This is a genomic window from Methanobrevibacter sp. UBA412, from assembly GCA_002495685.1.
In the GTDB taxonomy this organism is placed as follows: domain Archaea; phylum Methanobacteriota; class Methanobacteria; order Methanobacteriales; family Methanobacteriaceae; genus Methanobrevibacter_A; species Methanobrevibacter_A acididurans.
Genome location: DAGJ01000007.1, coordinates 27,013 through 84,683 on the forward strand (window position 1 = coordinate 27,013; position 57,671 = coordinate 84,683).

Annotated in this window: 60 protein-coding genes (1 of these 60 running past the window's edge); 41 read left to right on the forward strand and 19 right to left on the reverse strand. The window is 27.0% G+C overall.

Going from position 1 to position 57,671, the window contains the following annotated elements; all coding sequences use genetic code 11:
- On the reverse strand, positions 1-618 hold a 618-nt coding region (locus BP997_RS01710; protein WP_413825816.1), incomplete at its 3' end, for a hypothetical protein.
- A 226-nt stretch (positions 619-844) separates the two neighbouring features.
- On the opposite strand from BP997_RS01710, the gene BP997_RS01715 reads away from it, so the two are divergent.
- The 12 genes from BP997_RS01715 to BP997_RS01770 all read left to right on the forward strand — a co-directional run bounded on the left by BP997_RS01715 (position 845) and on the right by BP997_RS01770 (position 11,863).
- Positions 845-2,080 (forward strand): LL-diaminopimelate aminotransferase, encoded by a 1,236-nt coding sequence (locus BP997_RS01715; RefSeq protein WP_409198781.1) that lies wholly within the window; start codon positions 845-847, stop codon positions 2,078-2,080.
- A gap of 28 nt (positions 2,081-2,108) precedes the next feature.
- Positions 2,109-2,789, forward strand: coding sequence for a DUF6882 domain-containing protein (locus tag BP997_RS01720; RefSeq protein ID WP_409198782.1), 681 nt, complete (start codon positions 2,109-2,111; stop codon positions 2,787-2,789).
- Between the two features lie 37 nt (positions 2,790-2,826).
- A complete protein-coding gene (locus tag BP997_RS01725; protein WP_413825814.1) occupies positions 2,827-3,456 on the forward strand; it encodes a DUF6891 domain-containing protein in 630 nt (209 codons plus the stop codon).
- Between the two features lie 4 nt (positions 3,457-3,460).
- On the forward strand, positions 3,461-4,117 hold the full coding sequence (locus tag BP997_RS01730) for a hypothetical protein (RefSeq protein ID WP_409198784.1): 657 nt from the start codon (positions 3,461-3,463) through the stop codon (positions 4,115-4,117).
- A 23-nt stretch (positions 4,118-4,140) separates the two neighbouring features.
- On the forward strand, positions 4,141-4,683 hold the full coding sequence (locus BP997_RS01735; protein ID WP_409198785.1) for a hypothetical protein: 543 nt from the start codon (positions 4,141-4,143) through the stop codon (positions 4,681-4,683).
- 163 nt (positions 4,684-4,846) lie between these two features.
- Entirely contained in the window at positions 4,847-5,869 is a 1,023-nt protein-coding gene (locus BP997_RS01740; RefSeq protein ID WP_409198786.1) for an adenylosuccinate synthetase, read from the forward strand.
- A gap of 121 nt (positions 5,870-5,990) precedes the next feature.
- Positions 5,991-6,404, forward strand: a complete 414-nt coding sequence (locus BP997_RS01745; RefSeq protein ID WP_413825809.1) for a transposase — start codon at positions 5,991-5,993, stop codon at positions 6,402-6,404.
- Positions 6,405-6,799: 395 nt separating this feature from the next.
- Complete coding sequence (locus BP997_RS01750; RefSeq protein ID WP_409198788.1) at positions 6,800-7,765, forward strand: ABC transporter substrate-binding protein; 966 nt, start codon at positions 6,800-6,802, stop codon at positions 7,763-7,765.
- Between the two features lie 255 nt (positions 7,766-8,020).
- Positions 8,021-8,764 carry an ABC transporter permease gene (locus BP997_RS01755; protein WP_409198789.1) on the forward strand — a complete coding sequence of 248 codons (744 nt, stop codon included), beginning with the start codon at positions 8,021-8,023 and terminating at the stop codon, positions 8,762-8,764.
- Between the two features lie 46 nt (positions 8,765-8,810).
- Positions 8,811-9,569 carry an ABC transporter ATP-binding protein gene (locus BP997_RS01760; protein WP_409198790.1) on the forward strand — a complete coding sequence of 253 codons (759 nt, stop codon included), beginning with the start codon at positions 8,811-8,813 and terminating at the stop codon, positions 9,567-9,569.
- A gap of 169 nt (positions 9,570-9,738) precedes the next feature.
- Entirely contained in the window at positions 9,739-10,503 is a 765-nt protein-coding gene (cobM, locus tag BP997_RS01765; protein ID WP_409198791.1) for a precorrin-4 C(11)-methyltransferase, read from the forward strand.
- A 25-nt stretch (positions 10,504-10,528) separates the two neighbouring features.
- Positions 10,529-11,863, forward strand: coding sequence for a DNA primase (locus BP997_RS01770; RefSeq protein WP_409198792.1), 1,335 nt, complete (start codon positions 10,529-10,531; stop codon positions 11,861-11,863).
- Positions 11,864-11,883: 20 nt separating this feature from the next.
- Here the strand turns inward: BP997_RS01770 and BP997_RS01775 are convergent, their stop codons facing one another.
- Positions 11,884-12,345 (reverse strand): hypothetical protein, encoded by a 462-nt coding sequence (locus BP997_RS01775; RefSeq protein ID WP_409198793.1) that lies wholly within the window; start codon positions 12,343-12,345, stop codon positions 11,884-11,886.
- A 210-nt stretch (positions 12,346-12,555) separates the two neighbouring features.
- Between BP997_RS01775 and priS the strand changes: the two genes are divergently transcribed.
- Positions 12,556-13,533, forward strand: a complete 978-nt coding sequence (gene priS / locus BP997_RS01780; protein WP_409198794.1) for a DNA primase catalytic subunit PriS — start codon at positions 12,556-12,558, stop codon at positions 13,531-13,533.
- Positions 13,534-14,210: 677 nt separating this feature from the next.
- Positions 14,211-14,762: a hypothetical protein gene (locus tag BP997_RS01785; protein WP_413825806.1), complete on the forward strand. Its 552-nt coding sequence runs from the start codon at positions 14,211-14,213 to the stop codon at positions 14,760-14,762.
- A gap of 160 nt (positions 14,763-14,922) precedes the next feature.
- Here BP997_RS01785 and cca read toward each other — a convergent pair whose 3' ends face one another.
- Entirely contained in the window at positions 14,923-16,329 is a 1,407-nt protein-coding gene (gene cca, locus BP997_RS01790; RefSeq protein ID WP_409198796.1) for a CCA tRNA nucleotidyltransferase, read from the reverse strand.
- A 159-nt stretch (positions 16,330-16,488) separates the two neighbouring features.
- Here cca and BP997_RS01795 point away from each other — a divergent pair, with 159 nt between their 5' ends.
- The 4 genes from BP997_RS01795 to thpR all read left to right on the forward strand — a co-directional run bounded on the left by BP997_RS01795 (position 16,489) and on the right by thpR (position 19,505).
- Positions 16,489-16,785 (forward strand): putative quinol monooxygenase, encoded by a 297-nt coding sequence (locus BP997_RS01795; RefSeq protein WP_409198797.1) that lies wholly within the window; start codon positions 16,489-16,491, stop codon positions 16,783-16,785.
- A gap of 160 nt (positions 16,786-16,945) precedes the next feature.
- Complete coding sequence (locus BP997_RS01800) at positions 16,946-17,740, forward strand: 2-amino-3,7-dideoxy-D-threo-hept-6-ulosonate synthase (protein ID WP_409199074.1); 795 nt, start codon at positions 16,946-16,948, stop codon at positions 17,738-17,740.
- A gap of 23 nt (positions 17,741-17,763) precedes the next feature.
- Complete coding sequence (locus BP997_RS01805; RefSeq protein ID WP_413825804.1) at positions 17,764-18,894, forward strand: 3-dehydroquinate synthase II; 1,131 nt, start codon at positions 17,764-17,766, stop codon at positions 18,892-18,894.
- 47 nt (positions 18,895-18,941) lie between these two features.
- Positions 18,942-19,505 (forward strand): RNA 2',3'-cyclic phosphodiesterase, encoded by a 564-nt coding sequence (thpR, locus tag BP997_RS01810; RefSeq protein WP_413825801.1) that lies wholly within the window; start codon positions 18,942-18,944, stop codon positions 19,503-19,505.
- Positions 19,506-19,516: 11 nt separating this feature from the next.
- Here thpR and BP997_RS01815 read toward each other — a convergent pair whose 3' ends face one another.
- Positions 19,517-20,044 carry an SAM-dependent methyltransferase gene (locus BP997_RS01815; protein WP_409199075.1) on the reverse strand — a complete coding sequence of 176 codons (528 nt, stop codon included), beginning with the start codon at positions 20,042-20,044 and terminating at the stop codon, positions 19,517-19,519.
- Complete coding sequence (locus tag BP997_RS01820; RefSeq protein ID WP_409198800.1) at positions 20,025-20,933, reverse strand: pantoate kinase; 909 nt, start codon at positions 20,931-20,933, stop codon at positions 20,025-20,027. The genes BP997_RS01815 and BP997_RS01820 overlap by 20 nt, the downstream gene beginning before the upstream one ends.
- A gap of 116 nt (positions 20,934-21,049) precedes the next feature.
- On the opposite strand from BP997_RS01820, the gene BP997_RS01825 reads away from it, so the two are divergent.
- The 7 genes from BP997_RS01825 (at position 21,050) to comA (ending at position 28,829) form a co-directional block, all read left to right on the forward strand.
- Positions 21,050-21,712, forward strand: coding sequence for a histidinol phosphate phosphatase domain-containing protein (locus BP997_RS01825; RefSeq protein ID WP_409198801.1), 663 nt, complete (start codon positions 21,050-21,052; stop codon positions 21,710-21,712).
- 21 nt (positions 21,713-21,733) lie between these two features.
- Complete coding sequence (locus BP997_RS01830) at positions 21,734-22,474, forward strand: UPF0280 family protein (RefSeq protein WP_409198802.1); 741 nt, start codon at positions 21,734-21,736, stop codon at positions 22,472-22,474.
- Between the two features lie 409 nt (positions 22,475-22,883).
- Entirely contained in the window at positions 22,884-23,474 is a 591-nt protein-coding gene (gene hdrC / locus BP997_RS01835) for a ferredoxin:CoB-CoM heterodisulfide reductase subunit HdrC (RefSeq protein WP_409198803.1), read from the forward strand.
- Entirely contained in the window at positions 23,475-24,425 is a 951-nt protein-coding gene (gene hdrB, locus BP997_RS01840; RefSeq protein WP_409198804.1) for a ferredoxin:CoB-CoM heterodisulfide reductase subunit HdrB, read from the forward strand. It abuts the gene before it with no gap.
- The gene (hdrA, locus tag BP997_RS01845; protein WP_409198805.1) at positions 24,425-26,752 is read left to right on the forward strand and encodes a ferredoxin:CoB-CoM heterodisulfide reductase subunit HdrA; all 2,328 of its coding nucleotides are present in this window, start codon (positions 24,425-24,427) and stop codon (positions 26,750-26,752) included. The genes hdrB and hdrA overlap by 1 nt, the downstream gene beginning before the upstream one ends.
- A gap of 27 nt (positions 26,753-26,779) precedes the next feature.
- Complete coding sequence (locus BP997_RS01850; RefSeq protein ID WP_409198806.1) at positions 26,780-28,036, forward strand: methanogenesis marker 16 metalloprotein; 1,257 nt, start codon at positions 26,780-26,782, stop codon at positions 28,034-28,036.
- Between the two features lie 22 nt (positions 28,037-28,058).
- Positions 28,059-28,829 carry a phosphosulfolactate synthase gene (gene comA / locus BP997_RS01855; protein WP_413825798.1) on the forward strand — a complete coding sequence of 257 codons (771 nt, stop codon included), beginning with the start codon at positions 28,059-28,061 and terminating at the stop codon, positions 28,827-28,829.
- Here comA and comE read toward each other — a convergent pair whose 3' ends face one another.
- Both comE and comD read right to left on the reverse strand, forming a co-directional pair.
- Entirely contained in the window at positions 28,830-29,372 is a 543-nt protein-coding gene (gene comE / locus BP997_RS01860; RefSeq protein ID WP_413825795.1) for a sulfopyruvate decarboxylase subunit beta, read from the reverse strand. It abuts the gene before it with no gap.
- A 2-nt stretch (positions 29,373-29,374) separates the two neighbouring features.
- Positions 29,375-29,878, reverse strand: coding sequence for a sulfopyruvate decarboxylase subunit alpha (comD, locus tag BP997_RS01865; protein WP_413825792.1), 504 nt, complete (start codon positions 29,876-29,878; stop codon positions 29,375-29,377).
- A 180-nt stretch (positions 29,879-30,058) separates the two neighbouring features.
- On the opposite strand from comD, the gene BP997_RS01870 reads away from it, so the two are divergent.
- The 3 genes from BP997_RS01870 (at position 30,059) to feoB (ending at position 33,308) form a co-directional block, all read left to right on the forward strand.
- Entirely contained in the window at positions 30,059-30,607 is a 549-nt protein-coding gene (locus BP997_RS01870) for a DUF2115 family protein (protein WP_413825790.1), read from the forward strand.
- 163 nt (positions 30,608-30,770) lie between these two features.
- A complete protein-coding gene (locus BP997_RS01875) occupies positions 30,771-31,136 on the forward strand; it encodes a FeoA family protein (RefSeq protein WP_413825788.1) in 366 nt (121 codons plus the stop codon).
- Between the two features lie 147 nt (positions 31,137-31,283).
- Entirely contained in the window at positions 31,284-33,308 is a 2,025-nt protein-coding gene (gene feoB, locus BP997_RS01880) for a ferrous iron transport protein B (RefSeq protein WP_413825786.1), read from the forward strand.
- Between the two features lie 78 nt (positions 33,309-33,386).
- Here the strand turns inward: feoB and BP997_RS01885 are convergent, their stop codons facing one another.
- Positions 33,387-33,782, reverse strand: coding sequence for a carboxymuconolactone decarboxylase family protein (locus tag BP997_RS01885; protein WP_409198813.1), 396 nt, complete (start codon positions 33,780-33,782; stop codon positions 33,387-33,389).
- Positions 33,783-33,951: 169 nt separating this feature from the next.
- On the opposite strand from BP997_RS01885, the gene BP997_RS01890 reads away from it, so the two are divergent.
- On the forward strand, positions 33,952-34,614 hold the full coding sequence (locus BP997_RS01890; RefSeq protein WP_409198814.1) for a 2,5-diamino-6-(ribosylamino)-4(3H)-pyrimidinone 5'-phosphate reductase: 663 nt from the start codon (positions 33,952-33,954) through the stop codon (positions 34,612-34,614).
- A gap of 2 nt (positions 34,615-34,616) precedes the next feature.
- Here BP997_RS01890 and BP997_RS01895 read toward each other — a convergent pair whose 3' ends face one another.
- From BP997_RS01895 to mtxX, 3 genes are all read right to left on the reverse strand, one after another.
- Positions 34,617-35,381 carry a TatD family hydrolase gene (locus BP997_RS01895; RefSeq protein WP_409198815.1) on the reverse strand — a complete coding sequence of 255 codons (765 nt, stop codon included), beginning with the start codon at positions 35,379-35,381 and terminating at the stop codon, positions 34,617-34,619.
- A 6-nt stretch (positions 35,382-35,387) separates the two neighbouring features.
- Positions 35,388-36,152, reverse strand: coding sequence for a polyprenyl diphosphate synthase (gene uppS / locus BP997_RS01900; protein ID WP_409198816.1), 765 nt, complete (start codon positions 36,150-36,152; stop codon positions 35,388-35,390).
- A gap of 67 nt (positions 36,153-36,219) precedes the next feature.
- The gene (gene mtxX, locus BP997_RS01905; RefSeq protein WP_409198817.1) at positions 36,220-36,957 is read right to left on the reverse strand and encodes a methanogenesis marker protein Mmp4/MtxX; all 738 of its coding nucleotides are present in this window, start codon (positions 36,955-36,957) and stop codon (positions 36,220-36,222) included.
- 192 nt (positions 36,958-37,149) lie between these two features.
- Between mtxX and BP997_RS01910 the strand changes: the two genes are divergently transcribed.
- The 6 genes from BP997_RS01910 to ppk1 all read left to right on the forward strand — a co-directional run bounded on the left by BP997_RS01910 (position 37,150) and on the right by ppk1 (position 44,013).
- Positions 37,150-37,788: a DUF4012 domain-containing protein gene (locus BP997_RS01910; protein ID WP_409198818.1), complete on the forward strand. Its 639-nt coding sequence runs from the start codon at positions 37,150-37,152 to the stop codon at positions 37,786-37,788.
- A gap of 137 nt (positions 37,789-37,925) precedes the next feature.
- Positions 37,926-38,657, forward strand: a complete 732-nt coding sequence (locus tag BP997_RS01915) for a DUF4012 domain-containing protein (RefSeq protein ID WP_409198819.1) — start codon at positions 37,926-37,928, stop codon at positions 38,655-38,657.
- A 180-nt stretch (positions 38,658-38,837) separates the two neighbouring features.
- Positions 38,838-40,010 carry an aldo/keto reductase gene (locus tag BP997_RS01920; protein ID WP_413826792.1) on the forward strand — a complete coding sequence of 391 codons (1,173 nt, stop codon included), beginning with the start codon at positions 38,838-38,840 and terminating at the stop codon, positions 40,008-40,010.
- A 147-nt stretch (positions 40,011-40,157) separates the two neighbouring features.
- Entirely contained in the window at positions 40,158-40,847 is a 690-nt protein-coding gene (locus BP997_RS01925; RefSeq protein WP_409198821.1) for a TMEM175 family protein, read from the forward strand.
- 89 nt (positions 40,848-40,936) lie between these two features.
- Positions 40,937-41,839 (forward strand): phosphatase, encoded by a 903-nt coding sequence (locus BP997_RS01930; protein ID WP_409198822.1) that lies wholly within the window; start codon positions 40,937-40,939, stop codon positions 41,837-41,839.
- Positions 41,840-41,844: 5 nt separating this feature from the next.
- Positions 41,845-44,013 carry a polyphosphate kinase 1 gene (gene ppk1 / locus BP997_RS01935; protein WP_409198823.1) on the forward strand — a complete coding sequence of 723 codons (2,169 nt, stop codon included), beginning with the start codon at positions 41,845-41,847 and terminating at the stop codon, positions 44,011-44,013.
- 42 nt (positions 44,014-44,055) lie between these two features.
- Here the strand turns inward: ppk1 and hemL are convergent, their stop codons facing one another.
- The 4 genes from hemL to BP997_RS01955 all read right to left on the reverse strand — a co-directional run bounded on the left by hemL (position 44,056) and on the right by BP997_RS01955 (position 47,563).
- On the reverse strand, positions 44,056-45,321 hold the full coding sequence (hemL, locus tag BP997_RS01940) for a glutamate-1-semialdehyde 2,1-aminomutase (protein WP_409198824.1): 1,266 nt from the start codon (positions 45,319-45,321) through the stop codon (positions 44,056-44,058).
- A 28-nt stretch (positions 45,322-45,349) separates the two neighbouring features.
- Positions 45,350-45,985, reverse strand: a complete 636-nt coding sequence (locus tag BP997_RS01945) for a cobalt-precorrin-8 methylmutase (protein WP_413825780.1) — start codon at positions 45,983-45,985, stop codon at positions 45,350-45,352.
- Positions 45,986-46,075: 90 nt separating this feature from the next.
- Positions 46,076-46,222 carry a hypothetical protein gene (locus tag BP997_RS01950; protein WP_409198826.1) on the reverse strand — a complete coding sequence of 49 codons (147 nt, stop codon included), beginning with the start codon at positions 46,220-46,222 and terminating at the stop codon, positions 46,076-46,078.
- A 72-nt stretch (positions 46,223-46,294) separates the two neighbouring features.
- Positions 46,295-47,563, reverse strand: a complete 1,269-nt coding sequence (locus BP997_RS01955) for an NAD(P)/FAD-dependent oxidoreductase (protein WP_409198827.1) — start codon at positions 47,561-47,563, stop codon at positions 46,295-46,297.
- 141 nt (positions 47,564-47,704) lie between these two features.
- On the opposite strand from BP997_RS01955, the gene BP997_RS01960 reads away from it, so the two are divergent.
- The gene (locus tag BP997_RS01960) at positions 47,705-48,085 is read left to right on the forward strand and encodes a hypothetical protein (RefSeq protein WP_409198828.1); all 381 of its coding nucleotides are present in this window, start codon (positions 47,705-47,707) and stop codon (positions 48,083-48,085) included.
- A gap of 271 nt (positions 48,086-48,356) precedes the next feature.
- On the opposite strand, the gene aspS is transcribed toward BP997_RS01960, so the two are convergent.
- Both aspS and hisD read right to left on the reverse strand, forming a co-directional pair.
- Positions 48,357-49,676, reverse strand: a complete 1,320-nt coding sequence (gene aspS / locus BP997_RS01965) for an aspartate--tRNA(Asn) ligase (RefSeq protein ID WP_409198829.1) — start codon at positions 49,674-49,676, stop codon at positions 48,357-48,359.
- Between the two features lie 240 nt (positions 49,677-49,916).
- Positions 49,917-51,194: a histidinol dehydrogenase gene (gene hisD / locus BP997_RS01970; RefSeq protein ID WP_413825778.1), complete on the reverse strand. Its 1,278-nt coding sequence runs from the start codon at positions 51,192-51,194 to the stop codon at positions 49,917-49,919.
- 392 nt (positions 51,195-51,586) lie between these two features.
- On the opposite strand from hisD, the gene BP997_RS01975 reads away from it, so the two are divergent.
- The 5 genes from BP997_RS01975 (at position 51,587) to BP997_RS01995 (ending at position 56,578) form a co-directional block, all read left to right on the forward strand.
- Positions 51,587-51,886: a UPF0058 family protein gene (locus BP997_RS01975; protein WP_409198831.1), complete on the forward strand. Its 300-nt coding sequence runs from the start codon at positions 51,587-51,589 to the stop codon at positions 51,884-51,886.
- Positions 51,887-52,090: 204 nt separating this feature from the next.
- A complete protein-coding gene (locus BP997_RS01980; protein WP_409198832.1) occupies positions 52,091-53,467 on the forward strand; it encodes a 2,3-diphosphoglycerate synthetase in 1,377 nt (458 codons plus the stop codon).
- Between the two features lie 27 nt (positions 53,468-53,494).
- On the forward strand, positions 53,495-54,616 hold the full coding sequence (locus BP997_RS01985) for a sensor histidine kinase (protein ID WP_409198833.1): 1,122 nt from the start codon (positions 53,495-53,497) through the stop codon (positions 54,614-54,616).
- A 52-nt stretch (positions 54,617-54,668) separates the two neighbouring features.
- Positions 54,669-55,256 (forward strand): TetR/AcrR family transcriptional regulator, encoded by a 588-nt coding sequence (locus tag BP997_RS01990; protein WP_409198834.1) that lies wholly within the window; start codon positions 54,669-54,671, stop codon positions 55,254-55,256.
- 59 nt (positions 55,257-55,315) lie between these two features.
- On the forward strand, positions 55,316-56,578 hold the full coding sequence (locus BP997_RS01995; protein ID WP_409198835.1) for a YhgE/Pip domain-containing protein: 1,263 nt from the start codon (positions 55,316-55,318) through the stop codon (positions 56,576-56,578).
- A 29-nt stretch (positions 56,579-56,607) separates the two neighbouring features.
- Here BP997_RS01995 and BP997_RS02000 read toward each other — a convergent pair whose 3' ends face one another.
- Both BP997_RS02000 and BP997_RS02005 read right to left on the reverse strand, forming a co-directional pair.
- Entirely contained in the window at positions 56,608-57,045 is a 438-nt protein-coding gene (locus BP997_RS02000; protein WP_409198836.1) for a molybdenum cofactor biosynthesis protein MoaE, read from the reverse strand.
- A 123-nt stretch (positions 57,046-57,168) separates the two neighbouring features.
- On the reverse strand, positions 57,169-57,671 hold the 3' portion of the coding sequence (locus tag BP997_RS02005) for a nicotinamide-nucleotide adenylyltransferase (protein WP_409199076.1). The gene runs 43 nt beyond the window's last position; only the last 503 of its 546 coding nucleotides appear in the window; its start codon lies off the right edge, out of view — the gene reads right to left on this strand; the stop codon is at positions 57,169-57,171.

Consider the following 57,671-nt stretch of genomic DNA (forward strand, 5'->3'; position numbering starts at 1 on the left):
TTCTAGTTTTGGTTTTGTTTCTTTTTCGGGTTGTGTGAGAGTATTTTGATTGTCATCATTATTTATTTTTAAACTAGTTTTAACAATAGGATCTTCGATTTTGAATTTTTCCTTTTCTTCCTCTTTTAAAGGGGTTATTGTTTCAACTTCATTATATGTAGATTTTGATCCTTTTTTAAGAGAAGCAGGTTTGTCATTTGAGTTTTTAATTAAATTGTCATTGAATTCACTAATTTTGTTTTTAAAATCTGTTGTTGGTTCACCAATAGTATCTTTAACTAAGTCTTTTGCAGAATATTCTTTTTTATTATTATTATTTTCCCCGGTAAACATATTTTTAAATGAATCTGTTAAAGAATCATCATTTTCAATATTTTGTGTTTGTTGATATGAATCAATTTTTTCTTCTTTTTTATTAAAATTAAACATTGAACTTATATCTTCAGTTTCAGGAAGTTTATTTTTTTGATTTTTAAGTTTATTTATATATTTAGTTGTATTGAGTCCGTTTGTTGGCATTTCAGTTTCTATTTCTTTGTAATACTTTTTTACCCAAACAATAGAGCCAATACCGATTATTGCTATTATTAAAAGTAAAACTACTGTTAGTGAATTCATTTATTTTTTCCTCACACATTTTTTATAAATTTATAATTATATTTTATTATAATTATTATAAAATATATATTTTATTTATTTTTAGAAAAAAATATTTTTTTTAGGAACTTTTTTAGAAACTTTTTTAACAAAAAAAATTTATAATTAAATATAGTATATATAATAAGCAAATTTATTATAATATTATATTTTAGATTAAAAAAAATTTTATAGGAAATGAATTTAGATGGTAGTAAAAATTAATGAAAATTATCTTTTAATACAAAATAGTTACCTTTTTGTGGAAGTAGAAAGACGTGCTAATAAATATCAGGAAGAAAATCCTGATAAAAATATAATTAAAATGGGTATTGGTGATGTAACAAAACCTTTAGCTAAAACTGTTGTAAAAGCTTTTAAAGATGCAGTTGAAGAAATGGGACATTCTGACACTTTTCATGGTTACGGTCCTGAACAAGGTTATGATTTTTTACAAAAAGCAATTATTGATAATGAATTTAAACCATTAGGCGTCAATTTTGATTTAGATGAAGTTTTTATCAGTGATGGCGCAAAATGTGATACAGGAAATATACAAGAAATTTTTGGTATAGATAACACTATTGCTGTAACTGATCCTGTTTATCCAGTATATGTAGATACTAATGTAATGGCTGGAAGAACTGGACCTATAATGGATAATGGAATGTTCGAAGGAATTGTATATTTACCTTGCACTGAAGAAAATGATTTTGTCCCAGAACTTCCAAAAGAACCTGTGGACATTATATATTTATGTTTCCCAAATAATCCAACTGGTGAAACTCTTACTAAAGAACAATTAACAGTATTTGTAAATTATGCAATAGAAAATGATGCAATTATTCTTTTTGATGCTGCTTATGAATGTTTTATTCAGGAAGAGGATGTTCCACACAGTATTTATGAAATTCCCGGAGCAAAAAAAGTTGCAATTGAATTTAGAAGTTATTCAAAAACTGCAGGATTTACTGGAACACGTTGTGCATATACTATTGTACCAAAAGACATTGAAATCACAGCATCTAATAAAGAAATTGTAAAATTAAATGATTTATGGAATCGTAGACAAACCACTAAATTCAATGGAGTTTCTTATCCAGTTCAACGAGCAGCAGAATCTATTTACACAGAACAAGGTCAAAAAGAAATCAAAGAAAATCTTGCTTATTACAATGAAAATGCTAAACTTATAAGAGAAAGCTTTTTAAAAATGGGATTAAACACTTATGGTGGAGTTAATAGTCCATATGTTTGGGTTAAAACTCCAGAAGGTGTTGATTCATGGAAATTCTTTGATATATTACTTGAAGAAGCAAATGTTGTTGGAACCCCAGGTTCTGGATTTGGTCCAAGTGGTGAAGGATATCTTAGATTAACTGCATTCAATACACATGAAAACACAAAAGAAGCAATGGATAGAATAAGTAAATTATCCTTCTAAAAATAATTGAATTATAGGATTTGATAAAATGGTTAAAGGCATAGATATATTAGAAAAAAAAGATGATTTTAATGATATTTTCACTAAAACAGGTACAATGGCTTATGAAAGACAACAAAATTTAAGTGAAGTTATAGGTGAAAATAATTGCGAGATTAATTTTGAAGATGGATTATTAGTTTTTCCAGATAATGAATTTCCAATGCAAATTATAGGATCATTATCACAAAAAGAAGAAAAATGGTCATGGGCTTGGGATAATGATGATGTTGGTTTTCCACAAATTTTACTTGAAGATGTAAATAAAATCAAGAAAATTGGTGAAGAATATAATATTCCTGAATTTTCTAACAGCATTTTAACTAATGTTAATATTGATGTAGCTCATATTTTACTTATGACTGTTGCACCTTTAGTTGATGCAGATGCATATTATGCAGTTGATGCAGGGGATTTAATTTTATTTGTAACTATTCATTCAGATGAAATACCTACTAATGAAGATTTAGATAAGTTTTCTCATAATTATAACGATTTCCAAATAGATTATCCCGTAAATGCAAGAAAAGCATTAAAAGGTTATACTATTCTTAAAGGTTATGAATTTGTAGATAGAGAAGACTTTTCAATGGCTAAAACTGGACAACAAAGAGTTATTGTCGGATTTTCAGATCGTGGAAAAGTTACTAATATTCAAACAATGAAATAAAAAATAAATTAGTACCAAATTTAAGGGTTAGTTGTTTATGAATGTAGAATTGAAAGAAGAAATAATATATGAAATTAGTCTTCTTGTTAAATCTGGATTCTATGCTCCTCTAGAAATTAATGAGATAATAGAAGAACAATTCCTAGATGAAGATGTTAATCTTAATCAAATAGATTTAATAGTTAAAGAAGAATTAGAAAAACATATTGAAGATTTGAAAGATTGTAAGTTTAAATTTTTTAGAAGTTTGAATAATAGTTTTATAGATTTAACTAAAAAAAACATTGTCCCTATTCATAATGCAGGATTTGACTTTGAAGAGGGGGTTAATGATGCATTTGAAATTTATACTCATCTTGTAAATAATAAATATGATGCTAAAGGTTTTGTTTTCTACTCTTTTTATGATATAGAAGATTGTATTAATGATAATGAATTATATTTAACTTTTGGGGATTATAAACAAAATAAAAAATTAGCTCTTAAAATTGGTAATGAAATTGTGGATTCATTAAAATTTAATAATTTAAATGTTAAATGGGATGGTAGTCTTGATGAAAGAATTTGTATTAAACCATTTAAATGGATGAAACATTTTGATGAAGATTTCACTTATGGGATGGAAGGAGCCGTTGAAACTTATATAAAAATTAATTTAAAGGATTAATATCATGGAAAAAAAGTCATTAAATCTAATTGAAGATATAATATCTACTGCTGGACGATGGACATGGCTTGAAATATCTAATGATGCATTATATTTTGAATTTAAAGATGTTCAAATCTTTAATCCCAAAAATGATACTAATAAATTTGAAGATTCTAGTAGTGAAATAGCTATAAGATTTGGTGAAAATATTTTTCTAGCTATTTTCTATAATGATATTAAAGATGTGGAATTTTTAGGACTTTCAAATGATTTACAAAATTTAATGAAATCTGATACAATTAATTTTAAAGATAATCTAATGAATTTTCATAAAGAATTTTCATTAAAAATAGTGAAAAATCAATTTAAATTTCAAGATCGGGATTACCTTAAAGCAATAGCAAATTTTTATGAAAATAAAAAAATACTTGTTGAAAATTACGAAGAGGGTAATAATGGTTATGATTTTTTATTATGTTTTACTGTTAGTAATGTAAGTATTGCAGTAGGAGGTAATAATATTCATTTTTTCAATGATTTTGAGCAGTTAACTGGTGAAGATATAAAAAATTTATCTAATAAATGGTGTTTGTACTATTTAGATTATTGGAATAAAAAAGGGACAAATGAAGAATATTCTTTTGATTCTATATGTGAAGAATTCCCCCTTAATTTATAATAAAAATAATTTTTTTGATTAATATGAAAAATACAGATAAAGGATATAATTATTTGAATGTTTCAAATGATTTTTATGGTGAAACTCCAAGCCCCAAAGCTATTGAAATAGCGGATTATGAGTTTTTTTGGGATTGTGTGGATCAATTAGCACCTTTTGGTTCTGATGAAGGTTATATGGCTTTTGTTGAATTATGTGATTGGAGAGAAGATAATCCCAATGCTCCTCTAATTGAGTGTTTTAATTGGATTTTAAATAGTTGGGATTTAAATTTAGAGGATTATAATGAAGAAATTCTTGAAGATTCTAATATAACTAAAATTATTAAAGATAAAAGTTTTGATGAAGATTTAATCATGCTTGATGTTACAATTATTGCAACAGCTTTTGGTCAATTAATTTTAGAAGGAAAAATTGATGCTGATGTTAAGAATATTGTTCAATTAGCAGTTCTTCGTCAAATGAATCATTTAGTTTTAGATGAATTCTTAGGATATAATGAAGAATGGAAATATGATAGGTATAAGTATCTTCAAATTCTTTTAGACATATTGAAAATTGCATAATTTTTAGGTTAATTTTATAAAGGTTTAAAAATATATTAATTGTTTGGTGTATTAATTATAATTATATGTTAATGTAATTGATTATCATTTAAGATTTATGAATTTATTAAGATATTTAAAAAAATTTTTTTTATCATAAAATTTTTTTTAGGAGATTTAAATAATGACTTGTAGTATATTAGTCGGTGGAGCTTGGGGAGATGAAGGTAAAGGTAAATGTATTACTTACCTTTGTGATAACGATAAACCGAAAGTTATAGCTCGTGCAGGTGTAGGTCCAAATGCGGGTCACTCTGTTGTTTTAAATGGAGAAAAATATGGTTTAAGATTAATTCCTTCTGGTTTTGTTCAAAGAGATGCTCAACTTCTTATTGGTGCTGGTGTCTTAGTGGATCCTGAAGTATTTTTCCATGAATTAGAATATTTAGATAAGTTTGATGTTAAAAGTAGAACTCTTGTTGATCCTCGTTGTAGTATGATAACTAAAGAAGATCGTGATCGTGATCGTGGTTCAGAACATTTATTTAAAAAGATTGGCAGTACTGGTTCAGGATGTGGTCCAGCAAATAGTGATCGTGTTTTAAGAATAGCTGACATGGCTAAAGATGTTCCAGAACTTCAAGATTATTTGACCGATGTTTCTGTAGCATGTAATGATAATATTGATGCTGGTGAAGATGTTTTTATTGAAGGTTCTCAAGGTTTTGGACTTTCATTATACTATGGAACTTATCCTTTTGTAACTAGTAAAGATACTACTGCTAGTACTTTTGCTGCAGATGTAGGTGTAGGTCCAACAAAAATTGATGAAGTTATCAATGTTTTTAAAGCTTATATTACTCGTGTTGGTGAAGGACCATTTTCAACTGAAATAAATCAGAATAAAGCTGAAGAGATGGATATTGAAGAATATGGTACTGTTACTGGTCGTCGTAGAAGAGTAGGTCTTTTTGATTTTGAGTTAGCTAAGGAATCTTGTAGAATTAATGGTGCTACTCAAATTGCTTTAACTTGTGTTGATAGATTATATCCTGATTGTGCACGTACACAAGATTATGGTACTTTATCTGCTGAAACTAAAGATTTCATTGATCAAATTGAAACTGAAACTGGTGTTCCTGTAACTATTATTAGTACTGGTCCGGATTTAGTTGATACTATTGATTTAAGAAGTGAATTATTATAGATTTATAAATTTTATGAATCTATTTTTTATATTTTAATTTTTTTTATTTAATAAAATTTTTTTGTAATGTTATTATGATATTACATAAAATTTATTAATAATGTATATTTATAGTATAATCATGAAGGGTGTTATTAATCCTGAAGTTAATTTGCCTGATGAAAAAATTGCAATGGCTTTTTTTAGGAGCATACGTTGGGTTCATGGAGTTTACTGTCCTAAGTGTAAATCCTATGATATTAATAATCGAGGAATTCAGGGGAGAGTTCGTAGATACTCTTGTAAAAAATGTGGAAATAATTTTAATGATTTTAGTGGAACCTTTTTTTATAAAAGTAAAATCCCTTTAGGCGTCATGTTGTATATCTTATTTAATATGAATATTAAAACCGTAAAAGAGTTAGTTGCGGAAACTGGTTATAGTAGACAGTGTATTAGTCGCATAACTAAATTATTTAGGGATAAATTATTTGATAATCCTGAATTTTATCATAATGAAAAAGAAATTAATAATGATATTGAAAAGAAGATGTAAGCTTATTAGTCATTATTATTTTATGCCTTAAACTATATTTGATATTGTATATTTGTCTTTTTTTAATTTATTTTAGTATTTGTCTTTCAATCTTTTTTTAAATTAATGTTCTTTCTTTTAATAATAAAATATATTTATAATTTGATTTATATAATAAAAAAATATATTATTTTGCACTATTATATTAACTAATACTATTTTATCTTTTTTAAAGTATTTTATTATCATATGCTTATGTAATTGTAATATTAAGATTACACTAAATTTTTTTATCAAAACTATTATATATCTAATGTTTTATTATAATATATTAATAATGATTTTATGTAAAAATTTAATTTTTTTAAAAAATTTAATTTCTCTCTCATTATTTTAAAAAATTTTTGGTGATATAATTGAATAAAAAGACTATAATTGTAGCTATTATTATAATTGCAATAATTGCAGTTTTTGGAGCTTATTTTTATATGAACTCCCAAGATGATGGAACTGTAAATATTGGTTACTTACCATCTGATCATGATGCTGCATTATTTGTTGCAGATGCTCAAGATAAATACCAAGCTGAAGGTATTAAAACTAATCTTGTACAATTCAACAATGGTGGAGATTTAATGACTGCTATGGCAAGTGGGGAAGTTGATGTTGGTTATGTTGGAATCACTCCAGTGTTATCTAGTATTCAAAAAGGTGTTCCTGTAAAAATAGTATCAGCAGTTCAAACTGAAGGTAGTGGACTTGTAGTGAGTTCAAATTCTAGTATAACTAGTATTAAAGATCTTAAAGGTAAAACTGTAGGTACTCCAGGTGAAGCTTCAATACAAAATATGTTACTTAAATATGCTCTTCAAAAAAATGGTATGAATGAAAGTGATGTTAAAATATCTGCAATGAAAGTACCAAGTATGAATGATGCTATTAAAACTGGTAAAATTGATGCTATGATGACTTATGAACCTTATGTAACTATGGCAACAAGTCAAGGTTATGGGAAAGAAATTGCAGATTCTAGTAATATTTTACCTAACCACCCATGTTGTGTAGTTACAGCAAGTGATGATTTTATTAATAACCATCCAGATGAACTTAAAAAGATAGTTGAAATCCATGCAAATGAAACTAATTATATTAATTCTAATGTGGATAAATCTGCAGAATTACTACCTTCTGATATAGTAGCTAATTCTACTGTTGAAAAACAATCTTTAAACAAACTTCACTTTATAAGTGGATTAAGTTCTGATTATAAAGATAGTGTAAGATCTTTCATGGATATTGAAGTTCAAATGGGATTATTAAAACAAAAATTGACTGATAATCAAATTTTCTATGATATTAATAGTACAAATAGTACTAAATAATATCATAATTTTTACTTTTTTAATTTTTAATTTTATTACTTGCTTTATAATATAAAGTTTAAATTAATTTAACTAATTTTTTAATTTTTTAGGTTTTATTTGAGTTAAATTTCTGTTATTTTATTTTTTTTAATTAAAATTTAATTTAAAGAATTTTGTAAGAGTTTCATTTATTAATTACTTTTAAATATTAAAAAGAGCTAAGTTATATTCGTATATTATAAAATTTTTAAAAAAATTATTATTGATGATTTAATGAATAAAAAGAAAATTATAATTCCAATATTATTGCCTGTAATAGTATTAATATTCTGGTATGCAATAACAGATGGCTTAGGCTTAATAACACCTTATGTTTTACCTGGACCTATAGAAGTTTGCCAATCAGCTTTTACTGCAATTATTAATGGAAAGTTATTAAAAGATACTATTGATACATTATTTAAAGTATTTTTAGGTTTAATACTAGCATCTATAGTAGCTATACCTTTAGGTGTTGTGCTTGGAAGTAGTGAAACATTAGAAGATTTATGTAGTGTAGTTATAAGTATATTACGCCCTATTCCACCAGTTGCTTGGATTCCTTTCAGTATTTTATGGTTTGGAATAGGTACCGTTCCTGCAGTATTCATTATCTTCATGGGTTGTGTTTTCCCAATTCTTGTTTATACCTTAGATGGTGTTAAAAGAACTCCTAAAGTTCTTGTTGAAGCAGCTCAAACTCTTGGTGCTAATCGTTGGAATGTTTTACGCCGTATAATTTTACCTTCAGCAGTTCCTTACATAGTTTCTGGGTTAAAAGTTGGTGTAAGTATTGCTTTAATGTGTACAATTTCTGCAGAAATGATAGGATCAAGTAGTGGTTTAGGTTATTTAATTTTAACATCTACAAACTTATTTGATACTGGAACAACTGTAGTGGGAATGTTAACTATTGGTATTATCGGAATAATATTTGATTACATGTTTAGAAAAGTTCAAGATCAAATATTTTGGTAGAATGAATAATATTTCATTAAAATAAATTTTATAGGGGAATAATATTTTGGTAATTCAAGTAAAAAATGTAAATAAATCTTTTAAACAAGAAGATGGTGATATTCTCCATGTTTTAGATAATATTAATCTTGATATAAAAGATAGGGAATTTATCTGTTTATTGGGTCCTTCTGGATGTGGTAAAACTACTCTTTTACGTATTATTGCAGGATTAGATGAACCTGATTCTGGGGAAGTTAATGATAGTGCTGGTTTAATTAAAGGTCCTTCACGTGATAGAGGTTTTATTTTTCAACAGTACTCATTGTTTCCTTGGATGACTGTATTGGATAATGTTGTTTTTGGATTAAATATGTGTTATCCTGATAAAAAGGAAGAAAATTTGGAATCTGCTAAAAGATATCTTCAAAGAGTAGGTTTAGAAGATTTTCAAAATAGTTATCCTTATCAATTATCTGGGGGTATGAAACAAAGAGTAGCTATTATTAGATCTTTATTAAATCATACTCCGGTTCAATTGATGGATGAACCATTTTCTGCTTTAGATATGCAAACTAGGCATACTTTACAAGAACAATTAATTGGAGTTTGGAAAAGATTTGATACTACAATTGTTTTTGTTACTCATGATGTGGATGAAGCGGTCTTTTTGGCAGATAAAGTTGTTGTTATGGATAAAAATCCTGGACGTGTTAAAGATATAGTTTCTATTGATTTGGAACGTCCAAGGAAGAGAGAATCCACGGAATTTTTAAAAATTCAGGAGGAAGTTATGGAATCTCTAGGTGTTCATGATATGGAATAAATTTATTTTTTTTATTTTTTTTATTTTGAAATTCTTTTTTTAGTATATACTTTTATTAGTTAAAAAAATCTAATCCTATTTTATAAATGATTTAATTAATTAAAATAATTTTTATTTAACTGATTTATGGATTAATTATTCTAGTTATAATATATAAGTAGTGATTTTAATGACAGGAAAAGTAATATTTATTGGCGCAGGTCCTGGAGCTCCAGATTTAATAACAGTTCGTGGATATCAAACTATTCAAAAAGCAGATTGCATAATATATGCTGGTTCATTAGTAAATAAAAAAGTATTAGATAACCGTAAATCTGATGCAAAAGTTTTTAATAGTGCTGAATTAAACTTAAATGAAATAGTAACAATAATGGAAAAAGCAACAAGTGAAAATAAATTGGTTGCAAGAGTACATACTGGAGATCCAAGTATTTATGGTGCAATTGCAGAACAAATCAGATTATTAAAGGAAAAAAGTATTGAATATGAACTTATTCCTGGAGTTAGTTCAGTATTTGGTTCAGCAGCTGCATTAGAAAAAGAATTAACTTTACCTGAAATTTCTCAAACAGTCATAATAACAAGACCTGAAGGAAGGACACCTAAACCTAAAGATGAATCATTAGAGAGTTTAGCATCTCATCATGCTACAATGTGCATATTCTTAGGTGTGGGTATGATTGATAAGGTAGTGAGCGAATTATCTAAAAATTATCCAATTAATACGCCTGTTGCAGTAGTTAAAAAAGCTACATGGCCAGATCAAGAAATTGTTAAAGGTACTTTAAAAGATATTGCAATTAAAGTAAAACAGGCCAATATTACAAAAACTGCAATGATTATTGTAGGAGAAGTTTTAGGTCCTATAGACTTCAATGATTCTAAACTTTATGATGCAACATTTGCACATGAATATCGTGACAGTAAAAAGTAACCAAATTTAAGGAAAAAAATTTAAAATGAATTTAATACCATATATAAATCCATTATCTGATGAAAGTTTAAAAATTGTTTCACAAAATAGTAATTTAAATGAAACATTTGAATATAACAATGGCTTAGTGGATACTATAAACCGTAGTTCAAATCAAAATTTAGAATCTAGTCATGTGCCTATAAGTATTGGGGATTTGGCGATAAAAAGAATTAATTGGTATATTGAACGTAAAAATAATAAAAATTATAAACTTTCAGATTATTCTTACCTTTTTAATAAGGATATATTGAAATTTGATGTAATTGCTTTTCATATGTTGGCACAAGCTGTAGCCACTAAATTTAATATAAGTTCTAGAGAGACTAAACTCTTCATAGAATCAGAAGGATCATTGATTCTTGATAGATTAAATCGTTTGTTAACTAATGAAAGACAAGATATGGTTGATTCAATTTTAAAACAATTATCCATAACACAGGGTTCAAGATGGACTATATTAAAAGATATTATTGATAATCGTAATTTATCTTTAACTAATTTATGTATAAACAATGGTGAAATAATTTTAAGTAAAGAAGATTTTTTGAATGCTTATAATGATAAATTTCATAATAGACGTCCTGAAAGCATGTATGATATGTTAGTTGGTGAAAATCTTAAAGAACAAATAGTTTCTAATATGATAATGTTAAATACTGAAAATTATATTAAAATGATTAAAGAAAAATCTTCTTTTGTAAATATTCATTCTAATATTGAAAAACTAGGTTCTGATGTAGAAAAAACTATTTCTGAAGAAATGACTAAATATAGTACTTTTTATGCTAATGCAAATAATTTTAAAATAGGAAAATTAATTAGAGAAGCATTTCCACCATGTATATATAATACTGTAAATGGTGTATCTTCGGGTGGCCGTAATGATGCTATTGTTTTACTTTTAACTAGTTTTGTATCTTATGCTCGTTTATATCCAGGTATTTTTGCAAGTGAAGGTGGGGTGAAAGTTTCGGATATTGATAAAAATTTGGTCATTACTGAAAATGAAATTTTACCTTTAATTTATGAAGCTGCAGATAATTGTACTCCTCCATTATTTGAAGATCAACCCCAAGAAAAAATAAATATTATTTCTAAACTAGGATTTGGTATGCATGATAGTCCTGATTTAAATCATGAAGGTGAAACTAAATGGTATACTCCAATGAGTTGTGAGAAAATAAAGATGCACCTTCCTCAATTGTGTAAAGCTGATAAAGATTGTAAAAAAATTAATAATCCTTTAAGTTGTTATGGTATTAAAAAAAATAGATTAATTAGGGAAGGTAAAATAAAAGAAGAAGAAAAAAAGAATTAATGAAGAAAATTTATGCTTTTTTAGTAATTATCACATTCATTATTATAATTTTGAATTATACTGTTTTCCCAATCATTGTAATTCATGAATTTATAATCTTCGATGCAATCAGCTAAAATATTAATTTTACGTTCTTCTTCATCAATATCTTCTTTTTCACAGAATTCACTTAATAAATCTGGAGAATATTTGTCCTTTTTTCTATCTACATATTTCAAGAATTTTTTATATTCTTCTTCATTAAAAAATTTTTCTGGAAGAAATAGTTCATCTTCCGCTTCTATGGTGAAAATTTCAACATAATTTAAATTATCTGGTATTTCGCCTTGTTCTAATCCTATTCCTTTTATTATTCCGGAATCTAATTCTATTATTGTCATTCCAGTTTTTTGATTAGGAATCCAGTTTTCTAAGGCAGGTTTTACAAGTGCTCTTGGACTAATATCATTGAAAATGCTTTTTAGTTCTTCTTCACTAATCATTTTAATCACTTCTTTTTATATTTCTTATTTAATAACTATGAATCTTTTTAATTTATATATTTATCCTTATTATTTTAGTATGAATTTTATATGTATTTTAAGAATATTTTATATCTTCAAAAAGTTATTTATATAATTTTAATATAGATATAAATAATAGTATAAATATAATTACATTTATTTATAAAAACTATTTTTTTAAAGATTGTCATGTTTGGTCCGTCATCATTACAAGAGCGAAGAAGATATTACAGGGAAGAATGGTCTCCAAATAATGTTCCTAATTTTATTTTAGATGAAATTATAAAAAAGGAATTTGGTTTTGATCATAATGGGACTGGTCCAAATGATCGTTATAAAACTTTTAAAGGCCCTAAATCTTTGAGACGATTTTTACGTGCTAAAGCTCCTTTTGCTGCTTATGTTAGTGTAGCTTATTATCAAGAACCTCGTCGTAGAGAAGGTTGGGAAAAAGCAGAGTATGTTTTTGATGTTGATGCAAAAGATTTACCTATACGTTCCTGTAATTGTGATGGTGTTTGTGAAATTTGTTTAAGTGAAGCATTAGAAATTGTTAATAATTTAATCGATACTCTTAAATCTGATTTAGGAATAAAAAATATTCATTTAATTTACTCGGGTAGAGGTTATCATATTCGGATATTAGATCCAGATATGGTTGTTGCAGGTACAGGTTTGCGAAGTGAAGTTTTGAAGTATGTAGCAGGTGCTGAAGTTCCAAAAAGTAAATTTTCAAATCCTAATAGTATTAATAATACTTATGATATTCCTCATTTTATGATCCCAATTGCATATCCTAATGTTTTTACTCAAAGAGTGAAATATGATATTTTACATCTTAAAGGTAATGAAGAGATTGATGGTATTAATCCTAAATTGCTTAAAGATGTGATTAAATATAGAGGCTATTTGAATAATGATGATTGGGGTTCTTTTAAGGCTAATATAGGTCCTAGGCGGTATAAAGATATGGAAAGGGGTTTGGCTAAAGTGAATCTTTCTACTATTGATGCAAAGGTTTCTATTGATTTAAAACGTATTTTACGTTTACCAAGTAGTCTTCATAGTAAAGTTAGTATGAAATGTGTTGAAGTTAAAAATCGTGAAAATTTTGATCCACTTAAAGAAGCTGTTCCTAAATTTGTATATGAACGTAAAGATTCTTAATTTAATTTTTGGTAATGTTTTTTTTATTTTTTCCATTATATTTGTTATTTTTAATTATGAATCTGTTTTATTATTTAGTTTTTAATTTTGACTTTCATTTTTCTATTTTTTTTATTTAATAACTAATTATTTGATTTGATTTAATTTCTATTATTTTTTAATCTTTTATTTTGGAAATTATTTTTTTCTTAACTTTTTTAATTTATTTTTATAGTTTATGTGCTTGTTTTAGTGTTAAATACTATTATTTAATGTTGTAGGTTTGTTTATTCTTTAATTTTGTTTTATTTAACTTTTTATTTTAACTGCTGTGTTAAAATATTTTATTATGTCTGAATTTTAAGATATTTATCTTGGTGTTTGGTTTAGTTTCATTCTAAAAGATTATTTATAATTATATTTTGTTCAATTTTTTTATTAATATTTTATTAAAAATAACTATACCTTTATATACTTGAAAGCACCTATCTATTTCTTGGAGTTAAAAATTAAACAAAATTTTTTTAACTTCTAAAATTTAGAATTGAAAATTTTTAGAAAAAATATAATCTAAAATTTTTCAATTATATCGCCAAAAAAAATAAACTAAAAAGGATATTAGTTTAGGAGGCATAACATATGACAGAAAAATTTTACTAATAGAAATATTAATAATTTTAATAACTCTATCAATTGCAATGCAAGTAACATGTGCAACACCTGAAAATGAAATTAGTATACATAATAATACCACTACACAAATTACTAATATTCATCCCCACCATATACCAATAGAACCGAATACAAAAAATAATTTAATAAACAACACCACAAATCATGTAAATGATACACGAGAACATCTGAATTCAAGTTTAATTAATAAAACACCAAATAATATAAGTCCATTAATATTAAATAAATCACCAAATAATAATTCAGAAAGTATATTTGCACACAATCAAAGTTTCCAAAAATCAAACTTTTCAAACACAATAATCGATTCATTAAACGATACACATTTCAGAGTAAACGAATTAACAATCATAAATAATCATTTAATGATACATAAAGAAATGAAAAATCCTGACAAATTCAATGAATCAGAAATTTTAGGTAAACAAATTGAATTAAATAATCATATTAATAATCATTCGCATTTGCCTAAAATAATTGATGAAAAAAATCGAAATTCAACTAATTTCACTAATAAAACCAGTAGAGATTTTAAGGAGGATGAAGATTATGATTAAAGGAAAATATGTAAAAAAAGATATTAAATTCACCAAGGTAATCCAAAAAATTTGGCATTACATTTAAAATTTAAAAAAAGTAAAAAATATTGGTGGTGATGTAATAATAAAATCATATAAGGGTAAAAAGTCAAGTCCCTTATTTATCAATTTACTTTTTTTATCTTTTTACATACTGTTTAGGATAAATAAAATCATCTAAAAAGTTTAAAAAATCTTTTTTAAAAGAATAATTTTCAAAATTTTTATTAGATAAGAAATTTTCAATTAAATCTAAATCATAAGTGGCAATGATTAAATCTTTTAAATTTTTACCAATTTTAATATTATGAATATTTTCATTAGTTAAAATATAATTAATATAAGATTCTGGTGTTTTAAACTTTCTTTCTTTAGTTAATACTAATAAATCATCAATACTATACAGTTTATCCCCACGATAATTTTTAAAGTTATCACAGGATTTTTTACTCCAAATTTTAGGTCCTTCATGTATAATATATTTACTTTGCTTGTAAACATTTAACTCAAAAATAAAAATTGCTAATTTATTTTCATCAGTCCAATAATCACTTTTAAAAATACTGAAATCTTTTGTTTCTAATTTTTCAGTAATAGATTCCATAGTTTTATTTAATTGGGGATGTAAACTATCTGGAGGGATTTCTGGTATTTCAAATTTTAACAAAAGTGTATGTGTTTCACGATCTTTGAATTTTTTTAATATTTCAGAAGTGCTTATTTTTTGTTTTTTATTTAATGGTTTGAAGTAATCTGATTTTTTGTCATTATTAGTTTCATCTAAAAAATTTCGTGAAGCGATTATAAAATCTACCATTTTTTCTAATCTTAATGCTGCTCCAACATTCCTATTTTCATCAGTTGGATCTATTGTTATTAGGGGATCATTAAAATTTTTTCCAGTCCCATAATCTTCGAGGTCTATAATTATCCCATAATTCCAATTTTGTGCATTTTCTAATAATTTTTCAAAGGTTCCATATTTGAGAATGAGTAACTCACAAAGATACCCTGCAAATCCCCCGACCTTAAATTCAGATCCATAAGTTTTTATTTCGCTCATGAATTTTTTTAAAAGTAAAACTTCACTTTTTTGTTCTTCTTTTAAATGAGAAGTTATATATTTAGTATGGAGTAATGTTCTATCTACTGCGGATTTTAATTGTTTTGCGGATTTAATTTTATAACAAGGAACAAAATCGATATCATAACCATCAATACAACTTGTGAGGTATGGATGGGATGCGTAATGTTCTTCTGCTTTTCCATTAAATTCTTCACTACATTGATATCCTAATTTAAGCCCTAATTCTTTTAATTGATCCATTGGTGTTGAGAGGGGGAAATTTATAAAAATATCTATATCAGATTTCCCTCTTAAAAATGTATTTTTTGCAACTGATCCTACAAGTAATGCCTCTGCATTAATATTTTGTTCTTTTAATATTCTATTTAAGTATTTTATTAAGTTGTTACTTAATGTATGTATTTGTTCTTTTTCCTTAGTAGTAGGTTGTATTTCATTTAAGATTGTTTTATAATTCATGTATTTTTCCCTTTTATTTTAGAATCTTTTTTGTATTATATTATCTTTATTTGTGCTATTTAAAAAAATTTTGGATGTTATTCTATTTTACTAAAAGTTTATAAATGTTAATTAATATACATTGAATTAAAGTATTTTAATATTTTAGGAGTTAAGTATATGTTACTCGTATTTGCAAAATTAATCCCTGTAAACGGAAAAGATAAGGAAATTATTGAAGAAGCACTAACTTTGGTTGAAGAAACCCGTAAAGAAGCTGCGAATATTGAATATAATTTCGATAAGGATGTTGAAGATGGAACCTATCTTTTTATTGAAAAATGGGAAGATATGGATGGTTTGAATAAACATCTTACTTCAAAACATTTTAAAGCTTTCGATACTAATATTAAGGCTTTTTCTAAAGATATGGATATTAAAATTTTTAATGCTGAGTCTGTTAATTTATATGAGTAGCTTTGCTACTCTTTTTCTTTTTTTTAACAACCAATAATAATTGTACAAAAAAATACATTATAGTTTTTATTTGTACATTAAATTTATATACTTTTAAAGATTAATTAATTTTATATATAAGTAAACTTTATTAAAAATTTACAGCAATTAAGGAGTTTTAATCATGATAGGTAAAAAAATTCGATTAGAAAGAATAATAGACAGAAAAACAAAAAAAACCGTAATAGCTCCAATGGACCATGGGGTATCATCTGGGCCAATAAAAGGAATAGTTGATATGGATAAAACCATAGAACAAATATCTCGTGGAGGAGCAAATGCAGTTCTTATGCATAAAGGGATTGTAGAACAAGGACATAGAGGGTATGGAAATGATTTAGGATTAATAATACATTTATCTGCTAGTACAAGCTTAAGTCCAGATCCTAACAATAAAGTAACAGTAACTAGTGTAGAAAAAGCAATACAACTCGGTGCAGATGCAGTAAGTATACATGTAAATATAGGGTCTGAAAAAGAACCTGAAATGTTAAAAGAATTAGGGGAAATATCAGAAACTTGCAGCCAATGGGGAATACCATTATTAGCAATGATGTACCCAAGAGGACAAAAAATCAAATCTGAAACAGATGTAAACATGGTAAAACATGCAGCACGTGTGGGAAGTGAATTAGGTGTGGACATTGTAAAAACAAATTACACCGGTGATCCAGCAAGTTTTGAAGAAGTGGTAGAAGGAGCATTAGTACCAGTTGTAATAGCAGGAGGTCCAAAAGTTGATACAGATAGAGAATTATTACAAATGGCTAAAGAATCAGTTGAAGTAGGGGGAGCCGGAGTAGCATTTGGAAGAAATATTTTCCAAGCAGAAAACCCTGGAAAAATAACAAAAGCAATTTCAGAAGTAGTCCATAACAAAATGGATGTGGATGACGCATTAGAATTATTAAAATAAATAATTAAATAAAGGTAATTTTTATGGAAAAATTCGCATGGATAATGTCACCTAATAAAAATTGGGATGATAAAAAAGATTTAATCACAACCTCATTGGAATCTGGAATAAATCACATAATGGCTAAAGAAGACGAAATCAAAAACATCAAAAAATTAGCAAATACAAACATAATCTCTAACAATCCAGAAGCGGAAATATATTTAATTGGAATAAATGGTGAAGGAGACAACACTCTACCTTTATCCAAAAATTTAGAAAAATCCAAAGATTTACAAGATGCAAAAGAACATAAAAACTTAGGACAGTCTGTTGCAGCTTATATAGAAATAATTGATAAAGAGCATGAACATTTAGCTAGAAAATTAGGTAAAACTGTAGATTACTTAATATTAGTTGGAAAAGATTGGACAGTCATACCATTAGAAAATATTCTAGCAGATTTACAATCTGAAAATGTTAAAATTATTGCAGCAGTTACTGATGAAAATGAAGCAAAACTAGCTTTAGAAACTTTAGAAATTGGAACTGATGGGGTAATATTTGAACCTAAAGATTTTGCACAAATAAAAAAAATTGCTGATTTAATCGAAAACTTATCACATGAAAAATATAATTTGAAAGAAGCAACCATAACAAATGTAAAACCTTTAGGAACAGGAGATAGAGTTTGTATTGATACAACTTCCATGATGGTTCCAGGTGAAGGAATGCTTATAGGTTCCTATAGTAAAGCAATGTTTTTAGTTCATAGTGAATCATTAGAAAGTGAATATGTAGCATCAAGACCATTCCGTGTTAATGCTGGCCCTGTACAAGCTTATGTTATGGTCCCTGGAAACAAAACAAGATATCTAGCAGAATTAGAAGCTGGAGATGAAGTTTTAATTGTAAACAAAGATGGCACCACTAGACCCACTATTGTTGGAAGATGTAAAATTGAAAAAAGACCTTTACTATTAATAGAAGCAGAATATGAAGATATAAAAATTAAATCCCTTTTACAAAATGCTGAAACAATTCGGATAGTATCAAATAATGGGGAGGCTGTAAGTGTATCAAATTTAAACCAGGGGGATAAAGTAAAAGTTTTTATTGATGAAAATGCGAGACATTTTGGAATGGCAATAAATGAAACTATAATTGAAAAATAGATATAAAAAACATTTTATATTTTATCTTTTTTTTAGAAGTGATATTTATGAGTGGAGTTAGAAGTTTTTTAGCAATAGAAATAGAGCCAAATTTAAAACCATTAATTAATAATTTAATTAAAGAATTTAAAAAAACAGATACTAATATAAAGTATGTATCAACAGAAAATATACATTTAACACTTAAATTTTTTGGGGATGTATCAGAAGACATTTTGAAAAAAATAGAGATTGCAACAAATAAAGTAATTAAAAATTTCAAACAATTCAACATAAGATTAGAAGGATTAGGTACATTTCCAAATTCAAATCATATAAAAGTTATCTGGGTAGGTATAAATGAAAGTTCTGATTTAGAATTATTAGAACAAAAATTAGATACTGAATTTAATAAATTAGGATTTAAAAAAGAGAAAAATTATATTAGTCATTTAACTATTGGGCGCATGAAAAATCCTAAAAATAAAAAACAAGTTCAAAAAGTGTTAAAAGAAAATAATGAAGTTTTAATTGGTGAAATGAAAGTGAAAAATTTACATTTAAAAAAGAGTACATTAACTTCTAAAGGTCCAATTTATGAAGATTTAAAAGTATTTAAATTAAATGAATAATTTTTATTAAGTTAAATTTTTTCACTCCACAATTTAAACTCTTTAATTTGTGGGGGAATTCCCATATCTCCACAACTATCAAGGAAGCCGTTTTCAGAATGCATATCCTCATTACTGGTAGCAGTATTTATAAAATCAATTAAACCTCTATTTCGTATAATACTATCTCTAGGTTTAAATGTGGAAGACCAAATATAATAAACTTTAAATGTTGTATCTGGGTGATAACCTCCTCCAAGATCAACACTTAAAATATCACATTTATCTATTTTTTCTTTAACTTTTTTTAAACTTTCATGTAAACGAACATCACTATTTAAAAAACTTAAATTTTTATATTCAAATGATAACTTATCCATTTTAGATTTAGCTTCTGGACTATTATCTAATGCAATTAAATTCCCATTAGGGATTCTATTTAACATAAATTGGCTTGATTTTCCCACGTGACATCCTAATTCAATAATAGTATCATCTGGTTGTATAATATCTTTTAGGTTTTCTCGGTATGACTTCATTTTATAAGTAATTTTGATCATTAACAACTTTTCCTTTTTCTAAATATTTTATTCCATCATTATATAACTTAGATATGGTATATTCTTCTGGATCTATTTCAGATATATCGTCAGTTATTGCAAAAGCGGTATTTCCTAACATTGCCATACTTGCACCAAATGTTTTAGTATTTAAATCTTCTATTATCTTTTTTACTTTAGGATTCAGTAATTCTGTTTCTTCAGAAAATTGATAAGAATATTTTAAGAATGTTCTAATGCTTGGAAGTTTTAAGAATTTTTCCTCCATATTGGAACCTATTTTAGTAATTTTTTCTTTTTGTTTACTGTTTGTTATAATGTTTTTTGTTTTTATACTGCCTAAAGATTTTGTTATAATGTATAATTCGTTATCTGTATTTATAACTTCACACTCTCCGTAACCGGGGGCTCCAGGTTTTATTCTGAATACTAAACCTTTTTCCATTTCAGCTAATACATCACCAAGACCAGTTCCAAGACTTACTTCAACAAGATGTGCATATTGTCCTGCTTTAATTGGGGATATTGGAAGTTTGAGTAATTTAGTAAGTGCTAAACTAGTACTCAATGCAGAAGCTCCACTTGTTCCAAATCCACAACCGACAGGAACATTAATGTTTTGATTAATTGTGAAATTATCTTTAAAGTTGAATTCACTTTTCATTAATTCTATTGTTTTACGGATTATTGCTTCTTTTTCTGGATTAGAATCAGCATTAATACTTATATTAGTTTCCTCATTATTTGGATTTTTCTGAATAGAAGTTGTTACTCCTCGATTTAATAATATTCCTGCACCTTTAGATCCGGTTTGTAAAGGTGTTGTTGCTTCTTGTATACTAAAAAATCCTGTTATATGTGAAGGTACAAATACATTAACTTTTTTCATTTTTATCACTAAAGATTTTTTTAAAATATGAACCCTTAAATATTTAATATAATATATAAAAATATAACAAAGATAATATTTAATTATAACTATTAATTTTGAAGGAGATTATTGATTTGGCATATAAAAGAATTGATTTGCATATGCACAGTTTATTTAGTGATGGTGAATTATTACCTAGTGAATTAGCTAGAAGAGCAGATGTTTTAGGGCATGAAACAATAGCGATTACTGATCATGTTGACTATTCTAATGTAGAAAATTTACCTGAGCTAATGGGTGCAATTGATGATGTTAATAGTAAATGGGATATAAATGTGGTTTTAGGTGCGGAAATAACTCATGTTCCTGCTGAATCAATTGGTGAATTGTCTATACGTTGTAGAGAATTAGGTGCAAAAATTGTTGTTGTTCATGGTGAAACTTTGGCAGAACCTGTAATAGAAGGGACAAATCATGCTGCTGTTCAATCAGATATAGATATATTAGCACATCCAGGTTTAATTAATAAAGAAGAAGTTATTCTTGCTAAAGAAAATGATATAGCTTTAGAAATTACAGCTCGTAAAGGACATTGTTTAGCTAATGGTCATGTAGCTAAAATTGCAACTGAAATTGGTGCAGATCTTGTAATCGATACAGATTGTCATGATCCTGATGATTTAATTAGCTTTAAACAGGCTTATCGTATTGCTCTTGGTGCTGGTTTGTCTGATTCTCAAGCTATGAAAGCTTTGATTGATAATCCTCATAAAATTTTAAATAGAAGATTAAGATAAACTATTTTTTTACTTTTTTTTATGAATTCTAATACTTTTAAATCTAAACTAAGTGTTGAAGAAACTAAAATTAACTTAGTAACAGATATTTCATTTCATAATTTAAATGATTATATTTTTAATATCCGAAGTACTATTAAAGATTATATGAAGCGTCATCCTATTTTTAGCGGTAGTTTCGAGCCAGTTATTGTAGATGATAGTGCTCCGAATATTATTAAAAGGATGTGTGATGCAAGTTCAGTTGCTGGTGTTGGACCTACTGCTTGTTTGGCTGGAACTATTGCTGAATTTTCTAGAGATTACTTAATAAGTTGTGGTAGTAAATATTCAATTGTTGATAATGGTGGGGATATTAGTTTTGTTACAGATAAAGATTTTATTTGTGGAATTTATGCAGGTAAATCTTCGTTATCAGGTAAATTAGGTTTTAAGTTTTTAGCTGGTGAAAAATTAGGAATTTGCTCTTCGTCTGCCACTGTTGGTTTTTCTACAAGTTTGGGTAAGTCTGATGTTGTAACTGTTATTGCTGATGATACTTTATTTGCTGATGCTTTAGCAACTAGTATTGGTAATCATGTTTTGGGGGTAGATGATGAAACCTCTGTTAATAATGGTTTAGAATTTGCTGATAATTTAAATAACTATTTTAAATCTGCTTTAATCATTGTTAATGATACTGTTGGTACTATTGGGAATTTACCTGAAATTGTTAAGCTTAATCCTTCTTTGGAAATTAATAATTTTGAGGAAATTGACTGATTTCTTTTATTTCTTGAAAATTGATTTTTTAGATGTAAGCTTATTAGTTCTATTCTTATCTTTTTTATTTTATCTTTTTTTATTTAATTTTAATTCTTTTTTTGTTTTATAGTTTTTTAATGTTAATTTTCCTATTTGGATTGTTTTTATGTCTTTATTTAAATTTTTATATTTTTTTATTTACTTTTTTTATTTAAATTTTTTGTTTTATGAACTAATAAAAATTTAATGTTGATTAATTATTTTATCATTTTATTAAATTATGTATAATTTTTATTTTATAAATTGAACTAAATTAGGGGTATTTTTATATAATAATGAAAAACCTTATATATTATATTTTTATAATAAAATATTAATTAAGATTAAATAAATTTAAACATTTTTTAAAAAAATTGGATGTAAAGGTATGAGTAAAGAAAAAATAAATGAAAACCCTTTAGAACTTGCCGAAAAAATAATTCATAATCCCAAATCCTCAAAAGATATTGGATTATTAAGATGTGTTCAATGTGGTATGTGTACTAGTGTTTGTCCAGCAGCTAGACATAGTGAGTATAACCCTAGAAACATGATCGAACGAGTTTTAGAAGGTGATGAAACAGTATTAGAAGATGAAAACTTATGGAATTGTTTTTATTGCTATACCTGCCACAGTATTTGTCCAGTAGGTAATAGTGCATGTGAAGTTAATCAAGTATTAAAACAAATAGCCTTTGATGAAGGGAAAACTAATAAAAAATTAAAACCCTTCTACAATTATGGTGAAGTCTTTATAAATCAGGCTATGGGTGGTATTCCTAAAAATTTCGTAAAAGATTTAGCTAAAGATTTTGGTCCTGAATGGGTGGATTTTAAAAAAAATTTAATTCCAATACGCGAAAAATTAGGTTTAGGAAAATTAAATCCTCCAAAAAAGACAGTAAAAGAAATAAATTTATTACTTATGAATTCAGGATTTGATAAACGCCTAAAAAAAATCAAAAAGGGTGATGATTAAATGAAATCTATTCCTAATGGAAAATTTTTACTTTTTAAATCATGTATGGTAAATGTAGAATATCCAGGTATTGAATCATCAACTAAATACATATTTGATAAGTTAGGCATTGACTATATAATATCTCCTGAACAAACTTGTTGCACTGGATTAGGGCACTATAGTGATGTTTTTGATGAATTAGATACTACTGTAGTTGCAGCACGTAATTTTAATTTAGCAAAGTCTTTAAATCATGGAAATTTAGCTATGATGTGTTCTACATGTTATGCTATTAATAAAAAATCTGCAGATTTATTAAATAATAATAAAGAAGTAAGAAATCATGTAAATGAAATATTTATTAAATCTGGTTTAAATGATAAAACTTACTCTGAAGGCGATATGGATTCTAGGGATAATATTTTTCATGTTGTTGAAATATTTTATAATAATCGAGAAAAAATTAATAAGCTGTTAAAATATCAATTAAAAGGATTAAAAGTTGCAACTCACCATGCGTGTCATTATTGCAAAGTTCAATATGAAGATACAATTGATGGAGTTAGAAATCCAATGTTACTAGATGAACTAGCTAAAACCTGTGGGATTGATACTCTAAAATGGTATGATCATAAAAGATTAACTTGTGGGAATGGGTTTCGCCAAAGATTTGTAAATAGGGATTATTCTTTAGAAGTAACTAAAGAAAAATTATTATCCTTAAAAGATGAGGGTGTGGACATTTTACTACATATGTGTCCAAATTGTCAAATTCAATATGATCGTTATCAACCCGTTATAGAAAAACAAATTGGGGAAAAAATTGGTATTTATCATATGAATATTAGTCAACTTATAGCTTTATCTATGGGTGCTGATCCTTATACTGTTGCAGGTATACAAACTCATAGTGTAAATTTAAATCAGGTTCTTAAAAATTTTGAAGAAATTCCTCGGGAGGTAGAATAATGGTTGTGGAATCATTAAATCATAGTAGTAATTCTGATTTACGGATAGGAGTTTTTATTTGTAAATGTGGGGGTAATATTTCTGATAAAGTTGATATTAATCGTTTAATAGATGAGATTGATGCTAATGTTATTGAAGTTTACACTAATCTTTGTAGTTTAAATGGTAGGAAGATTATACGTGATAATATTATTACTAAACATTTGGATCGTGTAGTTATTGTGGCATGTTCTCCAATTTCTCATGAAAAAACTTTTCAAGATTATATTAAACCATTAAATCCTTATTTAATGGATATGGTCAATTTACGTGAACAATGTAGTTGGGTTCATTCTTCTAAAACTAAACTTACTGATAAAGCTGTTAGTTTGGTTAATGCAAGTATTGAGAAAGTAAAACAATCTCATCCTGTAGATCCTATTCTTTGCCAAACACCAGATAGTGTTGCAGTAATTGGTGCTGGAATTAGTGGAATATCTGCTGCTACAAGTTTAGCTCGTCAAGGTTATGAAGTTTATTTAATTGAAGATAAACCTAGTATAGGGGGGCATATGGCTGGAATTGGTAAAGTATTTTCTCCAGTTAAAATTGCTGAAGAATGTGGTTTATGTCTATTGAATCCTGTAATAAAAAGTGTAGTTGAGAATGATAATGTTAATATTTTAACTAATACTCATGTAAAAAGTATTAATAGACGTGCAGGTACTTTTAATATAGTTCTAGAAAATAATCCTCGTTATGTTGATAATAATAAGTGTATAAGCTGTGGAGAATGTGCTGAAGTTTGTCCTGTTCAAGTACCTGATGAATTTAATGAATGCTTATCTTCACGTAAAGCTATTTATAAACCATATTCTCAAGCATATCCTGACACATATACTATTGATATGGATAATTGTAAAAAGTGTGGAGCCTGTGTTAAAAAGTGTAAAATGGATGCTATTTATTTAGATGGTGAAGTGGAAAATTTACCTATTACTGTAGGATCAGTGGTTATAGCTACAGGTCATGAATTATTTGATCCAAATAAAAGACCAGAATATAGTTATTCTCGTAATGAAGATGTTATCACTCAAAGTGAATTAGGTCGAATAATGGGGGTTAATGGGCCTACTAGGGGTAAACTTCTAAAACCAAGTAATAATGAGATCCCTAAACGTGTTGTAATGATACAATGTGTAGGTTCAAGAGATGATAAACCAGGAGCACATAAATATTGTAGTAAAGTTTGTTGTATGGTTGCTTTAAAAAATGCAAATATTATAAAACATAAATATCCTGATACAGATATAGTGATTTGTTATACAGATATACGAACACCTGGAATGTATGAAAAGTATTATAAACATTCTCAACAATCTGGGATACGTTTAATAAGAGGACGTCCTGGTGAAGTAGTTAAAAGTGGTGATAATTTAATTATACGTGTTGAAGATACTTTACAGAAAAAGGTTAAAGAAGTAGAAGCCGATTTAGTAGTATTGTCCACGGCAATTGAACCGTCTCAAGGAACAAAAGATATGGCTAAATTATTAAATGTTGGTTTAACTGAAGATATGTTCATAAAAGAGTCACATCCTAAAATCAAACCTGTAACAACAGATGTAAAAGGAGTATATGTTTGTGGAACTGCTCAAGATCCAAAAGATATCACTGAAAGTATTATGCAAGCTAATGCTGCAGCAAGCAAAGTATCTGAAATAATGCATGATGGAATTGAAGTTGAACCATTTATTGCTGAAATCGATAATGAAGCTTGTAATCTTTGTGGTGATTGTATAAACATGTGTAAATATAAAGCTATGAGTATTGTAGATGATGAATTATACATTGATCCTATGTGTTGTTCTGGTTGTGGAAAATGTTTAACAGTATGTAAAAGAAAATCCATAAGAGTTAATGGGGATGTTGATGAGAAGATTTTCGCAACAATTTATGGTATGCTTAAGAATAAACCTTCAAATGAAAAATGTATTCTTGTATTTTTAGATAATATTGGTTATACTGCAGCAGATAATATTGGAGTTAATAGAGTTGAATATCCTGAAAGTATTCGCATAATTAAGGTTCATAGTGTAAATAGAGTAATGTCTAAACATATTATTTATGCCTTGAAAAATGGGGCAGATGGAATATTTATTGGGGAATATCCAGGAGATTTAATGTATTCTGAAGTTGAAAGAAAGATGCATACTATTCAAAATGATATAATTGCTAATAATATGGATCCTGAAAGATTACAATTTGCAAGAGTTTATATTCCTTATTTCAGAGGTTTAGCTGATAAATTTAAAGATTTTGATAATAAAATCAGATCTTTAGAATAAAATTTAGATATAATGAAGGTTTTTGGGATGAAAAATAGGACTAAAGAAGAAATTAATGAGAAAATTGTTAATGGTGAAGCAAAAATTTTAACAGCCGATGAGCTAAAAAGTAAAATTAAAAATTCTGATGAGATTTCATTTGATGATGTTGATGTTGTAACAACTGGAACCTGTGGAATTATGAGTGGAACTGCTGCTATTTTACATATTCCTATTGCTGATGGGGGTTCATTTAAAAAAGCTAAAAAAATATTACTTAATGGTGTTGAAGGTCATGTGGGTCCTTGTCCAAATGAATGGTTAGGTTCAGTTGATTTAATAATTTATGGTACTGAACATAGTAAAACTAATCCCGAATATGGTGGCGGATTTTTATTTAAAGATTTAGTTATGGGTAAGGAAATTAATGTTGAAGTTGAATCTGAAAATGGAGAATTTTTTACTAAAAAAGTAACACTTGATGATATGCCAACTGCTGAAATGATTGGAACACGTAATGCATTTAAAAATTATAATTCTTTCACTAATCCTGATAACGAAGATGGTATAACAAGTATTTTTGCCCAACCTGCTATGAAAGGAAATTTAAAAGAATACACATTTAGTGGTTGTGGAGATATTAACCCATTACAAAATGATCCGCAGCAAAATGTTATCAAAAGTGGATGTAAAATATTATTAAATGGGGCAGAAGGATTAATATTAGGTAATGGGACTAGAAGTTCTAAAGATAAACCTAATCTCATGTTAGCAGCTAATATGAAAGATATGGGTGAAAAATATTTAGGAGGATTTAAAACTTCAGAAGGTCCTGAAGTATTTGATTCAGTAGCAATTCCAATACCAATTCTTGATGAAAAAATATTTAACAATACTTTCTTGTTAGACAAAGATATTCCATTATCAATATCTCATATTAAAGGGCGACATTTACCTTTAGCTCAAATTGATTATAGTAAAGCTTGGGTTGAAGGTAATGATGAAAGACCTATTTTTAATAAAGATGAATGTTTAAATTGTGATGAATGTGATGTAAAAAAATACTGTCCAACTAATGCTTTTAAAAATAAAAAAATAAATTTAGAGTATTGTTTTGGTTGTGGAGTATGTCATAATGTTTGTAAAAATCGAGCATTTAAAATCAATTTAGGAAGTATTAAAACAGAAATTAATTCGAATAATGTTGAAATTCCTATTGTTTGTCGTGAATCTGATAGAAAACGAGCTAAAGATTTAGCTTTAGAATTAAAAGATAAAATCTTGAAAAATGAATTTAAGTTATAAATATTAAAGGTTGTGTGAGAAAATGAAATCATTTGAATTTTTATTACCTGATAGAATTAGTAAACCAAGAGATTCTGGTCTAACTATGGTTTTAGATAAAGGTTTAGGGTTAAAAAATGCAGAAAGTCTTATGGAAATTTCTGGAGAATATGTTGATTTGTTAAAATTTGGTTGGGGAACATCTATTCTTCATGATAAAGATTTAATAAAGGATAAAGTTAAAATGTATCAATCTTTTAACATAAAAACTTTTACAGGGGGGACTTTATTTGAATTAGCTTGTTTAAATAATAAAATTGATGAAGTTTTTGAGGAATCTAAAAGTATTGGTTTTGATGCAATTGAAATTAGTAATGGTTCAATTGATATGGGTGAAGATGATAAATTAAGTTTTATTAAAGAAGCTAAAAATAATGGATTTTTTGTTTTAAGTGAAGTAGGTAAAAAGAATATTACTAAAGATAAAAGCATATCTTTAGATGAACGTATTGATGCAATTAAAGAAGAAATAAATGCTGGTTCAGATTTAGTTATTATGGAAGGTCGTGAAAGCGGTAAAAGTATTGGTATTTATGATGATACTGGAGAAGTTAAGTTAGATGTTGTTAATGCGATTATTGATAAAATTGATGTTAATAACATTCTTTGGGAAGCTCCTAATAAAAATCAACAAGTTAATTTGGTTTTAAATATTGGTCAAAATGTAAATCTAGGGAATATTTCAACTACTGATATTACATCTGTTGAATCTATTCGAAGAGGTTTACGTGGTGATACAGTGGGGAAAGTATAATTAAATTTTTTCCATAAATCTATTTTTTATTTCCTCAGGAGATAATGGAATTACTGGAGATTTTGAATTTCCAGGTTCTATTTTATATCTAATTATTACCGGTTCTGTGTAATCTTTTTCTAATAATTTTTTGAAATCTATTTTTTCATATTCATAAGCATATTTGTATCCGATACTTTTTATTATTTTTAAAAGATCTGTATTTTTTGCATATGTTTCTTGGTTTCCTGTTGAACCGTAAGCCCCATTGTCTAGAATTATTAAAATATAATTTTTTGGATTTTGGTTTTTTATTGTAACAAGTGTGGCTAAATTCATTAAAATGGATCCATCTCCATCTATACTAATAACTTTCTTATTTGGATTGGATAATGCTATTCCTAATCCTATACTGGAACATAATCCCATAGAACCTAACATGTAAAAGTTTTCTTCTCTATCTTTTATTTGGTATAATTCTTTACATGGGAATCCTATGTTACAAATTATTAATTCATTAGTTATATGATTCATTATTTCCTGGATTGCATTGTATCTAATCATTTTTAATTATCTCCTTTCCAGTAACTAATTTCAAAAAGGATTGCAACTTGTGTTTTTTCTTTTTCTGCTTTAATCCATGATTTTTTTACAGTTTCTTTTGCATTTTCAGGTGTTTTTGGTTTATAATATGGAATGTTTAATGATTCTAAAATTTTTGGTGTTGCTTTTCCCATGGGAACTTGACCTATTACTGGTTCTCCTTTTGTTCCTCTATGACTCATTATCATTAATAAGGGGATTTTGTATAATTGGCATAATGATGCTAGTGCATTTACACTATTTCCAAGTCCACTATTTTGCATTAAGATACATGGTTTTTTTCCAGCTAAGTAAGCTCCTGTGAGTATTCCTATTCCTTCTTCTTCTCTGGGTACAGGTATGTATGTAATTTCTTCATCTTTTTTTATTAAGTTGAATAAGTTTTGTAAATTGACACATGGTACACTTACAATAAAATTGATTCCAGCCTCTTTTATTCCTTCATATATTGCTTGGCTACTATTCAAAATTTATTTCTCCTTTAATTATTTTAATCTAATTTTTTTTAATAATATTTTATGTTTGTAAATATATATTCCTTTGTTCTTTTAAACTAATTTTGTAATTGATTTTTAATTTTTTATATTTAAATAAAAACATATTTATTTACTTTGATATTAATTATTATTAAGTAAGGAGATTATTTTATGGATATGTTTAAAGATTTAATTAAATTAAGTAAGCAGTCTAAAGTAAGTAAAAATAATGTTTTAGACATTTTAAAAGACTATGCTAAAACTATTGGTATGTATGATCAGATGCTTGCTTGTTCTAAAATGAAAGAAGAGAATGTTTATATTCAAAAAGAATATGCAGAAAAATTTGAATCTCTTTATATTAAATCTTTTATTTTTAGAGTAAATGATATTGAGTCTGATAAAAATGAGTATGTTGGTTTAATTGATAAATTTATGTTTAATGAAGCTATAGGTTTATTTAAATTTCAATATGGCGAGGATTCTGGTTCACGGGATGAAAATGATAAATTTCCACTTATCTATGCTTTAATCAGTTTTTATACTACTTTTATCCTTGGAGAACCTATTCATCCTGTAGGTTCTCCTTTTCCTGGAAATTTATATGTTATTGAAGAAGATGGGAAGTATCTTTGTCCTGTAAAAGATGCTCAAGAAGATTCACCAAATGCTGTATGTAAAATGTGTATTGCTGAAAATTTAGATCATAAAAAATGTTAATTTAAATTTTTTTTATTGTTTATTAATCCTTTTTTTTAAAGTTTAAACATGTTTTAAGGTTTTGATGTAAAATTATATATATCAGTTTTAATAGAATAATATATAATTAAGTTTAGGATTACCTAAACTTTGTTTTTTTATTAAAAAAATAAGGGTGAAATAAGTGTCTCATAGACATTTTAAAAATCATAAAAGACATCAACAGGAGCATGTAAATGAAGAACATTGTCATGGTCAAAATAAAATTCAATATCCTCCAAATTGTAAAAAATTAAATGAATTAAAAGAGGGACAACATGGCAAAATAATATCATTCCGTAATCATGGAAGTCATGGGCATGTTGATGAATCTCATAAAGAATTAAAACGTCATTTAATGAGTATGGGGTTTGTAAAAGGGGCAGAAATAAAATTAGAAGAAATTGCACCTTTAGGTGATCCTTTAAAAGTGAAAGTTAAAGGATATGATATAGCCCTCAGAAAAGAAGAAGCTGAAGATATAGTAGTTGACTTATCTGAAGAGAAATAACTTTTTTTAAAATTTTAAATACTAATTTTTTTGAAATAGTTAAAGACAATTTTTTTAAATAAAAGTTTTTTTTTAATAAAAAATATTTCTTTTATAATTATTCACCACTTATCATAGACATAAAATAAACTAAGGAAAAATATTAAAATGAAAACCCTACGAATTGGTCTTGCAGGAAACCCTAATGTTGGTAAAAGCACAGTATTTAATTACTTAACTGGTATGCATCAACATGTTGGTAATTGGCCTGGAAAAACAGTGGAAAAAAGTGAAGGAACGGATATTATAATCCATAATGGAGAAAAAATAGAATTAGAAATTGTGGATCTTCCTGGAAACTATAATTTAAGTGCTAAAACATTAGAAGAAAAAGTATCTATTGACTATATTGTAGATGAATCAAGTGATTTAATTATTAATGTAATAGATGCATCTAATTTTGAGAGAAATATGTATTTAACATTACAGTTAATGGAACTTGAAGCAAATCTTGTAATAGCTTTAAACATGAATAAATTTGCCCGAAAAAAAGAATATGAAATTGATTCAAAAAAATTATCTGAATTACTTGGTGTTCCAGTTGTTGAAATAGAAGCAACAGATGAAGTAGGTATAGAAAATTTATTAGATAAAGTAATTGAAACCTGTAAAAATCCGATAAATTCAAGTGATAAATTAGTTTATGGTTATGAATTAAAAGATCATATCCAAGATATCGTGAATGAAGTTGAAAAAGTTCCAAAATTAGCAGATATTCCGCCAAAGTGGGTTGCTATAAAATTATTAGAAAATGATGAAGCTATTACGGGAAGAGTGCAAAATTCAAAAAATGCAGCAGAAATTCTTAGAGCATCTAAAAAAGTTAAAAAGCATTTGCAAGATGTTTTTAATGAAAATTCTGAAGAAGTTTTAGCTAATGCTCGTTATGGTTTTATTGATGGGTTAGTAAAAGAAGCAGTTGATAAACCTGCTGTAGAAAAACCTACAACATCTGATAAGATAGATAAAGTAGTGACAAATAAGATACTTGGTATTCCTATATTTCTAGGAATAATGTTTGCAGCATTTGAATTAACTTTCACCCTTTCATCACCATTACAAAATTTAATTCAATATGGATTTAACATTTTAGGGGCAGAAATATATGTTGTATTAGGTCATACATTTTTATCTAGTTTTTTAGTTGATGGAATAATTGGAGGGGTTGGTGGAGTACTTGTATTTTTACCATTACTATTTATATTATTTTTAGTTTTATCTTTATTGGAAGATTCAGGATATTTGTCACGTGCAGCTTTTGTAATGGATCGTGTTATGCATAAACTTGTAGGTTTGCATGGTAAATCATTTATCCCTATGGTTTTAGGTTTTGGATGTTGTGTTCCTGGTGTAATGGCAACACGTACATTGGATAATGATAAAGATCGTTTAACTACAATGCTTATTATTCCTTTTATGAGTTGTAGTGCTAGATTGCCTGTTTATGCATTATTAACAGCTGCATTTTTTGCAGCTTATCAAGGTTTAATTATATTTGCATTGTATGTAATAGGAATTATTGTAGCCATTATTGTAGCGTTAATATTTAAGAGAACTTTATTTAAAGGTTTATCTACTCCATTTGTAATGGAACTTCCATCTTATAAGTTACCTTCACTTAAAGGAGTTCTTATACATACTTGGGAAAGAATTGTCGTATTCCTTAAAAATGCAGGAACTGTTATTTTTGTATTATCTATTGTTATTTGGATTTTCAGTAGTTTGCCTGTAGGTGTTAGTTATGGTGCTAAAGCTAGTTTAACTGGACAAATAGGTACATTTATTGCTCCAATTTTTGGACCTTTAGGTTTTGGTCAATGGCAACCATCTATTGCTTTAATATTTGGAGTATTTTCTAAAGAAGTTATTGTTAGTACTTTTACTTCTTTATTTGGAGCATCAGGTACTATTGGTGTAATATCTGCTTTACAATCTGTTTTCACTCCATTATCTGCATTTTCATTTTTAGTATTTGTACTATTATACACTCCATGTTTAGCAACATTTGCAACAATGAAAAATGAAACTCATAGTTGGAAATGGCCATTATTTAGTATGTGTGTAACATTAGTAGTTGCATATATTATTTCATTTGTAATATATCAAGGCGGACTTTTATTGGGTTTCAGATAAAAAGAGCAGTTTAAATATATTTTTATAAAAAATAAGAGGGGGGGGTGATGATTATATCCTCTCCACTTTTGTTTTGATTTATTCTTCTTTTTTAATTGGTAATAAATCTAATTCTTTAAATACTTTTTTTGCAGTCATCATACCATTTATTGCTGCAGGAAATCCTGCATAAGCACTCATTTGCATTATAATTTCAACAATCTCTTTGGGACTATTACCTACTTTTAAAGCAGCATGGACATGATCATATAATTCTTTTTGTGCATGGCCTAATGCAGTTATCGCAGCTACAGTGCATAATTCTCTAGTTTTTAAATCAACTTCTTTACGGGTGTATATTTCTGAATATGGAAATTCTACTACAAATCTTCCAAGATCTGGGGCAATATCTTCTAAATCTTCAAATAAATTTTCTATATTTTCTTTATTAATTTCTCTTAAAACATTCATTCCTTTTTCATATCTATCTTCCATAATTATCCATCCTTTTTTAAATTATTCACATTTATTAACTATAATAATTATTGTAAAAAAAAGTTTCATTTTTTAAGAGTAGGTAAATTTTAATTAAGTAGTAATTATAAACTTATTTTAAAAGTATATAAAAATTTTAATGTAAATCTTATTTTTAAGGAGATATTATATGAAACCTTATGTTATATTAAGTGCTGCAATGACTCTTGATGGTAAAATTGCTACAAAAACAGGTAGTTCTGAAATTTCTGGAGAAAAAGATTTAGAAAGGGTGCATAAGTTACGTAGTGATATGGATGCTATAATGGTGGGGATTGGAACAGTTCTAGTTGATGATCCACGTTTAACTGTCCATAAAGTACCTGCTAAAAAGGAAGATAATCCTATACGAGTTATTGTTGATAGTAAAGCTAGAACTCCTTTAAATTCTCGTATATTAAATGCTGATGCTAAAACTATTATAGCTGTTGGAAATAATGCTGATCCTTTTAAAATTAATAATCTTTCGGATAAAGTAGATGTTTTAGTTACAAATGGAGAAAAAGGTGAAGTTAATTTAATGGAATTAATGGATTATCTTAAAAACATAGGGGTTAATAGTTTAATGCTTGAAGGAGGAGCTACCTTAAATTTCAGCATGTTTAATGAAGGTTTAATTGATGAAATTAGAGTTTGTGTTGCTCCAATGATTGCTGGAGGTAAATTTGCTAAAACTTTAGTTGATGGTGAAGGTTTTGATAAAATGAATGATGCTGTTAAATTAAGTTTTAAGGAATCTTATATCTTAGATGGGGATCTTGTTTTAATTTATTTGGTAAAAAACTTTTTTTAATTTTACTTTATTTTAAAAACTTTTTTTGCATTATTTGTTGTTACTTTATCAACATTTTCTATGTCTATATTTTGAAGTTCTGCAATTTTTTTAACAGCTAATTTTACATTGGATGGTTCATTTCTCTCTTCTTTTGTCATTGCTAAATAAGGACTATCTGTTTCAGTAAGCATGTGATCTATAGGTATTTGGCTAGCTAAATCTTGGTGTTGTTTACTATAACAAACCATAGTGGAGAAACTCATAAAATAGTTTTCATGTTCCATAATCCTTCTTGCTGTTTTTAAACTTCCACTGTAACAGTGAAAGATTACATATGGAATATCTTCATAATCTAATATTATGTTTAATGCTTTTTTATCAGCATCTCTTACATGCATCAGTAAAGGGATTTGTTCTTGGTTTGCGATTTCAATGAAACTTAAAAATATTTCTTTTTGTTTTTGTCTTAATGCTTTATCTTTTACAAAAAAATAATCCATTCCTACTTCGCCTATTGCAGATATGTTTTTTTTGTTTTCTATTATATGTTTTTGTACTGATTTTCTTTCTTCTATTGTTGCATTTTGTGAAGTTACAGGGTGGAAGCCTAAGCTTGGGTATATGAAACCTTTTTCTTCTTTGGCATATTTCAATGCACCTATATTTGCTTCATAGTTTGTTCCACTTAATACTACTGCATCTAATGTGTTTTTTGCTCTTTTTATTACTTGGTCTCTGTCTTTATCATATTCTGGGAAGTCTATATGGCAATGTGTATCTATCATATATTTTCATGCTCCAAATCTTCTATCTCTTTCTTGGTAATCTCGTAATGCTCTTAAAAAATCTGTTTTACGTAATTCTGGCCATAAACTATCACAGAAATATAATTCACTATAACTTGATTGCCATAATAAAAATCCACTTAATCGTTCTTCTCCACTTGTTCGTATTATAAGGTTAGGATCACTTAATCCTTCAGTATATAAGTTTTTACTTACTAAATCTTCGGTTATATTTTCTTTATTTATTTTTCCATTTTCAACTTCATCTACAATTTTTTTGATTGCATCTACTATTTCTTGTCTTCCATCATAACCTATTGCTAAGTTAAGTTGGCTGTCATGGTAATTTTTTGTTGCTTCTTCTGCTTCATTAATAGCTTCTCTAACATTTGATGGTAGTAATTCTAGTCTTCCAACTGCTTTTACTCTAACTTTATTTTTGTGGATTTTTTTATGAGTAACTAATTTTTTGAAATTTATCTCAAATAGGTTCATTAATCCATCCACTTCTTCTTTTGGTCGGTTAAAGTTTTCTGTTGAAAATGCATAAACTGTTACAACTTTTATTCCAAGATCTATGCTCCAATCTAAGACTTTTTCTAATGTGTTTACTCCTCTTTCGTGCCCTTTTGTAACGTCCATATTGTCTTGAAGTTTAGAGTATCTACGGTTTCCATCCATGATTATAGCTATGTGGTAAGGCATATTTTCTGGTGTTAAATGTTTGGTTAAATACCATTCATAAATGTCGTAGATAAATTGAAATACCATATTTTTGTTTTCCTTTTAATTTATTTAATCTAATTATTTATTTGTTTTTATTATATATCTTGTTTTTTTATTTTATATCTTGTGATTTTTTTGATAGGTAGTATGCTAATTTAATACTTCTTATATAAGTTTCAGTGCTTTGATCTCTACTTGTGTCTATATATATTTCGGGTATTCCTAATGTTATTGCACCCATACTTGGCCATTTGTTCATTAATACAAGTGTTCTAAATATTATATTACCTATTATTCCATCTGGGCATATTATTATATTATTTTTTTCTTGTATTGCTTTTTCTATTAGTATGTAATAATTGGTGATTTGATATTGAGGATATTCTTTTTGGATTTCTTTTGTTAATTTTTCTGATTCTTTTAAACTTTGATCTATAATTTGGCTTCTGTTTTCATCGTCTTTTCGTCCTTTTGCAAGTATTGCTATTTTTGGTGTTTTTTCCAAGTTTTCTAGGAATTCTATATTTTGTTTTATTAGTTCTTTTTTGTTTTTTAATGTTGTTCCTTCATCTATTCCTACAGGAGTTAATAAAAATTTATTTTTTTCTCCATTTATTATTGTGGAGCGGTTTATTTTTGTATTAGTATGTGTTTTTTTTATATTTTGTATTATATTTTTTGCGGGTAGTGATCCTCTTATTACAGCATTTATATTTGGGTTTTTTATTGCTTTTAAGAGTTCTTGGTTGGTTTTCACTGTTTTTATATTTATGTTTGGGTTTTTTTCAAATTCTTTTGTTGCTTTTAAGGTGTTTTTGTTTAGTCCTTCACCTATTATTATGTTTATCATGTTATTCTTTTTGTTTATCTTTTATTTTATATTTATTTTTTTTAAGGTTTCTTTGTTGGGTTATATTTATATAGTATGTAATCTATATTTTACAATTGGAATATATATTTTACATAACTATTAATAGTTTGATAATTATAAAAGTTAATAATTATAATTTTTAATAAAAATTTAATGGAAGATGATTCAAAAATGGGAACTCAAAAGAAGATAGCAATCCTATTACTCATAATAATATTATTTGGATTAATATTCTTTGTCTTTAATGGAATTTTCTTAGGAGACAGTAGTGGATCCAATATTTTAGTATGTGCTGTTGATGAATCTGAAAACAGGCCTGGAATGGGTGCTGTTGATATGGCATATTTAATAAGTACAACTGGAGGAAATAATACTCCAATTTATCCATCTGGAATGGTTCATCCTACTGCATCTGAACCTGCCGAGGCGCAAGCAGAAGGGGCGGGAAGTCAATTATTATTACATGATTCATTATGGAATAATGATACAAAACAAGGAGCCCAATATGCAAAAGAAATAGTTGAATATAATACAAATCAATCAGTTGGTCCGGTAATTTTAATAAATACAAAAGCTTTAGATGCAATTATACAAGCGGCTTCACCATTAGAATATAATGGTCAAGTAGTAAATGCTTCAGGTATAGATCTTATACGTGAAGATCAAGTCCAAGGTGCAAGTAGGGGAGATGCTGTTTTATCTTTTGCTGATGCACTAATTAATGCAACACATAATCCGATGAAATTAATTAAAATGGCAGGAGCTGCATCCTCTCAATATTTCCAAGGTAACCTTAGAATATACTTTTAATTTTAAGGTTATTTCTTACTTTTTTTTAAATTTAGAATTAATCATTAAATATAATTTTAAAAAACTTAAATTTATATTAAATGAAGTTTAAAATTATAATTTGATTATTTAATCAAATTAACTTAAGTGATTTTTTTATGAAGAGAAGAAATAAACTATTAATAGCGATTTTAATTTCTATAATCGCTTTAATTTTAGTAGTTATTGCTGGACAAATGTTTTTTGACCATGGTGGGGATTTAACTCAAGGTGAAAAGAAAATATTAGTTTGTGCAGTGGATCAAACTGAGGAGCGTCCTGGAATGGGTGCTGTTGATATGGCTTATATTATTACATTGGAAAATGGTTCAGTTTCACATTATACTCCAATTTATCCTCATGGTATGAGACATCCTACTAAAAACGAGCCTACTGAAGCTCTTAATACGGGTGCTAGAGATAATGGTGGAAAAATGTTGCTCCATGATGCATTGTGGTATAATGACACAGATGAAGGTGTTCAAAATGTTAAAGAAATTGTTGAATATAATAAAAGTGTTAAATTAGATGCTGTTGTATTGGTTAATGTGGAAGCTGCTGATGCAATTGTTAAATCTGCGGGTCCGTTAGAGATTAATGGAACTCCTACAGTTGTTAATGTACTTGATTTTGTTCGGGAAGATCAACATCAAAATAACAATACTAGGGGTCAAGCTATTATAACGGTTGTTGAAGGTTTATCTAATGCTGTTCAAGATCCTGCTACTCGTAATACTATGATGCAAATGGCTATTACTCAGTATAATAAAGGAAATATTGTGGTATGGCCTAAAGGTTCATTTATACAATTGCTTTATACGAAAGGTTTTAATTCAATTGTTAATAACTAATGAATTTATTAATTGTTAAGGGAAAACTCTATGGGGTTTTCCTTTTTTTTATAGATTAAGTAATACTTTTTATTATTTATTTAATATCAAGATAATAATTTTATATAATAATTTATAAAAAAAGTAATAACATAAACCCTTCATTTAGTACTAAGATAAAAAAAGGGAGGATACAAAAAATTGCAATACAGAGAATTAGGAAAAACAGGAGAAAAAGTATCACAAATAGGCTTTGGACTAATGAGATTACCAGTATTAATTGGTGACAACACAAAAATTGATACTAAAAAAGCCTCTGAAATGTTATCTTATGGAATTGATAATGGAATAAACATATTAGATACAGGATTTGATTATCATGGCAACTGCTTAGATGAAAATGGTGGAGCATCCGAACCATTCTTATCCGAATTTTTAGATATGGGTTATCGAGAAAAAGTATTAATAAGTAGTAAACTACCATTATACCCAATCAATAAAAAAGAAGACTTAGATTATTACTTCAACAAACAATTAGAAAGATTAAACACAGATTGTATTGATATTTACATGCTCCATGGAATTAAAACAAACCTATGGGGTAAACTAATGTTTACTGGGTATCTTAATGAATTTTTAGACAACCTCTTATCTGAAGGAAAAGTAAAACATATTGGATTTTCACATCACGGAGATTATCAACTGTTCCAGAAAGTAATGAATTATTATGATAAATGGGAAGTAGTACTCACACAAATGAACTACTTAGACACACAATATAAAAGTGGAAAAAAAACAATAGATTACGTTGGAGACAATGGAATAGGAAATATGATAATGGAACCTCTAAGAGGAGGAACATTAGTAAATAATATACCTCCAAAAGTTCAAGAATTAATGAATGCTAGTGACAATATTAAATCACCAATAGAATGGGGATTAGGATATCTTTGGAACATGCCACATATCAATTGTGTATTAAGTGGAATGAGTACATTAGAACAAGTAAAAACTAATATTGAAATAGCAAACAAAGCTAAACCAGGATATTTCACAGAAGAAGATAATAAAATCCTTAAAAAAATAATCAATGAATTTCGTCACTCTAGTGAAATCTCATGTACTTACTGTAATTATTGTATGCCTTGTTCCCATGGAGTAAACATACCTAAATGTTTTCATGAATACAATGAATCAAAAGTATTTGATAAACCAGATAAAATTTCTAATCAATACTTTGATGTAATAACTGAAAAAAGTAGAGCAGATCAATGTAAAAATTGTGCACAATGTTTAGAAGAATGTCCACAAGATATTGATATAATGACTGAATTACATAAAGTAGAAGATTACTTCAAAAATACTAAGCATTAATTCATAAACAAATTTTTAATAGTGATTATTGAAGTTAGTATAGTGTGATTAATTTTTAATATAAAATAGGATTAACTATTTTTGTATTGATAATTTTAATAGTAGAAATTATAAAATATAAAATAACTACTAATTGAAGTGATAAATTTGCCACGAAATGTATTGATTAAGCATGCTCCAGATCGTTTATCTGGGTTAATTGATGGAATTTATGCTATTGCTATGACAATACTTGTTTTGAGTATTGCAGTACCTTCAGCTAATGTAATTACTACCAATTACCAAATGACTACTTATATAATTGAATCCTTAGGACCTTCAATATTAATGTATTTTATAAGTTTCTTTTTAATAGCTAACTTCTGGTCTAATAGTAATTTACTTTTAATCATTGAAGAAATTGATAATACAGTTTACTATATCAATTTAGTTGCTTTAGCATTTATTTGTTTAATTCCATTTGCTACAGAATTTTTAGCAAAATTTTGGACATTTTTTGAAGCAGATATTATTTTTGCATCATTAATTTTTATAGTATCCTTATTATACCTTTATATGTTTATACATTCATTTAAAAAAGATATTATCATGAAAAATTTTAGAGTTCAAATGAAGCCATATATGCGTACTCTAATGTTTATAATTTTGTATCCCGTTATTGCATCTGGATTAGCAATTATTTTAAGTTTTTATTCACCTGTATTAAGTATATCATCCTATCTCTTAGTATTAATCCTAAGATTAATTTGGAAAATCTTTAAACATATGGATATTAATCCTGCTGATGAAAATCATATTAAAGCTCTTGAAAAAGAAGTTGAAGAAGGCAATAATTAAAAATCTAAATATTTTTTCTATTTTTTAAAATTTTTTGTAATTTTTAAATATAATATTGTACTATAATATTAATTATGATAGGTGAGAATTTGATTACTGGTATAGTTGATATAGGTTCTAATACTATACGTTTAAATGTTTATAATATAAATGAAGAAAATTTTGAATTAATGCTTTCAAAAAAGGTATCTGCAGGTTTAATTAATTATAAAAAAAACAAAATCCTCAATGAACAGGGGATTAAAATATTAATAAGTACTATTCAAGATTTTAAAAAAATTTTAGACTTTTTAAATATTAAAAATTATCATTTTTTTGCTACCGCATCTTTACGTAATATTAAAAATAAAGATAATGTTTTAAAACAAGTGAAAGATAAAACTGGAATTAGTATTGAATTAATTTCAGGTAAAGAAGAAGCGCAATTAAGTTTTCAAGGAGTTGTTTCATCTATTAAAGAGAAAGATGGAGTTTTAATAGATTTAGGTGGAGGCAGTACTGAAATTGTTATCTTTGAAGATTCCAAATCTAAATTAACTTTTAGTTTACCAATCGGTTCTTTAAGTCTTTTTAATAAATATGTAAATCATATGTTACCTACATATGAAGAAGCTGAAGATATTAGAGAAGAGGTATTTCATCAATTAAAAGTTTTAAAAGTCCCTCATTTAAAAATTAAGAATATGGTTGGTGTAGGTGGTACTATACGTGCTATAAAAAAATTATTAATATCTGAAGGTTTGCAAGATGAATCAAATAATTTAATATTTTCAAGTTTACTTAAAGAAGTAGAAAAAGACTTGAAACATAATGATAAAAAAACTTATATGAAAATTTTAAAAGTTAAAGCTTCACGTATACATACTTTAGTTCCTGGTTTAATTGTAATTGATGCAATATGTGATTATTTTGGTGTAAGGGAAATACAAGCTTGTAAATTTGGTGTTCGTGAAGGATATTTAAATTCTAAAATAATTAATGATAGTGAGTAATTTTAATGTCTAAAAAGAAGAATAAGAATAAAGGTTTTATTTGTTCATATACACAAAATCGTGAACTTTCCTGGTTGAAATTTGATCAAAGGGTTTTAGAAGAAGCAGAAGATCCGGATGTTCCTTTATTAGAAAAATTAAATTTTGTAAGTATTTTCACCAGTAATCTTGATGAATTTTATATGGTTAGATGTGGAACTCTTTATGATTTAACTTTAGTCAATGATCCTGATTATTATGATAATAAAACCGGGTGGGGTGCTCAAGAGCAATTAGATAAAATTTATGAAGAAACTGTAAAATTATACCAAAAACAAGATATAATTTATCATGATATACTAACAGATCTTAGTAAACACGGTATTGTAAATTTAAATTATAAAGATTTAACAAAAAAAGAAAAAACTTTTGTTGATAATTATTTCACTGAATTCATATTACCTGTACTCTCCCCATTGATGTTAGGTGATAATCAACCTTTCCCTCATTTAAAAAATAAAGCTTTAAATATTGTTTTAGAATTAAAGGATGAATATGGTATTTATCATGCGGTAGTTCCTATCCCTAATTCACTTCCTAGAGTAATTTATCCTGATGAGGGTATGAAAAATTTTGCTCCTGATAGAATTAGAAATCTTAAAAAAGCTCGTTTTATTTTACTTGAAAAAGTTATTTTAAAACATGTTGATGAGATTTTCAGTAATTATGAAGTAGCAGAAAAGGCAATAATTTCTGTAACACGTAATGCAGATATTAATTTATCTACTAAAAAATTAGATGATGATGAGGATTACAGACATCATATGAAAAGTATTCTTAAAAAAAGAAATCGTTTAGCACCTATACGTTTAGAAATTTATAAAAATGTTAATCCTTATCTTAGGTTAATGTTATGTAATTATTTGAATTTAAATTTAAATCAATCTTTTGTTTCAAACACTCCTCTTGAAATGTCTTATACTAAAGAAATTTTCAATAATGTTAGTCATGATTATTTTAAGGATTTATTTTATACTCCTTATACACAACGGATTACTAATGAGTTAACTGATGATCCAATTATTCCACAAATTAAAAAGAAAAATGTATTAATATTTTATCCTTATGAATCTATGGATACATTTTTAAAATTGCTTAAGGAAGCAGCAAGAGATCCTAAAGTTGTTAGTATTAAAATGACTATATATCGTTTAAGTAACACTAGTAAAGTTATAAAATACTTATTGGAAGCTGCAGATAATGGTAAAAAGATTACAGTTTTAATGGAACTTAAAGCACGTTTTGATGAACAAAACAATATTAGATATACTGAACTTTTAGAACAAGAAGGTTGTAATATTTTATATGGATTTGATCAATTTAAAGTCCACAGCAAAATTTGTCTTATTACAAGACGTGAAGATGATGGTAACTTTTCTTGTACTGCTCAAATTGGTACAGGTAATTATAATGAAAAAACTAGTAAAATTTATTCTGATTTTTGTTACATAACTTCTAATAAAGGTATTTGTGGAGATGCAGTTGAATTCTTTAAGAATATGGAAGCAGGTAATCTTAAAGGGGATTATAAAAATTTACTTGTTGCACCTTATGGTTTTCGTAAAGCAATGTTAAAAAATATTCGTAAAACTATTAAAAAAGCAGAAAATGGTGAAAAAGCAATTATTATAATGAAAATGAATAGTTTGACTGATAAAAAAGTTATAGATCAATTAGAAATTGCTTCTCAAGCGGGAGTTAAAATTAAATTGATTATTAGAGGAATTTGTACTCTTGTTCCAGGTATTCCTGGACATACGGATAATATTTCAGTTATTAGTGTTGTGGGTAGATTTTTAGAACATACAAGAATATATTGTTTTGGTAGTGAACCTGAAAATGATTCAAAAAAATCTCCAGAATCTTTACTTAAAATGTATATAAGTAGTGCAGATATGATGACACGTAATACACAAAAACGTGTAGAGATTGCTACTCCAATTAAGGATAAAAAAGTGAAAAAACAAATTTACCATATTCTTAATGTCTTTTTACATGATAATGTTAAAGCTCGTAAGTTAAATCGTGAAGGATTCTATGATAAAATTGCTGAAGGATCTAAAAAAGTTAATGCCCAAGCAACTTTCATGAAAGAGTATGCAAAAAAGGATAATAAAACTATAGAAGATTATTAATTAAATTTTTTATGGGAAGATTTTTTTTAATCTTCCTATAATTTACTTTTGATATATTGTTTTTAAACTTTTTTCTATAGCATAAGATGTTTTTTCAAGGTCTTCATCACTGTGTGCTCCACTTAGGAAGCAGCATTCAAATTGGCTTGGTGCTATGAATACTCCATTTTTAAGTAATTCATGGAAATAATCGGTGAATAAGTCACTGTCACTTTTTTTTGCTTCAGTATAATTTGTTACAGGTTCTGGGTTAAAATATATTTGAAACATACTTCCTATTCCATTTACTTGTAAGTTTAGACCTAAATCTTCAATATTGTCTTTTAATCTGAGTCTTAATAAGTTTCCTTTTTTGTTTAAAGTATCATAGAATGATTTGTCTAATTGTTCGAGTGCTGTTATACCTGCTCGTATAGATAAAGGGTTTCCACTGAATGTTCCTGCTTGGTACACTGGACCATTAGGTGCAAATAATTCCATTATTTTTTGTTTCCCCGCTATTGCTCCAATTGGTAAACCTCCTCCTAATATTTTTGCAAAAGTACAAATATCCGGAGTTACTCCGAAGTATTCTTGTGCTCCTCCTGATGATAATCTGAAACCTGTAATTACTTCATCGAATATTAATATTATCCCATAATCTATTGTTAATTTTCTTATGAAATCTAAGTATCCTTTTTTAGGTTTTATACATCCCACATTTCCCATTACTACTTCCATAATAATACATGCTATGTTGTTTCCTTCTTCTTCAATAAGTTCTTTTAATGCTTCCTCATCATTAAATGGTACACTCAAAGTGTTTTGTGTTGTAGATTCAGGTATTCCTTTACTATCTGGGTGTGTTGCTGCACCAGAACCTGATTTTACTAATACATAATCATGGGCACCATGATATGTTCCTTCAAACTTAACTATTTTATCTCTTCCAGTATACCCTCTAGCTAATCTAATTGCACTCATAGTTGCTTCAGTTCCACTATTACAGAATCTAACCATATCTGCACAGGGGACACGATTTATTATTTCTTGGGATAATTTAATTTCATTTTCAGTAGGTACTCCATATAATGTTCCTTTTTGGGCTTGATCTGTTATGGCTTCTACTATTTTTGGATTTGCATGGCCAAGTATTAATGGCCCATATCCAAGACAGTGGTCAATATATGTTTTACCATCAATGTCTGTAATTTTACTACCACTTGCTTGTTTTGCAAAAAATGGGTATGGTTTATATGCTCTTACAGGTGAACTAACTCCTCCGGGCATATTTTCTTTTGATATTTTAAATAGTTCTTCTGAATACATTATTTTTGAACTTCCTTTATTTTTGTAATTATTTTTTACTATTTTGGATTAATGAATTTGCACATGCAACTGCTATTGGTGTTCCGCCTTTTGGGCCGTTAGTTATTATATTTGGTATATCTGATTTTTGTAATACTTTTTTACTGTCTGCTGCTCCAACAAATCCTACTGGAACTCCTATTATACTTTTAACATTTAATTCTCCAGTTTCTTTTAATTCAATAGCTTTTAAAAGTGCAGTTGGAGCATTACCTATTACAATTATTCCTTCAAAGCCAGTTTCTGCTGCATATTGAATTGCAGCTGCTGCACGTGTAATAGGTTCTTTTTGGGATAATTTTTTAGTTATTTCTTTAACTTTTTCATCTTTAATATAACAGTAAACATCACCATCATATTGAGTTATTCCTGATTTAACCATGTTAATATCAGTTAAAATATCTTCATTGTTTTTCAAAGCTTTAATACTAACATTAACAAAATTAGGACTTATACTTACTAATTTAGCATATTCGGGATCAGCAGTTGAATGAACAATACGCTCAACAATATCTGTTTCTATAGGATTTAAATTTTTAACATCATCCTTAATAAGTTCTCTAATAATTTCCCGACTTTTTGTTGCAATATCCATTCCTTGATTGGTTGAAGCTCCCATAAACATTTTTATCACATTTCTTATTTATACTACTCTTTATTAATTAAAATTTTTCATATTTATTGTTCTAAAAAAATTGTTTAATTTAAAATTAATTTAATCGTAAACTTCTATACCTATACCTGCATAACCACAAATTGCACAATATTCATCTTCAACATTTCCATATTCATCAACTATTTGTACTATAGAATTCATTCCACATTCAGGACAATATCCGTCATGTTCTTCTCGATAACTCATATTATATTTCCCCTTAATATTTTTAATATATTATTAAATATTGATTGTTATAATCTAAAAAACTTATTATTTTTATTTTAAACTTTCACTTGCACTTTTTCCTGCAAGATAACCAGTACTAAAACATAATTGTAAATTATATCCTCCAGTAGGACCTGCAGGTTCTAAAATTTCACCTGCAAAATATAATCCTTCATTTAATTTTGATTCTAAAGTTTTATTATTAATTTCATCAATTTTTACTCCACCTATAGTAACTTTAGCATCTTCTTTAAAGATTCCAGAAACAATAAATGGGAAATGTTTTAAATTATTAACTATACGATTTTTATCTTTACGTGTAAGATTACTCATAGTTTTGTTACTACTAACTTGTGCTTGATTTAAAAAATATCCTATAAAACTGTTAGTCATTAATTTTTGCATATAATTCTTAACTTTAGTTTTTCCATGATTTGGCATATCTTTTGTTATTTTTTCTTTTAATTGGTTTTCTGTTAATTTAGGTTTTAAGTCAACACTTATTTTTATTTCATCTAAATCTGTTGCATTGTTTAATATGTCATAATTACTTTTTTTCATTATTTCATTACTTAAATCAATTATTGCTGGTCCAGTTAATCCTTTGTGAGATATTAGTATATCACCAGTTTTACTTATCTTCTTTTTCTTATCTTTAAATGAAACTGTAACATTACTTAACTGTACTCCTGCTAATTTGTGTAAGTGATTATCATCTATATTTAAACTTACAAGTCCTGGTTTAATTGGACTTATACTATGTGTTAAGGTTTCTGCGAATATGTATCCATCACCATTGCTTCCGGTATTTGGGTAAGCTATTCCACCTGTTGTAATTATTAATTTATCACATTGATATTCTTCATTATTTGTTTGAATTTGGAATTTAGAGTCTTTAAGATTAATTGACTTTACAGTTGTATTAACTATTAAGTTCACTTTAAAATTTTCAAGATACTCTTTTAATACTCCTTTTATAATATGAGCATCATCTGTAGTGGGAAATATTCTGCCGTTGTCTTCTGTTTTAAATGTAACTTCTTTATTTTCAAAAATTTCAAGTAAATCTGTATTTGTTAATGTATAAAATGAAGGTTTTAAAAAGTTTTTTTCTTCATATAATTTTAATTGGTCTTTAATTGGTTTTTCGTTTGTTATGTTGCAACGTCCACCACCAGTTAATAATAATTTTTGACCTAAATCATTATTCTTTTCTATAATTGCAATTGTTTTGCCATTATTTAAGTTTTTTGCTGCACTTAATCCTGCCATCATTCCAGAGGGTCCACCTCCGATAATGCATATTGAATATGTTTTCATAATTTTTTATTTCCTAAATTGTTTCTTTATTATTTAGTTATCTTTTTTATTTTTTCTAGTATTTTATTCTTTATTTTTTCTTAAATGGATTTTTTTTATAATAAAGTTTATTAATTATTTTTTGAATATGTTTTACATATTATGAAATTAGATTCTGATTATATTTTAGATCATTATATTGAAATTTATAAAAAAATTTTTTGTGAACCTGTAGTTATGCCAAGGTTAATTAATCAATGTATTGGTAATGAAAGTAATTCTTTAGGATATAAACTTATTTTATTGATGGAAGATGTTAAAATTCCTCCTGAAGTTTTAGAATTTAAAAATAGGAAACGTGAAGAGATTCGTCATTTTGAAGAGGATACTTTAAGTAATTATAATAATACTGAAGCTCAACGTCTTATTAATGAGTATCATGAAAAAGAGCTTATGAAATTTTTAGAGGATTATCCTGAGTTTAGTGGTGTTATTTTAAATAATAATTTATCCAAGCGGTTTTTAAATTTTTTACACAAATAATAATTTTTTCATTTTTAAGTGTATATATGCTTTTATCTTTTTTTGTTTTAAGAATAATACTTTAATTATTTTTGTTTTCCTTTTGTTTATTTTATACTTTGTATTGTTTTTTATATCTTATTTCATTGGTTTTTTTGTTTTAATTGATTTGATATTATGAGGTGTTTGTAAAAATAATTATGTAAGTATATTAACGAACTAATTATTTTTGTATAAAAAAAGAGAAGAAAAAAATATATTTTTTCTTCTCAAAAATTTATTACTAAAAAACTTAAGGAGTAAGTCGACGTCTATCTCTAGGGAAAAGAACAGTTTCACGAATGTTTTCAACACCAGTTAAAACCATATTTAAACGATCAGAACCTACACCCCAACCAGCATGAGGAGGCATACCATATCTAAATGCTTTTAAATAATCTGCAAATGCATCAACATTTAAACCTTTAGCTTCAAGTTGATTTTTAAGTAAATCATATTGATGTATACGTGTTGCACCTGATGAAATTTCTAAATCTTTATACATTAAATCGAAAGCATGACTAATTTCAGGACGATCTTCTTGAGGCATTACATAAAATGGTTTAATAGCAGTAGGCCATTCAGTTAAGAAATAAAATCCTTCTTGACTTTCACCTAAAGCCTTTTCACCAGCTCTACTTAAATCTTCACCCCATTCCATTTCAACACCTTTACTGTTAACAATATCTACAGCATCATCATATTTAACTTCAGGGAAAGGTCCTTCTGGTATATCTAATGTTTGATTTAAGATTTCTAATTGATCTTTACAATTTTCATTAGTGCTTCTTAATACACGAGAAATCATTTTATCTAATATTTCCATTGCATCTTTATCATCCATGAAACTAGCTTCCATATCTATACTTACAGCTTCATTTAAATGTCTTAAAGTATCATGTTCTTCTGCTCTGAAAATTTGACCAATTTCAAATACTTTATCGAATCCAGCACTCATCATCATTTGTTTATACAATTGAGGGGATTGACCAAGGAAAGCTTCACGTTCAAAGTAAGTGATAGGGAATAATTCAGTTCCTCCTTCTGTAGCACTAGCTACAAGTTTAGGTGTGTGAATTTCCATAATACCTTCTTCATCAAAGTATTCACGAACAGTTTTGAACATGTTATCTTTGATTTTGAAGATGCTACTAACATGAGCTACACGTAAATCAAGGAATCTAGAATCTAATCTTGTATCAATTTCAGCTTTAACTTTTTCAGTTGGATCCATTGGTAATGGTTGTTGTGCAAGGTTTAATACTTTAATTTCTTCAGGAATTATTTCTACACCATTAGGTGCTTTGTTAGAATCTTGTACTTTACCTTTAACTGCAATAACAGATTCTTTGCTTAATCCACGTAAATCTTCTAATATTTCTTTTGTAACTTTCTTACTTGGTGCTGTAACTTGTATCATACCTTCACGATCACGGACAAGTACAAATATGATTCCACCAAGGTCTCTTATTTCATGAACCCATCCCATTATAACTATTTCTTCACCAGTTATTGTGGGATTAACTTTATTAGTATAATGGGTTCTTCTCCAATCATTTAATAAGTATTCCATTATAATTCTCCTTATTCTGTTAATATAATAAAATAAAATTTAGTATTTTTTTAGTATTGTTATTAATTTAAACATACTATATTAATTTATAATCTTTTTAGTTTATAAAAGTATAAGACAAATTTTTTAAGAATATGGTGAAAACTTGTTTATTTAAAATGGTTTACATTATTTTTTATTCAGAAGTTTTATATTTAATTCTAAATCAATTGAATTTAAAAAATTTTTAAAAAAAGAATTTTATTTTTTATTAATTCTTACTTTAACACTGTCGCCGTGAGCAGCAAAACCTTCATAATCAGCTATTGGTAGGATTGTTTTACTTAATTCTTTTAAACCTTCAAGTGTTAATGTTTGTATTGTAGGTTTTTTAAGAAATGCTTCTGTGGATAAACCAGAATACATTCTTGCACCTTGGCCAGTAGGTAATACATGATTAGTTCCAGATCCATAATCTCCAGCTGCAACCGGGGAATATTTTCCAATAAATATACTTCCTGCATTGTTAATTTTACTTAATGTTTGTGTATCATTTTTAGTTGTTATTATTAAATGTTCAGGTGCATATTCATTTGTAAAATCAATTGCATCTTCTAAATTTTCAGTTAATAATATTTTTCCATATTTATTCAATGATTCTTTAATTATTTCACTTCTTACAGCTTCTTCTGCATATTTTTCAATTAATGGTTTAGTTTTTTCAGCCAATTCTTTACTTGGAGTTACAAAGAAACAAGAAGCATTAGGGTCGTGTTCTGCTTGTGATAGAATATCATATGCAATGTATTCTGGTATTGCAGTTTCATCTGCAAGTACTAATAATTCTGATGGTCCTGCAGGGAATTCTATATCTACTTCTCCATAGACTAATTTTTTTGCTGCAGTTACAAAAACATTTCCAGGTCCAACAATCTTTTCAACAGGTTTTATTGATTCTGTTCCATACGCCATTGCAGCTATTGCTTGTGCACCTCCTACTTTATAGATTTCATCTGCTCCTGCTATATCTGCTGCTACTAAAATAGCATCTAATATTTTACCTTCTTTATTAGGAGGTGTGCAACAAATTATTCTTTTAACTCCTGCAATTTTTGCAGGTATTACAGTCATTAGTATACTTGATGGATAAGCTGCTCTTCCACCGGGAATGTAACATCCTACACTATTTATAGGTCTTATTATTTGCCCTGCATTTATTCCAGGTTTAACTTCCATACTCCATTCTTTTGGAATTTGTGCAGTGTGAAATTTTTTTATATTTTCTGTTGCTGATTTTAATGAATTTATTAAATTTTCATCTAAATTTTCATATGCTTGTTTAATTTCATTTTCTGTAACTTTTAAATCTTCTACAAATACTCCATCAAATTTTTCAGTATATTCCTTCACAGATTTATCTTTATTAATTTTAACATTATTTATAATGTCTGTTACTGTTTTTAATACTTGATTTACATCAGATTGTGATCTTTTAGTTAAAATTTTCACATCTTTTTTATCATATTTTGTAATTTCCATAATATTTTCCAATCCCTATTTTTTTTTGATTGATTATTTGATTTTATTATAATAATTATATATTATTAATTATTTTTTATAGTATATTAATAAATATTTATCTTTAAATTAAGAATTTTTTTAAAAAATAACCTTCTAATATATATACTTTTACTATTAGTTTAATATGATAAGGTTTATATATGATATTGGAAACTTTTAAATATCATTTCTTATAAATCTAAAATAGATAAAAGATTTTGATTAGAATTTGAATATATTATTTATCAAAAAATTATTCTAAATAAATAAAAAATAATACTAAAATTAAAAGTTTTTAATCTTTTTAACTATAAAAAAGATGTTTCAAACTCAAAAATTTAAAGAAAAAATATTATAAAAGGGTTAAATGTATGTATAAAGATGAAATGATTCAATTACATCAATTTTTAGTATATGTATTAAAATATTTAGACACTGACGAAAGGGTTCATGAAAATTGTGCAGAATACCTTGCTCTTAAGATTAGTCCTCATCATATTCATAAAACTAAAGCAGAACATAAACATGCTATTTTTGTTTTATGTAACATAATAGGTGAAGTAATTTTAGAAAAAGATCCAGATACAATACCTCCAAATGTATCAAATGCACTTCAAGATCTTGTAAGAAGATCAAGAAAAGAGTTAATGGCTCAAGAATTAAGTAAATAATTTTTAATTATTATTTATTTATAAATCCTTTTTTTAAAATTTACTAAATTATTTATTATTAAATTACTATTTTTTCAGGTTAAAGAATATTATAAAAATCTTGTTTTTCAAATTTTTATATGAGTTATACAAAAATTTTAATAATTATATTGTTTATATAAATTATTATTTAAAAAAAAATTTTCTTTATGGATTTGATTGAAAATGTCTCTTAATAAAATGGTATGTTTAGTAGATGGAGAACATTACCTTCCAGTTACTAAATCTGCTATTGATACCCTAAACAATTTGGAACATATAGATGTAGTAGCCGTAATCTTTATTGGCGGAACAGAGAAACTTAAAACAGATAATGCTGATTTATACTCTGAAATGATGGGTTTACCGGTTCATTTTGGTGAAAATAAAAGTGAGATTCCATATAATTTGATAACTGAAATAATAAGAAAATATCATGCTGATTCTGTTATGGATTTAAGTGATGAACCTGTATTGGATTATACTAAACGTTTTAATATAGCTTCTAGAATTCTTGCTGAAGGAATACCTTATGAAGGTCCTGATTTTAAATTTGAACCTATAACACAATATGAAGTATGTGAAAAACCATGCCTTAAAATTTTAGGAACAGGTAAACGTATTGGTAAAACTGCAGTTTCAGGATATTTATCAAGGTTAATAGATAAATTAGGTTATGAACCATGTGTTGTTGCAATGGGTAGGGGAGGTCCTGAAGAACCAGAAGTTGTTCATGGGGATACATTTGAAATAACACCTGAATTTTTGATTGAACAATCAGAAAAGGGTGTTCATGCTGCAAGTGATCATTGGGAAGATGCTTTAATGAGTCGTATACTCACTATTGGTTGTCGCCGATGTGGTGGAGGTATGGCTGGAGAAGTATTCTTAACTAATATGAAAAAAGGTGCTCAAATAGCTAACAGTGTTGAGAATAAATTTGTTATTTTTGAGGGTAGTGGAGCAGCTATACCTCCTATAAAAACAAATAAGAACATTGTTCTTATTGGTGCTAATCAACCTTTAATGAATATTAAAAACTTTTTTGGTCCTTTCCGTATAAATTTAGCAGATTTAATTATTTTAACAATGTGTGAAGAACCTATGGCTTCACATGATAAAATTAAAGAAATAGAAAATTTCATTTCAGAAATTAATCCTAACTCTAAAATTATATCAACAGTATTTCGCCCTAAACCTTTAGGTGATATAAAAGGTAAAAAAGTACTATTTGCAACTACAGCTCCAAGTAGTGTTAAAGATGTTTTGGTTTCATATTTAGAAAAAGAATATTCTTGTGAAGTTGTTGCTACAACACCATATCTTTCAAATAGGCCCTTATTACAAAAGGATATTCAGAAAAATATAAATAATGTGGATGTTATGTTAACTGAGTTAAAAGCTGCCGCTGTTGATGTAGCAACTAAAGATTCATTAGATGCAGGTTTAGAAGTTATCTATTGTGATAATATTCCATTACCAATAAGTTCTAATTATCCAAATTTATCTGAAAGTATCATTGAAATTGTTGATGGTGCAATAGATGATTTTCATCAAAATTAATTTTAAATTTTAAGGAGATTCTAATTTTTGTTTGAAATAAAATGTAAACATATGGAGACTGGGGAAGTTAAAATTGTTACTTTTGATAAAATATCTGAGGTTATATCTGATTATGAACCTATATGTGAAATTCCTGAACCTAAGTTTTTGGAAATAAATAATTCTTTAGATTATAATTTTCTTCCATTAAAACTATTTGATAAATTAAATTTTCATATACATATTTTAGTACCTATTGATAATGATGAAGACTTTTTTTTCCAATATGTGGATAATGATGATTTTTCTAATGTTGTTAAAAACAAGGGCAGTTATTTAGGTTGTAAATTTTCAGATGTTTATCGTAATCTTAAAGATTTAGGTATTTTGGGAATTTTACAAAATGTTTATGAGGATGGTAAAACTAGGGAGACTCAGATTAAAGTTTATAAGGATAATCATTTGATTTTTTATTTAGAATCTGTATTTGTTATGTATGCTGATAAGATTTATAATTTTTCTCAACCTAAAACTGATGATTATTTAAATAGTATTCAGCTTGAAAAGACTGTTTCTGATAATGAGAGGCTTTTAAAAGAATTACAAGATAGAGTTCGTAATAATCTTCAATTAATTCGTAGTTTTATTGATCTTGAAATTATGAATAATCCAGGTTCTCCAGAAATGACTCTTAAAAAGACTAGTGCTCGTATTTCTGCTTTGAGTATTGTTCATCAAGAAATTTACAATAGTGACAATCCTCTTTATTTATCTAATGCTAATTTTATTGAGATTATATTAACTAATTTATTAAATGATTTTCAGTCTAGTAATATTTCATTGGATTTAGATTTTGCTAAGGTTATTTATGTTGGCATGGATCAAGCTATTTTGTTAAGTTTAATTGTTAATGAATTATGTACTAATACTATTAATCATGCTTATCCAAATGGTGAAACTGGTATTTTGCATGTTAAACTTTATAATGATGATTCTGATTCTATTGTTTTGGAATTTTTTGATGAAGGTGTTGGTTTACCTAGTGATGTTGATGTTGGTTCTTTTGATAATTTAGGTTTTACTATTGTTAAGAGTTTAGTTGGTCAATTGAATGGTAATGTTAATGTTATGGATTTAGATAAAGGTTTTGGGCTTTTTATTAAATTTTAATTTTTTTCTTTTTTTACAAACATTTATATGTTAGTAAGTACTTACTTACATTATGGAAGTTGATGATACATCACTAAAAATAATAGATGCTACAATTCAAGTCTTAAATGAAGAAGGATTAAGTGGCACAACAACAATGAAAATAGCTAAAAAAGCAAAAGTCAGTGAAGTAACTATCTTTAGAAAATTTAAAAACAAAAATAATTTAATTGCTAAATCTAAAGAAGCTTACCTTCAAAGATTCTTAGAAAAAACAGATAATCTATTTAGTATAGACCCAAACTTGGATTTAAGGGATTATATTAAACAGTTATGGATTGAATCCAAGAAAATGTTTGAAGACGAAATGAATCTTATAAAAATAAGTTTTGAAGAAATCAATGTTGAAGTATTACACCGAAAAGCATTAGCACAATTTTCTGAAAAAATAATTAATAATTTAACTAAAATATTCCAAAATCAAATAAACAAAGGAAAAATAAGAAAAATTAATCCTAAAATGGCTGCTGTAAATATTTATAGTGTAATGTTTGAATCATTAGTTTTATTGAAAGTTTATGGTGTTCATTTAGACCAATCTGAAGATAGTTATGTGGAAGACTTCCTAAATATATTCCTAAATGGGATTTCAATAAATTAAATTAACCTTAAATAAATTTCACAAATAAAAATAGTTTTTTAGGGGGAGTTAGTAGTAAAATGTTAAATAATATATGGAAAATCATAAAAAATGATGCAAAAAATTCATTAAAAAATCCTGTAATTATTATTGTTATAATTGCAATTATAATTTTACCTTCTCTTTATGCAGTATTAAACGTTCAAGCATGTTGGGATCCTTATGGTAAAACTGGTAATATGGATTTCGCTGTAGTAAACTTAGATGATGGTTCAACATATAATGGTATATCTCAAAATTTTGGGAATGATTTAGTAAATGAGTTAAAAGATAATAATCAATTTAATTGGCAATTTACTAATGAAACTGATGCAAGAGATGGTGTGACCAGTGGAAAGTATTATGCTGCGATAATTGTTCCAGATAATTTTACGGAGAGCGTTCTAAGTATCACTAGTCAAAATCCACAACCCTCTAGTTTAGAATATCTTGTTAATGAGAAAATTAGTCCTGTTGGTAGTCGTATGACTGATTCAGGTGCTAAGGAAATTCAAACAAATCTTAATAATATGATTAGTCAAACAGTAGGTAATCAAGCTTTAACACAAGTTGCTACAGTTGGTGCTAGTTTACCTGTCCAAACATCATTAAGTAAACTTTCAGCAGTTAATGAGTCTGGAGCAAATAATTATTTCTATAGTCCTGTGAGTATTGATAGAAAAGCAGTTTATCCAGTTGATAATTATGGTTCTAGTGTTGCCCCATTTTATATTTCTTTAGCTTTATGGCTTGGAGCAATTATGTCAGGTGTTATTCTTAAAACTAGATATAATGATCCAATATATAAACCAGTAGAAATGTACTTTGGACGGATGGTTTTATATATTGTAATAGGATTGTTACAAGCAATTGTAACTGCTTCCGGATGTCTATTAGTTGGAATGGAAGTTGCAAATCCGTTATTATTTGTTTTAACGGTTCTGTTTGGATCAATTGTTTGTACGACTATAGTTTATTCATTAATCAGTTTATTTGATAATGGAGGTAAAGCATTAGCTATTATTATATTAGTGCTCCAAATATCAGGTACTGGTGGTATGTACCCAATTCAAATTATGGCTTCATTCTTTGGAATGGCACATAATTATTTACCTATGACTTATTGTATTGATGCAATAAGAGAGGTCATGCTTGGTATGTATTGGCCTAACTTTACAGCTGCAATGCTTAAATTAATTGTTTATCCACTTATAACATTTATTGTTAGTGTTTTAATTAAATTTAAGTTTGATGGTACAGTAAAAGGATTTGTAGATAAACTTCATGATAGTGGATTAGCTTAAATCCACTATTTTTAATTTTTTTAATTTTTTTATCCGCCTGCAAGGATTATTTTTTTCCCTTGGCTGCTTATTTCTTCTTTTTTAAAGCCTAAGTCATGTTTTACTTTTTCTATTACTTCACTCATAGCTTTTAATGTTTCACCTCTATGAGGTCCAAGTACTGCAACTAAAAATAATGGATCGCCGGTGTAAAATTCTCCTATATAATGCACGAGGTTTATTTGGAATACTCCATATTTAATTTTTGCAGCTTCTGCTATTTGTTCCATTTCTTTTTCTGCTTTTTGTTTATCTTGAATTGTTTGTATGAGTTTTTCAACAGTTTTATTTTCTTCATTACCCCTTACAAATCCTTCAAATGTGAATATTGCTCCACTATCATCTACTTTTGGGTTTTTCTTTAAATCATCTACTAAATCTTTTGTTTCAATGTAATCGTCATCTTTTGGGATTATTTTTATTATCATAATTTTCACCATATTATATATTAATATAATTTTTATTAACTATTGTTATATATTTTTGTTTTTTATAACTACATTTAAACTTATTTGAAAAAAATTTATAAACTTAGAAAAAATATGTTAAATTTATTCTCTTTTTTTAAGATCACTAACTTCTTTTTTAGAAAGATCTTTTAATCGTTGGATACCATCAACTTCAGACACAATATCTACAGTGGCTTGAGGCACTAAACTTTCCCAATTTTCATCATGTAACATTCGATATCTAACTTCAGTTCCAGATAATTCTTCACGGTTAAACAAAGGTGGACGAGTAACATCATAACCTTCCTCTCTGAATAACCTATCAACTAAAGGATTACCTGTAAAAACTTTACTAAAAGGAGGAGTCATCATTTTAACATGAGCCGGCCAAACAGCATTTAATTGAATATCTTCCATAGGTATAATATAATAATGTCTATGTTTAATACTATTTTCAGATAATGCTTGAGTAAGCATCATAACACGTTCACCAGCAGTAAATGGATCTTTAAGAGTATGGGATAATTGAGCACTACCAATACCAATAATAATTTCATCTACATCTTTTAAAGTTTCTTTAATTACTTGTATATGGCCATTATGAA

Bases quoted from the DNA above. Each gene is read 5' to 3' on its own strand.
- BP997_RS01715 (WP_409198781.1), top strand. From the start codon at position 845: ATGGTAGTAAAAATTAATGAAAATTATCTTTTAATACAAAATAGTTAC.
- BP997_RS01720 (WP_409198782.1), top strand. From the start codon at position 2,109: ATGGTTAAAGGCATAGATATATTAGAAAAAAAAGATGATTTTAATGAT.
- BP997_RS01725 (WP_413825814.1), top strand. From the start codon at position 2,827: ATGAATGTAGAATTGAAAGAAGAAATAATATATGAAATTAGTCTTCTT.
- BP997_RS01730 (WP_409198784.1), top strand. From the start codon at position 3,461: ATGGAAAAAAAGTCATTAAATCTAATTGAAGATATAATATCTACTGCT.
- BP997_RS01735 (WP_409198785.1), top strand. From the start codon at position 4,141: ATGAAAAATACAGATAAAGGATATAATTATTTGAATGTTTCAAATGAT.
- BP997_RS01740 (WP_409198786.1), top strand. From the start codon at position 4,847: ATGACTTGTAGTATATTAGTCGGTGGAGCTTGGGGAGATGAAGGTAAA.
- BP997_RS01745 (WP_413825809.1), top strand. From the start codon at position 5,991: ATGAAGGGTGTTATTAATCCTGAAGTTAATTTGCCTGATGAAAAAATT.
- BP997_RS01755 (WP_409198789.1), top strand. From the start codon at position 8,021: ATGAATAAAAAGAAAATTATAATTCCAATATTATTGCCTGTAATAGTA.
- cobM (WP_409198791.1), top strand. From the start codon at position 9,739: ATGACAGGAAAAGTAATATTTATTGGCGCAGGTCCTGGAGCTCCAGAT.
- BP997_RS01770 (WP_409198792.1), top strand. From the start codon at position 10,529: ATGAATTTAATACCATATATAAATCCATTATCTGATGAAAGTTTAAAA.
- BP997_RS01775 (WP_409198793.1), bottom strand. From the start codon at position 12,345: ATGATTAGTGAAGAAGAACTAAAAAGCATTTTCAATGATATTAGTCCA.
- priS (WP_409198794.1), top strand. From the start codon at position 12,556: ATGTTTGGTCCGTCATCATTACAAGAGCGAAGAAGATATTACAGGGAA.
- BP997_RS01785 (WP_413825806.1), top strand. From the start codon at position 14,211: ATGCAAGTAACATGTGCAACACCTGAAAATGAAATTAGTATACATAAT.
- cca (WP_409198796.1), bottom strand. From the start codon at position 16,329: ATGAATTATAAAACAATCTTAAATGAAATACAACCTACTACTAAGGAA.
- BP997_RS01795 (WP_409198797.1), top strand. From the start codon at position 16,489: ATGTTACTCGTATTTGCAAAATTAATCCCTGTAAACGGAAAAGATAAG.
- BP997_RS01805 (WP_413825804.1), top strand. From the start codon at position 17,764: ATGGAAAAATTCGCATGGATAATGTCACCTAATAAAAATTGGGATGAT.
- thpR (WP_413825801.1), top strand. From the start codon at position 18,942: ATGAGTGGAGTTAGAAGTTTTTTAGCAATAGAAATAGAGCCAAATTTA.
- BP997_RS01815 (WP_409199075.1), bottom strand. From the start codon at position 20,044: ATGATCAAAATTACTTATAAAATGAAGTCATACCGAGAAAACCTAAAA.
- BP997_RS01820 (WP_409198800.1), bottom strand. From the start codon at position 20,933: ATGAAAAAAGTTAATGTATTTGTACCTTCACATATAACAGGATTTTTT.
- BP997_RS01830 (WP_409198802.1), top strand. From the start codon at position 21,734: ATGAATTCTAATACTTTTAAATCTAAACTAAGTGTTGAAGAAACTAAA.
- hdrC (WP_409198803.1), top strand. From the start codon at position 22,884: ATGAGTAAAGAAAAAATAAATGAAAACCCTTTAGAACTTGCCGAAAAA.
- hdrB (WP_409198804.1), top strand. From the start codon at position 23,475: ATGAAATCTATTCCTAATGGAAAATTTTTACTTTTTAAATCATGTATG.
- hdrA (WP_409198805.1), top strand. From the start codon at position 24,425: ATGGTTGTGGAATCATTAAATCATAGTAGTAATTCTGATTTACGGATA.
- BP997_RS01850 (WP_409198806.1), top strand. From the start codon at position 26,780: ATGAAAAATAGGACTAAAGAAGAAATTAATGAGAAAATTGTTAATGGT.
- comA (WP_413825798.1), top strand. From the start codon at position 28,059: ATGAAATCATTTGAATTTTTATTACCTGATAGAATTAGTAAACCAAGA.
- comE (WP_413825795.1), bottom strand. From the start codon at position 29,372: ATGATTAGATACAATGCAATCCAGGAAATAATGAATCATATAACTAAT.
- BP997_RS01870 (WP_413825790.1), top strand. From the start codon at position 30,059: ATGGATATGTTTAAAGATTTAATTAAATTAAGTAAGCAGTCTAAAGTA.
- feoB (WP_413825786.1), top strand. From the start codon at position 31,284: ATGAAAACCCTACGAATTGGTCTTGCAGGAAACCCTAATGTTGGTAAA.
- BP997_RS01885 (WP_409198813.1), bottom strand. From the start codon at position 33,782: ATGGAAGATAGATATGAAAAAGGAATGAATGTTTTAAGAGAAATTAAT.
- BP997_RS01890 (WP_409198814.1), top strand. From the start codon at position 33,952: ATGAAACCTTATGTTATATTAAGTGCTGCAATGACTCTTGATGGTAAA.
- BP997_RS01895 (WP_409198815.1), bottom strand. From the start codon at position 35,381: ATGATAGATACACATTGCCATATAGACTTCCCAGAATATGATAAAGAC.
- uppS (WP_409198816.1), bottom strand. From the start codon at position 36,152: ATGGTATTTCAATTTATCTACGACATTTATGAATGGTATTTAACCAAA.
- mtxX (WP_409198817.1), bottom strand. From the start codon at position 36,957: ATGATAAACATAATAATAGGTGAAGGACTAAACAAAAACACCTTAAAA.
- BP997_RS01910 (WP_409198818.1), top strand. From the start codon at position 37,150: ATGGGAACTCAAAAGAAGATAGCAATCCTATTACTCATAATAATATTA.
- BP997_RS01915 (WP_409198819.1), top strand. From the start codon at position 37,926: ATGAAGAGAAGAAATAAACTATTAATAGCGATTTTAATTTCTATAATC.
- ppk1 (WP_409198823.1), top strand. From the start codon at position 41,845: ATGTCTAAAAAGAAGAATAAGAATAAAGGTTTTATTTGTTCATATACA.
- hemL (WP_409198824.1), bottom strand. From the start codon at position 45,321: ATGTATTCAGAAGAACTATTTAAAATATCAAAAGAAAATATGCCCGGA.
- BP997_RS01945 (WP_413825780.1), bottom strand. From the start codon at position 45,985: ATGTTTATGGGAGCTTCAACCAATCAAGGAATGGATATTGCAACAAAA.
- BP997_RS01950 (WP_409198826.1), bottom strand. From the start codon at position 46,222: ATGAGTTATCGAGAAGAACATGACGGATATTGTCCTGAATGTGGAATG.
- BP997_RS01955 (WP_409198827.1), bottom strand. From the start codon at position 47,563: ATGAAAACATATTCAATATGCATTATCGGAGGTGGACCCTCTGGAATG.
- BP997_RS01960 (WP_409198828.1), top strand. From the start codon at position 47,705: ATGAAATTAGATTCTGATTATATTTTAGATCATTATATTGAAATTTAT.
- aspS (WP_409198829.1), bottom strand. From the start codon at position 49,676: ATGGAATACTTATTAAATGATTGGAGAAGAACCCATTATACTAATAAA.
- hisD (WP_413825778.1), bottom strand. From the start codon at position 51,194: ATGGAAATTACAAAATATGATAAAAAAGATGTGAAAATTTTAACTAAA.
- BP997_RS01975 (WP_409198831.1), top strand. From the start codon at position 51,587: ATGTATAAAGATGAAATGATTCAATTACATCAATTTTTAGTATATGTA.
- BP997_RS01980 (WP_409198832.1), top strand. From the start codon at position 52,091: ATGTCTCTTAATAAAATGGTATGTTTAGTAGATGGAGAACATTACCTT.
- BP997_RS01990 (WP_409198834.1), top strand. From the start codon at position 54,669: ATGGAAGTTGATGATACATCACTAAAAATAATAGATGCTACAATTCAA.
- BP997_RS01995 (WP_409198835.1), top strand. From the start codon at position 55,316: ATGTTAAATAATATATGGAAAATCATAAAAAATGATGCAAAAAATTCA.
- BP997_RS02000 (WP_409198836.1), bottom strand. From the start codon at position 57,045: ATGATAATAAAAATAATCCCAAAAGATGACGATTACATTGAAACAAAA.